Genomic DNA, 57671 nt, shown 5'->3' on the forward strand with positions numbered 1-57671 from the left:
ATTTTCTCATTTTATATTTTCTCTACATCTTTAATAATATTCATTAATTTAAGTTTTCTTTTATCCACAATTATTACTATCTGTTAACAGGTTTATTACCACTTGAATATATTGCTATAGATAAAATTTATATAGGAGAGTTTTATGAAATACTTTGTTAAAATAAGTGATGATTCTAGAATATTATTGGAGGATCTAAACCCTGATGCTGAAAAAACCATACTATTTATTCATGGATGGCCATTAAATCACAATATCTATGAATATCAGTTGAATTTTTTCCCCGATAAAGGATTTAGATGTGTTGCTGTTGACCTGAGAGGATTTGGTGAATCTGATAGACCTTATTCTGGTTATGACTATGATTCTATGGCTGCTGATATAAAAAAAGTAATTGATGTTCTTAAACTAGATAAAGTAACTTTAGTTGGACATTCCATGGGTGGAGCTCTATGTATAAGATACTTATCTAAATATAACAATTATAAAGTATCAAAACTTTGCTTAATTAGTCCAGCTGCTCCTAGTTGGGTTCAAATGCAAGATTGGCCTTATGGATATACTAAAGAGCAGGTGGACGGCTTTATAAATCAGTCTATTAATGATAGGCCTAAGCTTCTAAATGATATTTCAGGCTTATTCTTCTTCCAATATACTTCTCCACCTATGCTAAATTGGTTTAATAATATATCACTAACTGCTTCATCTTGGGCTACTTCTCAATGCTTGAATACACTTAAGACTGAAACTTTATTTAATGACATTCCTAAAATTAAAGTTCCTACATTAATACTTCATGGAGTACATGATACTGTTTGTCCATACGAATTTGCTGAATATATAAATAAAAATATTATAGAGTCTAAACTTATTCCATTACAAAACAGCGGACATGCAGGGTTTATTGAAGAAAAAGAAATAGTGAACAATGAAATTCTAAAATTTATAGAAGAATAGAAATACTGCCGCAAGGACAACTAAATCAAAAATTAATAGCAACTAATTATTAATGTAATTTTGTTCTAAATTACTAAAAATAATTTAATTTTAAAAACTCCTACGGGAGTTTTTTCATTAATTTTTCATTTATATTTTGGGTTGCTCTGCGACAGTTTTTTACTTAAATGTTGTGGCAATCTTCATAAAGACCTTGAACTTTTTCCCAATCTATTACATTCCATATATTCTTCACATAATCTGCTCTTAGATTTTTGTACTTTAGATAATATGCATGCTCCCATACATCTATTGTTAATATAGGAATAAGATTATCCATTACTGGTGAATTTTGATTAACTCTTTTTACTATTGATAATTTCCCATCTTTATCTTTAACTAAAAATCCATATCCTGATCCGAATTGTGTTATAGATGCATTAGTCAATTCTTCTTTTAAGTTTTCCAAGCTTCCAAAAGTCTTATTTATTTCATCAAGCAATTTTCCTGTTGGTTCTTTTTTAGGATTTGGTGAAAGAATTGAAAAATATAAATTATGATTTGACACACCTCCACCATTGTTTACAACTGCTGGTCTTATTTCTTCTGGTAGATCTTCTATATCCTTAATTAATTGATCTAGTGTCTTTCCTTTTGTATATTCTTCATATCCTTCCAATGCCTTATTTAAATTTGTTTCATACGTGTTAAGATGTTTTTCATAGTGTGTCCTTACTGTTTCTTCATCTATATATGGTTCTAATGCATCAAAGGCATATGGTAATTTAATTTTATTATACATATTTATCTCTCCTTTATTTTAATCTCTTAATACAAATCAATATTAATTTTCCCTAATTCTCTAATGATTATGTATATAATCATTATTTTTAATATGTTATATCTATCTTCATAAAAATAACACATTTATTTCATATACTTTTTTTAATGAATATTTAGGAGGACTTTTATGAGTATTAAGAGAGAAAAAATTAAAGTATATGATATGACTTGTACTTCATGCGAAAAAAGAATTGAAAACTCTATAAAAAATATAAATGGTGTTAAAAATGCTAAAGCTGATTACACCAAAGAAACTCTTGAAATTGATTATGATAGTAAACTTTGTAATATTGAAGACATTAAAAAACTTATTAGAAAAATAGGATATTCCACAGAATCTTCTAGTAATTTAGGCTTTATAGGGATACTTATAATAATATTTGTTATTTTTACTCTTGGTTTAAGAACTAGTGGTTTTGATATGGAGTCTAAACTTAATAATGCTTCATACGCATTCCTTTTTGTTGTAGGAATTTTTACATCTATTCACTGTGTTGGTATGTGCGGTGGAATAATGATTTCTCAAAGCTTGTCCTTTGCTAAAGAAAGCAAAAGTAAATTAGAATCCATAACTCCCTCTCTGCTATATAACTTAGGTAGAGTACTGTCTTATTCCATTTTAGGTGGTCTAATTGGCGGTATTGGCTCTGTATTTTCTCTTTCTATTACTGCCAAAGCCTTTATCCAAATCTTTGCAGGATTATTTATGGTTATAATGGGTTTAAACATATCTGGATTTAAATTATTTAGAAAATTTAGCATAAAAATACCTAACTTTTTATCTAAATATAAAAGAAGGTTTAATTCACCTTTTTTAGTCGGTTTTCTAAATGGATTTATGCCTTGTGGACCTCTTCAAACTATGCAATTATTTGCTCTTGGAACTGGAAGTGCTTTAAAGGGAGCATTATCCATGTTTATATTTGCATTAGGTACTGTTCCATTAATGCTTACATTTGGAGCAATATCCGGATTCTTAAGTAAAGGATATACTAAAAAGCTTCTTAAATTTAGTGGAGTTCTTATTATTGTTTTAGGTTTAATAATGAGTAATAGAGGTTTATCACTTTCTGGAATAAATATAAATCCTTTAAGTTACGTTATGGTAAGTTCATTTAATTCGAATTCTAGTACTGATTCTTCTAAAGCGATCTTAGAAGATGGTGTTCAAATTATTAATATGACTGCTAACAATAATGGTTATAGCCCTAATGTTTTTTATGTTCAAAAGGGAGTTCCTGTTAAATGGGTAATTAATGGAGAAAGTCTTAATTACTGTAATAATTCAATAGTAGTAAATTCATTAGATATTCAACAAAAACTTAAAAGTGGAGAAAACATAATTGAATTTACTCCTACTGATAAGGACATAAACTTCAGCTGCTGGATGGGAATGATAAGAGGTGTTATAAAGGTAGTTGATGATTTAGATTCAACTGATACTTCCAAATATGACCCTTCATTACCTAGTGCAAGTAATGGACCTAGCTGTTGTGCTGTACCATTAAATAATTCTGCTACTTATCCTGAAAACTTAATTACTACTTCTAAAGTAACTAATGAATTTCAAACAGCAATAATTAAGGGAGAAGGTAGTAGTTTAAATCCGTTAATACTAGTTGCTCAAAATAATTTAAAATTCCTTTTAACTATTGATCTTAATAATTATGCTGATTTTCAAGGAGAATATACAATTTTAAATTTAGAAGATGGAAGTGTTTTATCATCATTTACAGGAAAAAAATCAATATTTGAAATAGAATTAATTTCTATTAAATCTGGTGGTTACTCTATTACTAAAAATGGTGAAATCCTAGGCATAATTGAATTTGTTGAAGATGTCCAAAATAGTGATTTAGATACTATTATAAATAAATATATTAATTTTTAAGTAAAACTCATTAAGGGAGATTAGATAAATTAAATTTATCTAATCTCCCTTACATTTTATGCTTTTGTATTATTAAAGTTTATTTTAAAGCTTGTTCCTACTCCTTCTTCACTTTCCACATCAATAGATGCATAATGAAGATTTAATATTTTTTTCACTATTGTTAATCCTATACCATTTCCTTCTATACTTTGTCTACTTTTATCACCTCTATAAAGTCTTTCAAATATAAATGGTAAATCTTCTTGTTTTATTCCTATTCCATTATCTTTAATTTCAACTATTGTACTTTCATTATTTTTATATAAATATAAATTTATATATCCATTGCTATTTGTAAATTTTATAGAGTTAGATATAAGATTTATAAATACTTGTTTTAATTTATCTCTATCACCATAAATCAAATAAGATTCTTCTTTATCTATTGTACATTCAAAGTTTATATTTTTACTTTTAGCTTCCAATGAAAATTCATGTACTATCTCCATAATAAATTCGTCTAAAATAATATTTTCAAAATCTATACATATACTTTCATCTTCAAATTCTTTTAGTGTATCTAGGTTATTTAATAACTTTCCAAATCTAATTACTTCCTCATTTAAAGAAACTAATCTTTGATTATTTACTGGAAATATTCCATCTATCATTGCTTCTAAGTTATTTTGTAATACATTTAATGGAGTTCTGATTTCATGAGATATATCTGAAACTAATCTTTTTCTTAACATATCCTGATATCTTAACTTTTCTCCTAATATATTTATATTGTCTCTTAGTTCTTCAATTTCTTCAATATCACTTTCATAATAAGATTTTGCATTAAAGTTACCATTGGAAAGCCTTTTTGAAGTTTTTGCAATCTTCCTTATTGGTATTGATAATTCATTAGAAAGATATAAACTTATAAGTATTACTATTCCTAAAGTTCCTATTCCACTTAAAATTATACTTCTATTTATTGATGACTTGAATTCTATATCTTCTTCTGTTAATAAAATAGATGAATATTGTCCTAGTTCAACATATCCAACTGTACTTCCATCAACTATTACATCAAACTTTTTATTAACATAAACTCCTTTATTTTCTACATTCATATTACTTAAATGACTACTATCTATTATATTAGATGGATCCATTCCCCATATTACATTACCATTTGTATCTCTTAATGTTAAACAGTAATTTCCCATATATGCTTCATGCATAAGCTCTATTCCAGAGTCTTCCTTCCACATATTATCTCTTTTGTAAACTTCTTCAAAATAAGAAACTATTCTTTCATTTCTTTTATTTTGAATATCAAGCATATACTTGTTAAATTTATTATTAATAGTTATATTTACAAATAATATTGTTAATAAAATTGCTATAAGTGATGATATAGCAAACAAAATACTTAGCCGTTTTCTTATGCTTTGCATTTATATTTCACCGCCAAACTTATATCCAACCTTTGTCACTGTTATTATGTATTTAGGACTTCTAGTATCTTCTTCTATCTTTTTTCTGATATTCTTAATATGTACATCTATAGTTCTATCATAGCCATCAAAGTCCATACCAAATACTCTTTCTATAAGTTGTTCCCTACTTAATACCTTACCCTTATTAATAATTAAAGTATATAATATATCAAATTCACTTGGAGTAAGTGATATTTCTATCTCATTTAATTTTACTATTCTTTTTTCATAATCTATTCGTAGTATTCCATCATTAAATAAGTCTTTTACATCAGACTTTGTATTTATTCTTCTAAATAATGCATTTACTCTTGCTGTTAATTCTCTAGGGCTAAATGGTTTTACTAAATATTCATCTGCACCTAAATTAAGCCCATTGATTCTATCATTTAAACTTGCTTTAGAAGTAAGCATAAAAATATATACATTAGATATTTCTCTTATTATTTTACATACTTCTTCTCCATCTATATCTGGAAGCATTAAATCCAATATAACTAAATCAAAGTTTATTTTCTTAAAAAACTCTAAAGATTCTAACCCAGAATTACATATATAAACATTGTAGTTTTCTTTCTCTAAATATGCCTTTATTACATTAGCTACACTTTCTTCATCTTCAACTATTAAAATGTTACTCATATAAAACTTTCCTTTCTAATTTTTATGATTCACCTTAACTTTAACAAAGTTTTTTAAAGAGATTATGAAGATATTATATAACTATTTTAAAAATATTTATTTCACCTCATGACCACAGTACGGACAATATTTATATTCTGAATCAACTACTTTACCACAGTTTTTACAAACATTATTTACATTATATTTGTAATATCCATTACTATAAGAATTATTGATTTCTTGTAAATCCCAATAAGTTATCTCTATATTTTCATTTTTTTCAATAGCTTTTCCCTTTTCTTTTGAAATAGAAAATACTTTTCTACAGCTTTCACATTGAATATAATATTTTTCATTCCATTTAAATATTGGTATAAAAAAGAAGTGAAAAAATTCATAACTCTTTATAACTCTTGCCATAGTTAATCTATTACAACCTTTACAAGTCAAATTATTTATAATTTTTATTTCCTTTTCTTTATTTTCTATCCCAAATATACCTATAAAAAACATATATACTCTCCTTATTTACTCTATTCGTCACTTATAAAATATAATTAAGTTAATATTCATTCTATAAACACTTATATTTATTGATTTTATATTAACTTTTTAATTAAACTATATCTTTATTCTATCATTTTTAAAATAAATAAGAAGCCAGAATTTATTATAACTCTAACTTCTTATCTAAAAATAATATTCATTTTTATTCATATTACCTCTCATATTATTACTTTTATAAATTTTTACATTAAATAAATTTTTAACTATAGTAAAACACACTATAATACTACTTATTATCAAGGTATACTCTCCTCTATAAATTTATTTTCAAATAAAAACAGTAATAATATATTATCCTTTATTCATATTTAATGAATATCTAATTTTTTCCCATGTATCATATATATCTCTTTCTATTTCTTTTGTTAGTAATCTTTTTTCTTCTTCACTATAATAAATTGAATTATTTATGTTTTGTTTTTTATAAAATAAACTTCTTACAGCTTTATTTAAGCTACAATGCTTATTTACATCTACTTTTATCATATTCTCACCTCCTTATTATTTATCTTACTACTATTATAAAATGATTTATTGACATTTTCGTTACAAATTATTCTAACTTTAGCATATTTAATGAAATCTTAATATTTTTTTTATTTAAAGGAGGCTGTCACACAGACAGCCCTTATACTTTAATTTGTATTATATTTCTTAGCTTCCTTAGCACCTAACTCTATTGCTTCTTTATTTAGATTATAATACTCTTTTTTTCCATGGCTCTTAACAGAAGCTATTAATTCTTCAATTGTTATAATTTTAAGCTTCTCAACTAAAAAACCAAGTAGTATCATGTTAGCATTCCTTTTATCACCAAGACCTTCTGCCTTTGTCTCAGCATCAATTTTATATACTTCTATTTCTTCTAAATTGATTTTCTCTTTAATCATGTCTAAATCTACTATTAATATTCCATCTCTTTTTATTGAATTTATAAATTTATCTAGTGATGGTTTATTCATTACAACAAGTGCATCTGCTTTTGATATGACTGGTGATCCTACTTCTTCATTAGATATTATTACTGAGCAATTTGCTGTACCCCCTCTCATTTCTGGTCCATAGGATGGTAGCCAAGAAACATTTAATCCCTTGTCCATAGCAGCATAAGCTAGTAATTTACCAATAGTTAATATTCCTTGTCCTCCAAATCCTGCAAAAATTATTTCTTTTTTTATCATTTATCTATGCCCTCCCCTTTTTACTCCTTCTTAACTCCTAATGGATAATAGGGAATCATATTTTCTCTAAGCCACTTTAAAGCTTCAACTGGTGCTAATCCCCAGTTAGTTGGACATGTAGACAACACCTCTATAAAAGAATATCCTAACCCTTGAATTGAATTGTCGAAAGCTTTTTTAATTGCTTTTTTAGCTTTTGTTAAATTTGCTATATTATCTACACTTACTCTTTCAACATAGCATGCACCGTCTAAAGTAGAAATCATTTCTGCCACTCTTATTGGATAACCTTGAGTATTAACATTTCTTCCATAGGGAGATGTTTCAGTAACTTGTCCTACTAGGCTTGTAGGTGCCATTTGGCCACCTGTCATACCATATATGCAATTGTTTACAAAAATAGTTACAATATTTTCTCCTCTTGCTGCTGCATGAACAACCTCTCCAGTTCCTATGGCTATTAAGTCTCCATCTCCTTGATAAGTAAACACTACTTTATCTGGATTAGCTCTTTTTATACCTGTAGCTACTGCTGGAGCCCTTCCATGTGCTGATTGAAACATATCACAAGCAAAATAATCATATGCAAGAACAGAGCATCCAACAGATGCAACTCCTATAGTTTTGTGTAATATTCCTAATTCTTCTATTACTTCTCCTACTAACTTATGGATTATTCCATGTGTGCATCCTGGACAATAATGTGTAGGTACATCTAAAAGTGCCTTTGTTGGCCTATAAACTATACTCATTTTCTATACCTCCAATAATAGATTTTATATTTTCATATATTTCATCTACTTTTGGTATCATTCCACCTGTCCTACCATAAAATCTAACCTCTTCATTTCCATTAACAGCTAATTTCACATCTTCAACCATTTGTCCACAATTCATCTCTACAGATAAATATCCAAATTTACTTTTTCCTAATGTCTTAGTAAATGCTTCATAAGGAAATGGCCATGTTGTTATAGGCCTTATTAATCCTAAATTTATTCCATCATTTTTTGCAAGGTTTATAACACTCTTACATATTCTTGAGGTTATCCCATAAGAAACTAATATTAAATCACATGAATTTTCACAATTATACAACTCATATTTACTTTCTTTTTCTTTTATTACTTTATATTTATCTTGAAGTTTCAAATTTAATTCTTCTAGTTTTTCTGGATTTAGTTCTAAAGAATTAATTATATTATGTTTTTTTCTATTTCCAAGTCCATTAGCAGCCCAAGTTTTTTCTGGTAATTCTCTTTTTTCTTTATCTTTAAATTCCACAGCTTCCATCATTTGTCCAATCATTCCATCGGCCATTATCATTACTGGTGTTCTGTATAAATCACTTAAATCAAATGCATCATGTATTAATTCGGTCATTTCTTGAATTGATGCTGGTGCATAAACTAATATATTAAAATCTCCATGGCCTAATCCCTTATTTACAAATAAATAATCTGATTGAGCTGGCTGTATCCCTCCAAGCCCTGGTCCACATCTAACTATATCTACCAATACGCAAGGAATCTCTGCTGCTGCTAAATATGAAATTCCTTCTGACATTAAACTTATTCCTGGACTAGATGATGAAGTCATGCATCTAACTCCAGTTCCCCCACATCCATAAACCATATTAATAGCTGCAATTTCACTTTCAGCTTGCAAAAAAACGCCATTGACTTTTCCCATATTCTTTGCCATATATGCTATTAATTCAGTTTGAGGAGTTATAGGATAACCAAAAAAACATTTACATCCAGCCCTAATAGCTGCTTCTGCTATAGCTTCATTTCCCTTCATTAAAAACTTTTCCCCCATAGTTATCCCCTACCTTTCAATTGTTATTACACAATCAGGACAAATTTTTCCACAAGATGCACAAGCTATACATTGTGTCATGAGATCTTCCTCTATTCCCGCTGGATGATATCCCTTACTATTAAAAATTTCTTTAAAGCTTATAATTTTTTTAGGGCATATATTTATGCAATGCCCACATCCTTTGCATCTTTCCTCTTTAAATATAACCTTAGCCATTTAATTCCTCCTTATTATTCCCAAGGTATGTCCATATATAATTCTATAGGTAATACTTCTCCATTAACTTTATCCTCTATTACCTCTTCAAACTCTCTAGTACACACAGTGTATTTGTAAGGAATGCTTAAAAACTTAGATAACTCCAAAGATTCTATATCTCCTTTCAATATATGCTTACATTCTGTTTCCTTCATCATGTGAGTATTTGATATAATATTAGTAACTTTTAATCTACTAGCTACTTCTATAGATTTTAGATATTTACTTGCCATACTACAATTTAAGGTTTCTGGTCTTGAATTATTTAAAACAAAATACATTGAATAATCTTCTTCTTCAAAGTACTTGTTATATACACCTAGAACCCTTGCACCTACATTATCTCCACCAATATCTAATATAACTTCATATGATTTATCATTAAATACAGATAATATTTCTCCTGATAGTACCATTAGCTCTGCATTAACTAAATCTTTTTTTGTACTTATAACTCTTATTTTATAATCATTCTCTAAAGTTGCTTTAATATCTCTTACACAAAAATAAGGATTTATTACATCCATATCAACTAATGCTACCTTTTTACCTTCCTTAGCCATCTTTATAGCGTAATTAATTGCAATTTCTGTCTTACCACTACCAAAGTGTCCAGTAAATATCTTAATCCTACTCACACTAACACTCCTCATTAAACATTCTTACTATAAGTATACTTTATATTTTATTTTACTATCAATAAAAAGTGTGATCCTGTTGTACGTTTTATTAGTATCTCTAGGAAACTATCTATATCTAATTAAATCTTTAAAAATTTATCAAATTATATATTATATTAATTACATTTATGGTAATTCTTTGCAATATAATAAAAGAGCCTTAGAATAACTCTAAAACTCCTTAACAAAACTATTTGTTTTCTCTAATTAATTCTTCTATCTTACATTTACATCTACTAGCTCTACAATATCCTGTTCCTGCTTCAGTATCTAGCTGAACCTTTTCAAATGTATCTGCACCATCTTTTACTGACTTTATTATTATGTCTTTTTCTATTCCTTTGCATAAACAAACTAAATCCATTTCTACACCTCAATTTCTATAATCATTTCTATATATTATTTCTAAAATAAAACTTTTTATTATAGCTCGGTCTCATTATATAATAATTTTCTAATAAATAAAATATATTATTTAAAAATTATTATTATTTAATTTATTATCTTAGCTATTATAGGTATAGTAATTATGGATAACAAGGTTGTGATAAATACAACTATTGCTGAATATTCCTCTTCTTTATTAAAGTCAGCCGCAAATATTGAGGTCATAGCTGCTGCTGGCATGGCTTGTACGATTATTATAGTATTTATTATAGTACTATTATCATTTAGAACTTTTTTAATAATTAATAAACCTAAAGGAATTATTATAAGCTTTATTAATGATCCATAGTATATTGAAAACTCCTTAAATACATCTTTTATTTTTACCTTGGATAATATACTTCCCACTATTATCATTGAAATTGGTGCAGTCATATCTCCAACAATTTTAGTTGTATCTAGTAAAAATGCTGGCAACTTTATATTAAATAACATCATAGGAATGCCTAGATATACTGCTATTATTGCTGGATTCAATAAAACCTTTTTTATATTATCCTTTGACATTTTATCTGAAAAAATCATAACTCCATATGTCCATAAAGCTATTGTAAACACCATATTAAATATTGAGGTATAAACTACCCCTTCAGCTCCAAATATACTATTGATTATTGGGAAACCTATAAAGCCACAGTTTGAGAATACATTTGCAAAATGAAGAATCTTTTTCTTCTCACCCTTAAATGGAAATAAGAAAATATAAGATATAATGGCTCCAACTATCATAAAGGCTATACTATAAATAAATGATATTAAAACATTTCGTCCCATCCCCTCACTAAATTCAAAACTAAAGGAATTTATTACCAATAGTGGTAGTGTTATTTCTAATAATATTTTTCTTAGTCCTTTATTAACTTCTTCATTTATTATGCTTTTTCTTGTTCCATATGCCCCTATTAATATTATTAAGAATAAAGAGATTATTTTATTTAAAACTGTCATACTTTTCTCCTATAAATAAATCTTTTTATTTACATTATATACGGTTTATTGAATGAAGTTATATAGGAATTATTTTTTTATTAACTATCTCACTAAATATATTGATAAACTTACATTTTTTTGGTATTATAATGATATTGATTTTTCTGTATAGGGGAGTAGTTAACTCTAATTGTGTAAGAGTTACTAAGTCAACATATTGAACGTTGTTCTGGCTTAGTATTAAATAACGAGACTTATGCGTAGCTTTGCTGCGTATAAGTCTTTTTTTATTCGTTTATAATCCATAAAGAGGCAATAAAATCCTAAATATTATTTAGGATTTTGCAATAAATTCTATAATAAAGGAGTACATACAATGGGGTTTTTTTCAATTTTTATGACAGGAATAGGCTTATCTATGGATGCCTTTGCTGTTTCATTAGCTAAGGGGATTTGTTTAAAAGAAGATGAATTTAAATGCTCTTTTAGAGTTGCAGCATTCTTTGGCGGCTTCCAAGCCTTTATGCCTTTACTAGGCTGGTGGTTTGGCAGGTATTTTGAAAGCTATATAAAATCTTTTGATCATTGGATAGCTTTTATACTACTTGGAATTATAGGTGGAAAAATGTTAATAGAATCTATTAAAGAACTAAAAGCTGATAAAGATACAGAGCTAGCTACAGAATGTGAAAGAGATGAATTTTCTTATAAGAAACTAACTGTTTTAGCTATTGCAACTAGTATTGATGCTTTAGCAGTTGGGGTAAGCTTTGCATTTTTAAGTGTTAGTATTGTTCCCTCTATAACAATAATAGGAATAACTACTTTTGTATTAAGCTTTTTAGCAGTTTTTCTTGGCAAAAAACTTGGACAGTATGTTCAAAATTATGCAGAAATGATTGGTGGAGTCATTTTAATAGGCATAGGAATTAAAATACTAATTGAACACTTAATGTAAGGTTAGAAATAAAAAAATGAAAAGCAAAGAGGTTTTACCTCTAAAAACATAAATTTAACTTATGAGAAGCATTAAATGCTTAATGAAGTTGAATTTATCCATAACTAAACTTAGTATTAAAGCCCATCTTCTTAAGCTTACCTAAAGTAGATGGGCTTTAAATACTTAATTCAATCATAAATTTATCTGCAATTATTTTCTATGCAAATTATAAAATTTTTTTAATTCTAACTTGCGCTCATCTGTCAGTAATGTCTTTTTAACTCCTTGTAATGCACCCTCTAATGCTAGCAATCTGTTCATACATGCAGATTCATCAACTTCCTGTATTCTAAGCCATGCATTTTCAACTCCTAAGTGTTTCAATTCGTCATATGTAGTTACACCAACTTGATTCAATTGTCGCTCAATTTCATTACCTATGTTTGGTAACTTTGATAATTTACCCATTATATCACCTCACTAAATTCCTATTTCACTCTTATTTAAACTATTTACTTTTTACATTTTATCAATAAAAACTTCATTGGCGGTTTATCTTTATTATCACTATCTCTTTCTTCAATCTCATAAAATTCTACAAGTCCATATTCTTGAAACTCCTTTTTTATTGACTCAGAATCATAAAAAAAGATTTTTACTCCTGACATTGTTTCATAATAATTTTCATTAATTTTTCTACCTTTTCCAAACATAGGCGCCTTTTGGGAGATAGCCGTAAATATCATATATCCATCTTGTTTTAATTGTTTGTAACAATCACTAATAAACTTTTTTCTCTCACTTTCATTTAATAAATGAATAAGTGCATAGCTAAATATCCCTTCATAAAGCTTATTTTCAAAAGGCATATCTGCAACTGAACCATTATAAATATTAATATTAATACCATATTGTCTTGCCAAATCAATAGCTGTTTTTGAAATCTCGATTCCTGTAACATTTATATTATTATCAATAAACACCTTTGCATTTCTTCCGTAACCAATGCCTGGTATTAATATATCTTTTATATTATTTTCAACAAAAAAATCTTTTACCCTAATAGCTGATTCTGATGGTTCAAATCCCCACATCGTTTGCTTTTCTATAAAACTTTTTTCCCAAAACTCAGTCATATTTTATTCTCCTTTAAATATATTTTTTGCTTTATTATTTAATTAACCATATTATAGATTCGAATTGTCTATAATATGAATATGAAAATATTTTATATATTTTAAATTATTTCAAATATTTTTTTGTTTTTAAGGTATATTTTCATTACACCCTCTGCCTCTAATATAGCATTTTGAATTTTACATTCACTTTTTTCCTGCATTTCACAAGTGAATATGCTGCTATTTCCTTCTATTGCCTCAATAACATCTAAAAGTGAAATATCTTCTTTATTTTTATATAATATATATCCTCCATTTACACCTGGAGTTGATTGGATTATATCAGCTTTTACTAACTTGGTTAAAATTTTAGATAAATAGCTTGGAGATATATTAAAGTAATTCGCTAAAGGATATAAGCTTATATTTTTTCCATCATCATTTTTAATTATATATGCAACTATATGTAGTGCATAATTTGTAGCTTTAGTATATTTCACATCATTTCTCCTTAACTAATATTATATTATAGACTGTATTTATCTATAATATACTTAATCATATTTAGTGTCAATATAAATAATATTCTTAACTATAAAAATAGACTTAAGAATTATACAATTGCTTAAGTCTACTTTTTTTCATTTATCTATTAATATTTTTAATTATTTTTTAGAGCTTTATATAAAACTCTATATTTCTCTTTTTAATATTGGTACATAGATATCCATTACAGTATCTATAACTGGATGACACCTCTCATCATAATATTCGAAATCTAATTTTGTTTCATCAAATACATATCCGCTGTCTTTAAACCACTCTTCAAATATATATTTCCAAGTTTTTTTAATAACATTTGCAAAATCATTATTTCCAGCCTCAGTACTTGTATTAATAGGAGGCGTTGTAAATACAGCATAAGTTGCTTCTGGAACTTCCACTGTAATCATATCTTCAGCAATATCATCAAAATTATCAACTATAACTCCAAGCATATAAATTGCTTCTCCACTATTATTTCTTGATGGAATACATAAGCCCACTTCTCCATGTTTTGGTGGATTCAATATTTGATACATTTTACTCTCTAAATTTTCTCCATCATAATTAATCCAAAAAGAAGCTACATCTTTTGTATAGTTACCATTCGTTACATTAGTTTTAATACCATATCCTGCAACCTTGAATGCAGATTTTTCAATAATATTTGGTTTCATAAATCCTCCTCCGAATCCTATAATTGATTTTTCTCCAAAATTTTTATCCATATGCTTTAAATACTGTGTAGGACTAAACCCAAACTCTTTCTTAAATGCTTTAGAGAAACCGTTATGAGTTTGAAATCCGTATTCTAAAGCTATATCTATTATTTTCTTACCATTAAATAAATCTTTTGCTGCCAATGAAAGTCTTCTTTTTTTTACATATTCCATTAAAGTAATACCTTGATTAATGTTAAACACCCTTGAGAAATGGAATACAGAATATCCACACTCATTAGCTATTATTTCTGGTGATAATTCATTTTTAATATTCTTCTCAATGAATTCAATACATATTTCTATCGCATCATTATAATCCAAACTTTCACTCACCTTTCCCCACGTGGTAGTTATAGTATAACATCAAGAATAAATGAAAACTGTTCCTAATTTGCTGAAAATAATTAATCTATTCAGTAAAAATTTCTACAACATCAGGATCACAATGAGAGAAAAATGCACTTTCTGCTTTGTCTAATTTGACAATCTTATTCATATCATCCTCATCTAATTTAAAATCAAATATATCAAAATTCTGAATCATTCTTTCCTTATGCACAGACTTAGGAATAACAATAACATCTCTTTGAATTAAATATCTTAATGCGACTTGAGCTGTAGATTTATTATATTTATCCCCAACTTCCTTTAAAGTTTCATTTGTAAAGATATTATTTCTTCCTTCAGCTAAAGGTGCCCAAGATTCAATTTGGACCCCATATTTATCCATGATTTTTTTGGCCTTTACTTGCTGATTAAATGGATGTGTTTCAACCTGATTAATTGCTGGAACTACCTTATTAAACTTAATAAGATCTATTAATCTATCTGGATAAAAATTGCTTACTCCTATAGCTCTTATCTTACCCTCCTTATACATTTCCTCCATAGCTCTATACGTTCCATAATAATCATTGAAAGGTTCATGTATTAATACTAAATCTAAATATTTAAGTTGAAGCTTTTTAAGTGATTCTTCTATGGAAATCTTCGCCTTTTCATACCCAGCATTTGATATCCATACTTTAGTTGTAATAAATAATTCTTTTCTTTGAATCTTGCTCTTCTTAATTGCGCTTCCTACAGCTTCTTCATTACCATATGTCTGAGCTGTATCAATTGAACGGTACCCAACTTCAATTGCATCTAATACGCATCTCTCACATTCTTTCAAATCTTCAATTTGATAAACCCCATATCCTAAAATAGGCATTTTCACCCCATTATTTAAGGTTACATATTTCATATATTCCCCTCTTTCCATAAGCTATTATATATATTTATTACTACTATTTATTATTATTCTTTATACCTTATTTTAGTTTTCTTCATATTTAGGAGAATGCTTTTCATCCCCTTAAATCTACTTATCAAAATTATCAATTATAACACCAAGTAATTCAGTATCTTAATAAATTTGAGATTTAGACATATAAAGCATGATTGATAATATTCAGATCTTAAATTCCAGTTAAATTTCACAAAAAAATAAGCAGTAAAATTAATACAAATTCTACTACTTATGTATATTTTTTATTTTCCATATTATTATGATACTTAATTTACCATCTTTTAGTTCAGATGAAATTTCATGTCCCATCTGTTCCACTAATTCTTTTGTTATAGCAAGACCAATACCAGTGCTCTTGCCACTTCTAGTACGATCTGCTGTAAAAAACCTTTGAAATAAGCACTTTGAATCTTCTTCACTTAAGTTTTTAGCCTCATTTGTAAAAGTTGTAATTATATAATCATCTCTATGCTTTAAACTTATTGATACAAAGCTTTCTCCATACTTCAACGCATTTTGTATTAAATTAAATAATATCCTCTTTACAGCATTTTCATCTCCAATAATACTAGGTGCGTTTTCATCTATATCAATATAAGGCTCTATACCTTTATTGGTAAAATCATTATAAAATGAAGCTATTGAATCACAAATCAAATTAGATAGATTAATTAATTCGAAATTAAATTTATATTCCTTCCCTTCAAGTCTTGATAAATCATAGAAACTAGTTATTAACATCTGTAAAGATTTTGTTCTATCCTTTATTATATTCATATACTCGTTTTTCTCAAACTGGCTTATATTAGGATCCTCCATGAGCTGCAAATATCCCATTACTGATGTAAGAGGTGTTCTAAGATCATGTGATATATTGGAAATTGATTCTTTAAGTTCTAAATCCATCTTTCTGTAATTAACTTCTGTTTTCTGTTTTAAATCTATATTATTATTTATTTCTAAAATTAACCTCTCAACATTCTTATTTCCTGTCTTCAATAATACCCTTGAATTTGTTTTATTTTTATTTATATACCTAAGTTGATTCTCCACACTTTTTATTTCTTTTCTTAATAAGATGTAAAGTGTGACAACTATACTCAATATAATGGTAAGACAAATAACTATTATAAAAATCATATATGTCACACCTTTCTCTTTAATCTTTAGAATTAAATTTATAAATATCTATTTAATTTCTTTCTTCCTTAAATATAACATACTTAATCCTGTAAATACTACAGTGTATACAACTCCTACTAGTATTGCAGGTCCTATATTTTCAATAGTTAAAGGCTCACTAGCTAAAATATTTAACTTAGTAGAAATAAGGTAATTATTTAAATAGCTAAATTTCTCCCAAACAAGTAGTGATAATATAGCTATAATATTTTTAGTCATTAAGAATATTCCAAAATATACAAAAGCAGAAATATTGCTACTATTAAAAACTAATGATATAAATGTACCTATAGATATTGCTGCTATCCATAATACACTTGCCAGTGCAAATCTGATAAGAAATTCTGATAAGAAGTCACTTGGTCCCCCTAAAAATATTAAACCACTTATTGAAAATGCAGTTAATATAATAAATGCTGATAGCATTGAAAGAATAACTGCAGTAATAACCTTAGAAATAGCTATTGTATTTCTTGTAACTCCAAAAGATACTACATTTTTAAAGGTTTTATTTTTTTGCTCATCACTAGTTGCCATTTCAACAAATACTCCTACTAAATATATAGGAAGAGTAAATGCTTGAGTAGCTATATCAAGTACTAAATTAAAATTTTTATCTGGAATACTTGAAATCTTAAAAAGCACTGTAACTAATACTGACATTGCAGCTATTATTCCTGTATAAATCCAAAAATATTTTCTATTAAGATTCCTGTAAATATCTGCTCTTATATAATTAAGCATTATGTCCACCCCCAATTAAATTTATAAAGTAATTTTCTAGGTTTACTCCTTCTGAACTCATGGAGTATAACATAATATTATTATTTATAAGAACTTTAGACACCTTCTCCGGAACATTCATAAGATCATACAATTTTATTTCATTATCATTTAGAATTTCATATTCACTGCTTCCAAGTTCTCTCTCAATTATAGCAGCTGCTTTTGCTGTATCACTTACCTTTATAGCCAAGGCTTTTCTACACTTGTTACTTAGCTCCTCTGAAGATAATTGTTCTAAAAATACACCATTATGAATGAAGCCATAAGTAGTTGCAAGTTGAGAAAGTTCACTTAATATATGACTTGATATAAGTATTGTTGTATTTCTCTCTCTATTAATCTTTAATAATATCTCCCTAAATTCTACTATTCCAGTAGGATCAAGACCATTTATAGGCTCGTCTAAAATAAGTATATCTGGACTAGACATTATTGTAAGTGCTAATCCCAATCTTTGCTTCATACCTAGAGAGAAATTCTTGAATTTTTTATTTCCTGTATCATGTAACCCTACAATTTTAAGAGCATAATCTATGGAGTCTTTTTCTGCTATCCCTCTTTGAATCCTATAATATTCAAGATTCTTTTTTGCGGATAAATAAGGGAAAAAGCTAGGCGTTTCAATTATAGCTCCCGTTCTCATTCTTGATTTATTTAATCCTTGAGATGATGTTTCATTAAACAAATCAATTTCCCCACTAGATGGCATTGTAAGCCCACTTATCATTCTAAGAAGAGTTGTTTTTCCTGCTCCATTTTTCCCAACAAGTCCATATATATCTCCTTGTTTTATTTCCATATTAACATTATTTACTGCCAATTGATTATGATACTTCTTAGTTAAATTTTTTGTTTTAAGTATTGTATCCATAACTCAAATTTTCCTCCTTTTCTTGTATAACTATATATTAAAGTATAATCAACAAGATACCTTAAAGAAAAACTTAAGAAAGTATTAATTTTATTGACTTATCTTAAATCCAATTCCCCATACAGTATGAATATACTCATCATTAGGTTTGATTTTAGAAAGCTTTGAGCGCAGATTACTTATATGAACATTTATTGTATTATCGTCTCCTAAGAATTCCTCATTCCAAACATGTTCAAATAAATTTGACTTTGTAAATACCTTATTGGGATTAGCCATTAAAAGCTCTAATATACAAAACTCTCTTGCTGTAAGAATAACAGGCTTTCCATCTAAGGTAACTTCTACAGTATCTCTATTTAAAATTAAATCCTTATGTCTTAATATCCGATCTTTCTCCTTAGGCTTTGAAAATACCATATAGCGTCTTAATTGAGACTGAACCCTTGCTATGACCTCATTGGTATCAAAGGGTTTTGATATAAAATCATCTGCTCCAAGCCTAAGAGTTTCTACCTTAACATCTTGTTCAGCCTTTGCAGATATAACTATTATAGGCATTGTTTTTATTTTTCTTATATGTTTAATAATCTCCTCTCCACTTATTCCTGGTAACATTAAATCAAGCAGAATAAGATGATACTCATACTGCTCCATACACATTCTAGCCTCTGTTCCTGAATATGCAGATCTTATATTATATCCTTCTTTAATTAATATCTTAAATAGAAGATTATTTATATCTAAATCATCCTCTACAACTAATATATTTATATTATTATCCATAAAATTTCTTTAGTGATAAGATAAACTATATATCCTACACTAAATCTCCTCCCTTCTTTTTTTACCCCTATAAAATTATATAAATATTGTAGTGTATTTTATTATATCATTTATTATAATTTCTTATATATATCTATTAACTTATTCTTATACCTATATCACTGATTTCTTATTATTTTTTATACATTAAACATTTATACTAATACATTCATGAACTGTACGTGTATTGCTATTTTATAATTTTATCTGTTATGATTAAATTTTAACCTCATTTATTTATGGTACGGTTCATAATTCTTAATCGTGGCAACCGTAGATATAGCCCTTTTTTTATTTTTGAGAAGCGTATAGGAATCTACAGTAGCCAATTTCAGCGGCATTCTTCATAAGTTCAACATTTAACCATGCTACAAGTTCATAAAAAGGCCTATCTGTAAATGGCCATTTAGTTCTTTCAGTAGAAATAAAATCTTCATCAGATAAAGAAGTCAATGTTCTCATCCACTCTTCACGGAGTTCATATATTTTTTTCTTAACATCTATAATATTACCAGGCCAATTTATATAATTCCTAGTTAAAGTTCCTTCTCCAAAAGAATGATCTAAGACCATTGACCACCAATAAATTATATGCCAAGTAACCCAAGCAATACTTGCTGGTCCAATACTATACTCTTCTGTTTCTGGCCAATCTGCACACCATACTCCTGAATTCTTATAAACATGAAGTCCATTTGAAGCAGGTCTCCAAATACATTCTTCATCTTCAATATTCGTAAGATGAAACTCTAACAATTGCCATGATATATCAAACTGAAACTTTAAAGTATTTTTAATTGTATTAGTTGAATCTTTAATATCTATAGAATTCATGGTAACCCTCCTAATTATAGTCAATGAAATATTAAATAAATATGTTTCACTTATCTAATTTCTATCCAATCACTTAATTTATTATAAACCTTAAATCCTCTCTTTTTATACATTTCATAAGCAATGTCATTCTTTTCTATTACTGTTAAGCAAATTTCTTCTACTTCCTTTTCATTTAAGTATTGTATTGCTGTTTCTAATAATTTTTTACCATAGCCTTTTCCCCTATACTCTTTTATTAATCCTATATCGAAAAAGCCTTTATTTCCTTCAATACTGGTATTTAAAAAACCTATGCTTTCACCTTTATCTATTATAATAAAATGATCTTCATTGTCATTTTTATTTTCTAAATATCCTTCTGCTTCTTCAATTTCTATATAGGTTCCATGAGGCATATCCATAAAAGACTTATTATATACATCAACATATTCCTTAATATTTTTCTTTGATAATTTAATTTTATATAATACATCATTTTCTTTCTCTCTATTATTTAAAATCATATTAAAGGATGAATAACTTCTTTCTAACCCAATTTCTTGTGCTAGGTTAAGTAAATCCTTATCTCTTATTCCAAGTAGAACTTTATTTGCTTTGTATTTATTAGCTAATTCTAATGAACTGTGAATTAGTTTATTTAATATTTCTTTATTATCCTTTTGACAAATTACTTTATTAATATAAATAGTTTTTAATTTATCTACAACCTCTAATATTACTGATAACTTACCTGCTATTTTATCTTTATGAAAATAAAATAATACACCTTCCCCATAATTAGAAATCTTACCCTTAAGATCTTTTTCAATTTCATATAATGATAATTTAGTATTTTCATTATTTTTTATATACTCTAATGCTGAAATTCTTTCATTATTATTTAATTCTAAAATATTCTTTATCATTATTCCTTCACCCAATATTCACTACAATCTTTAGATCTATACAAAAATCCATATTGAATTAAAGCTCTTCTTATTGTTGCATAGTCTTCATATATTCTTTTTAATACCCTATTTATTTCTTTTTCAGAATATATCTTTCCAACATTAAAGTTTTTAGTTATTTCTTCTAATATTATGATTTTTTTCTTTTCTCTAGCTGGATAACTCTTTAATGCACCATTTTCATCTACATAAGTTTCTATTACTTTAATTTTTTCTTCCTTAGTTATATTAAATCTATCATCTAAGGTTGTTGCCCCTTTGTGTGCATCACAAATAACATCTTCTTCCAGCATGTTTATATCTTTATTTGTATTTTTAGCAAGTAAATTCATAGTGGCTAAAAATAACTTAGCTTGCTTTTCTTTTTCTCTTAATTTATACCTATGATTTCTAATAGTAGAATTTGCAATACCCAATTTTGATGCTATTTCTTTATCGTTAAGTCCTAAAGCTATTAATTCAATTATTGCTTTTTGAGATGATGATATTCCTGTATAAAGGGAGTTCATACTCAGTAAATAACCTAACATAGAATTGTGTTTTTCTTTTACATGAAGCTGCGCAGCCTTTTTAGCATCATATAAATTATCACCTATCTCGTATATTCTGCCTTTAATAAATACTTCTTCACATACTATACATTTTATATATTCTTCAGTTTCTACAAATCCATTTTCTATTTCATCTATAGAAGCTCTCCAAAAAAACTCATTATCCATTATTATACCTCCATAATATTTCATTTATTAAATTTTACAACAATTTATTGTTTTTGTCTACAAATTCATAGACTTTATTGCGTTTGGTTTGTTATTATATAAAATTAGGAGCTGTGATAACAGCTCCTAATTTAAAAATATATTTATTTTTAAGTTTTACACTTTTCATTATTAATTTTATATTGTAGCAAAGCTTCTATTTTAATTTATATTCATATCCTTCTTTTTATAAATAACACTAGCAATAACTAATGATATTACTATCAGCAAAAATCCTATTATTATAAACTTCGCTTCAAATCCATCCTTTATTATATTTGATGGAATTACCCATTCATATGGAGAAAAGTATTTTATAAATGAAAATTCTTCTTTTAGTTTAGATAAAATACCTAGTATATATGTCATAAAAAACAAACTTACTCCTATACTAGTTGCAGCTTTTCCCTTTCTTAAAATTGTTGATACAGCTATTCCAATTGCCATAAATATATATCCTAAAAATGCCATTCCAATAAACATACTTTTTATATTTATTGAAAGATCTATCATATTTACTTCAGTTGGCTTAACTGTAATAGATATACCTACAGTAACAGCTACAACAATAACTAAAAATACAAGAAGATATATAACTCTTGATAATATCTTACTCCAAAGAATTTTATTTCTTGATACTGGCTTAGAATACAAAAATTCTATTGTCCCTTCGCTTTCTTCTTCAATTATAGAGTTAACCCCTAGCATTGCACCATAAATACCAAAAGCCATTGCAACATATTGAAGACAATATGCAAGAAAATCATTTATGTTACTAAAATCAGTGGTACTTGAAAAATTAAAGGCTTCTAGAATAGCTGGTGGAAGTGAATCTAATTTGGCACCTACTAACTCCTTCATTCCCATATCCTTCATGCTTGGAAATAATGCCATAAATAAAACTATAATTGCAGAAGTTCCTATACTCCAATATATTAATGATTTTATATTTCTTTTAAATTCAAATTTAAATATATTCATTATTTATTCTCTCCTTCATAATAATTTAAAAAGGCTTCTTCTAATTTAACTTCTTCAATTAGCAACTTATCCAAATTATATTTAGCTAATAAATTTATTAGCTCATTTATATTGCCTTTATAAATAAACTCAATTTCTTCATTAACATATTTAAAGCTTTCACTTATACCTTCAATTTCTTTCATATCCATATTGATAGATTTTAGAGTTATTCTTTTACCTAAATCTCTATCCATATTATTTAAATCTAGTATATCTATTATTTCCCCTTCTTTTATAACTGCAACTCTATCACAAAACTTTTCTATTTCAGATAGATTATGTGATGATAAAAATATGGTTTTACCTTTTGCTTTTTCCTTTAATAATATATTAAATAGTTTTTGTTGAATTAATGGATCTAAGCCATTTGTTGGCTCATCTAAAATTACTATTTTAGGATTACTTAAAAGCGCTTGAACTATAGCTACCTTCTTTTTATTTCCAAGGCTAAGCTCTTCAATTTTTTTATCTAGTTCAACTTCTAATTCATTACAAAGTTCATTTAAATACCTTTTATCACAATAATCAAAAAATGAAATTGCATAATTCAATATATCTTTTACTTTAACTTCTGAGTAATATTTTACTTCACTTGGCACATAACTTGTAAATTCCTTAATAAGTTTACTTTCACTAACAATATCTTTTCCTAATATCTTAGCACTTCCTGATGTAGGAAAAATAAAATTAAGCAATGTCTTTATAGTTGTAGATTTACCTGCTCCATTTGGACCTATAAATCCATATATCTCTCCTTCTCTAATTTCTAAGTTCACATTTTTTATTCCCCTGTTTTTTCCGTAACTTTTAGTCAAATTGTTTATTTTAATAGCTTCCATATTTACCACCCCACTATAAATTTTCTTTATATTTTATTAATTTATCATTAAACCTTTCCCCTGTTAATTTTTTATACGCATAAAAGTTTATTGTTACTAGCATAAAATAGCCTGTATATATCATAAAGAATATGCTATTAGATATTCCCCATAACTCTGTCCAATTAAAGTAATTAATAAAAATATTTAAAATACTTAAAAGTATTAAATAGTGTGCTACTACTTTAATTTTTATTGATACCTTAGATAAAAATTTTTCACTATATAAAATAAATTGAATTATACTAATTATTAATGCTAATGAAATAAATTCCCATAGTAATCCTAAAGGCATTATTTTATTTCCAATAAAAAGACTTACTACCCCATAGGTCAATATTATCATCATAAAAAATAATCCAGTTAATGATTTTAATTCATATCCCATATTATAAAAATCCTTCATTATTTCGTCTCCTTTTAATAATCTAATTTTGCTTTAAGTATAGGAACATATTGTCTTGAAACTATTAATTTTTCTTTATTTTCAAGTAGAACTTCAATACGTCCCCCCATTATAGGATTTATTACTGAAATTTTAGAGATATTTATTATTGTTGATTTAGACGCTCTAAAAAAATGATATGTAGAAAACTTTTCTTCAATTTCATAAAGCCTTAAATTGCTTTCATAAATATCTTTTTTAGTGTACATAAATGTTTTCTTATCTACAGATTCAAAATACAATATATTATCTGGTTTTATAATATAAACCTTATTATCTTTAAGTCCTGTAATAACATTTTCCTCTTCTTTTAATTTAGAAAGTATATTAATTACATCCTCGTTTATACTTTTACAATTTATAATTACTTCGATTTCATTATTATTTTCATCTTCATTAATTATTACTTTCATAATAACTCTCCTTAGACTTTTATAATCTCATACTACTACTTTTAATAAATATATCAATAATATTATCCTAAGATGCATTATTTTAATACCAAGATGTAATATTTTGCGAAGCAGTTTATAAATTTTAAGTATTAATAATTAGTAAATTATATATACTAAACTATAGAAAAATTATTATTGGGAGGTATAAGATGCATAATAAATATAATGATCTTTTTGATACTCTAGTGCGCTCTTATTACAAAGGAAATTTTGATGAAACTCTTTCTAAAATTATGGTATGTCATGAAGTTTCACCTCAGGAAACCTTCAAAATTATTACATCACTTTGTGGAGTATCTTTAGAATTTGATAATAATTACGTTTATAACTTAAAAAAAGCCATTACAAACTATAGTGTAAATAAAAGATTTATTGAAAAACTTGATAGTTGTAATATTAATTGTAAACAAGATGAAAATAATAAATTCAAATGTCAATCTAGTTGTCCATTTGATGCAATATCATATGATGATTCTAATAAATCTACATATATAAATTATGATTTATGCGTTGGTTGTGGATTATGTATTGATTCTTGTAAGGATGGTAAGTTCTTAGATAAAATTGACTTTCTTCCAATACTAGATTTATTAAAAAATAATAAAACTGTAATTGCTGCTGTTGCTCCTGCTATTATTGGACAATTTGGAGAAAATGTTACTATGGATCAATTGCGTGCTGCTTTTATAAAGATAGGATTTAGTGATATGATTGAAGTCGCTTTTGCAGCTGATATGATAACAATTAAAGAGGCTGTTGAATTTAATCATCATGTTAATGGACCTAATGATTTAATGATAACTTCTTGTTGTTGCCCTATGTGGGTTGGTATGTTGAAAAAAGTTTATAAGGAGCTAGTTCCAGACTTATCTCCATCTGTTTCTCCTATGGTTGGTGCTGGAAGAGTAATAAAGAAATTAAATCCACATGCTAAAGTTGTGTTTATTGGTCCTTGTATAGCAAAAAAGGCTGAAGCTAAAGAACCTGATCTATCTAAAGATATTGATTTTGTGTTAACTTTTCAAGAATTAGATAATATATTTAAATCTCTTGAAATCAAACTTGATAAACTTCAGGGGATTCCTTCAAAAGACTATGCGTCAAGAGGTGGAAGATTATATGCGCGTACAGGTGGGGTTTCTATAGCTGTGGGGGAAGCTGTTGCAGAGCTATATCCTAAGAAATCAAAACTATTTAAATCTGTTAAAGCTGAAGGAGTTAGAGAATGTAAAGACATTTTAAATAAAGCCTTAAGTGGTGAAATAGAAGCAAATTTCATAGAAGGAATGGGTTGTGTTGGAGGATGCGTTGGAGGTCCTAAAGCCCTTATACCTAAAGAACAAGGTAAAATCGCTGTAGATTCCTTTGCATATAATTCTCCTATAAAAATAGCTACTCATAGTGATACTATGGATACAGTATTAGAAAAGCTCAACATTCATTCATTAAAGGATTTTGAAGATGATTCTAAAACTGAAATATTCCATAGGGATTTTCATTAAAAGATATAATTCTTATAATAAATTATTAATTATATTTTGTTTTATAGCTTTTATTAAAAAATGGAGAATATATAATTCAAAAATTACATATTCTCCATTTTAAATTTTAATTACTTATTATTCTTCCCACTTCTTTAAGTTAGGATTATGATCCAATATTGAATTATACTGATTTAGTATTCCATATCTTCCATTTGGATCTAATGTCATATACCTATTATATTTTTCTATTCTATCCTCTAATCTGGACCAACCATAATGTTTTAATCTTAAATCGCTAATACTATATGCTAAGTTATTACAATTATATGGCATTCTTCCACAATGCTGAGGAGTTTCTCTAAATAAATAATTATAATTTTCTTGATATCTTATCATAAATAATCTATAGGTATTATGAGCATTCCATAGGCTATCTTCTCTGTAATGATCTTCATCCCAAAAATCATATAATCTAAACATATATCCATCAACTTCAGTATTTCTCATAAGATCTTTAACTTTATATTCAAATTTATCTTCAAATATCTCATCTGCATCTAAAAATACTATCCAATCTGGATTAGTTTTTATTGTTTCAATCCATTGTTGTTTTCTTAAAGTTACCTCATTACTAAATTTTGAAGTTTTATTTTCTATTAAAACATATGGTATATTCTTTAATACATCATTTATTATTTCAATGGTATTATCCGTACTACCATCATCTATAATAACTGCATTGTCTATATACTGTATTGCTTCCTCTAATACTTTTCTTAAGAATCTCTTCCCTTCATTTTTTACTACCATTGATAAGGTTAACTTATTATTTTCTTCCTTTACTTTTCTTATAAGAGGCTTTACTAATGGTTCAATTTCCTTTTCAATTATCCATTTAGCAATTTTATAGTTGTCCTCTTCATCCTTTTGTAATACACATTTTCCTTGTTTCTCTTTATGATAGCTATATCCATTTTTATATCCTTCTTCGTTATATATAACTTTAACAACAATTTCATTAAAATTATTAGTAAATGAGATTTGATAGTTAACTATATTTAATTTATTAGTTATCTTTTCTTCTAATATAATTTTTCTCATATTTTCCAGTTTATTTTTTAACCTTTGCCTTTCATCATGTGTAAAATACTTGAGATATCCTACTGGTAGCTCTTTTTTATAACTATAATCACTAATACCTTGAAGTGCTACCTTAATAACTTCTCTTGCTTTATAACTATTAATTTGAAAATCCTTATTTTTATTATTTAATTTATATGAGGCTACTTTTAATAAATCCTCACTTCTATATATATGATGAGCTGGATAATAGGTATCAACATATAATTGAATTCCTAGAACTGCTGCTCTTACGCAAAAATGCCTATCTTCTCCCCAAAAAGAAATATTATAAATCTTATTAAAATTTACTCCCTTATTTAAAGCTGATTTATATATTAATGTACATGCACCTAAGCCTCCAACCTTATAAGTCCCAGGTTTCTTTAACATTTCTAAGAACTCTGATGATTTTTTTAAAGTTTCTGCTTCAGTAAGTCCTACTCCACCTTCACTATCATATAAAGTATATGTGTCTTTTAACCATACTTGAGGTTGCTCATATGAATCTGGTTGCCACTTTGTCCAAAATATATTAGAAATTATCTCTTTATTTAATGATACTAATCTTTTCAAAGTATTAGGATGTAATATTAAATCTGAATCTATAAGAAAAAGATAATCAAAATTTTCTTTTATAGCTCTCTGTATTATAATATTTTTAAACTTCGATACTTTTTCTATTAATTCATTAGACCATCTATGAGTATAGTCATCGCAAATGTATAAGGATGTATTATTATTTTTTAATATAGTAACCTTTTTTTCTTCTTCTTTAAATTTCGCTAATATTAAAGAGGATTCCATTATACTATTGTCATCTATGAAACAATATTGAATATCTAATTCATCTTTTTTTAATTCTTTCAATGAAATTAAAAACTCTCTTAATATATCAGGTTTTTGATGAATCGGACTTCCTACCAAAACTTTAATCATAAGTTTCCTCCAATTTCTTAATCTAAATAATATACTTATACTTATCATATTATGCTTATTTTTAATAAAATAACCTCTAATAAGTAAATTTAAGTAGAAATAGCCAATATTATCTAGTTTTCTATTATTAGCAGATTTCATTTATTATCATATTGTATAGTGAAACAACTTTTATTGGAGGTAAATTTTCTTTGGGTACTTTAAGCGTTTGTATTATAGCTAAAAATGAAGAAGAAAATCTAGTTAGATGTCTTAAAAGCGTACAGAACATTGCTGATGAAATAATTTTAATTGATACCGGATCTATTGATAATACAATTAATATATCCAATGAATTTAATGCTAAAGTAATACACTTTTTATGGAATAATGACTTTAGCGCTGCAAAAAACAAAGCCTTAGAAGTTGCCTCTAAGGATTGGATTTTATGCATTGATTGTGATGAGGCATTAGATATTACTCAAATTATTAAGTTAAAAAATATATTAAATAATTCTTCTCATCTTGGCTTTAGATTACAACTTATAAACATAATTGATAATAAACCCTATAAAGGTGAATATTTACTTAGGATTATAAAAAATAACTCTGGTTTTTATTTTTCTGGAAAAATTAATGAAAGTCTTAAAAATTCTATATATAAAGATTCTTATATTAATAAAGTTTTGAATTCAGAGATGCTTTTATATAACTTTGGATATGACTATAATAAAAAATCTTTAATGAAGCGTTGCAATAGAAATCTTTCTATTTACCTTTCTTTTGATAATTATAAAAAAGACTATTTATATTATTACAATATTGCTAATGAATACTTTCTTTTAAAGAATTATACTAAAGCTATTGATAACTATATTAAAGCTCTTGATTTAAGTAGTAATTATTTTATAGAAAGCTATATGAGTTTTTTAATTGTAAAAACTTATTATAAAATGAATAACTTTAAGGAAGCAATATTTATTGGAGAAAGCTTATCAATTAAATATAATGCTTTTAGAGAAATTTATCTACTTTTAAGCATATGCTATGAAAAAATAGATGATTTAGATAAATCGAAGAACTATTTAAAAACTTACTTAAGTTTATACTCTAAGGGGCCTCCTTACTGTTTTAGACTAGACTATATAAATATGAATAATATAATTCCAGAAATGTTTGGTTTTAAATTAGATGATTTAGAAAACTTAATTTAAAAATGTTAAAAGGAGGATAAGTATTGCTACTTTCCTCCTTGTTACATTCATTAATAAAATAATATAGGTTTTTAGTGGAACCATTTAAAGTTTAAAATATAGATTATTGCATGATAATATAATTATTAGATTATTCTTCTCTTTTTTTCATTAATATTTGTTCTAATACATTAAGTCTAGTTTTCCCTAAAATTTGTTTTGGTTTTTTAGCTATCTCATTATCTTTATAAAATTTAACCTTATTACATTCTACAACTTTGAATATTTTTTCTTCTAAAGCTTCATCCTCTATGTTGCCTTCAAAATAATCATCTATGTAATCTCTTAAGGCATAACTAAGTTCCTCTTGATTTTTATAATATAATCTAATTCCACCCTTATTCAAGAATATTATCCTCCCTAAAATCTACTTTTATAATATGTTTATGATAAAAAATCTACTTTTAAAATATATTTTATACTAAAAATATCCTATATACAATATGTATTAAAATTATTAATTTTTATTTAATTAATTAAGTGTATATATTATTCATATTATAAAGTTTTACATATATGTTTCAATTAATAATCTACCTCATTACAATCTTATAAAATTAAAAGTTAATAAGTTTATTTAAGTAAAATAGCAGAATTGAAAGCATATAGTTTTTAATTTTTTATATAAGTTGCTGAAATACTGACTTTACTTAAATAATATCAACCTCAAAGATACTTTAAGTTAAATGTAGAATATTTATTTCAACTTAGTATAAATATACTTTATACCATATAGTTCTTAAGATAGTTGAGAAAATTTATCAATTATTTTTTCAAATACTATTGACTTCTTATTAAATAATAATTATTATTAATACATAGTAATTTTTAAAACATGAGGAGGAAAAATTTATGTCATTAATAGGAAAAAATTTAGAAGACTTTAAAGTTCAAGCTTACCACAATGGTAACTTTAAGGAAGTATCAAAGGAAGATGTTTTAGGAAACTGGGGAATATTCTTTTTCTATCCAGCAGATTTCACATTTGTTTGCCCAACTGAATTAGGAGATTTAGCAGATCATTATGATAGCTTTAAGGAAATAGGAGCTGAAATTTATTCAGTATCTGAAGATACACACTTTGTTCATAAGGCATGGGCTGATACAACAGAAACAATTGGAAAGATTAAATATCCAATGTTAGCTGACCCTACTGGAAAATTGGCAAGAATGTTCGAAGTTCTTATTGAAGAAGAAGGTCTTGCATTAAGAGGAACATTTATAGTTGATCCTGATGGTATAATACAAGCTTATGAAGTTCATCAAAATGGAATTGGAAGAAATGCTGAAGAATTATTAAGAAAAGTTCAAGCTGCTCAATTCGTGAGAGAACATGGTGATCAAGTTTGTCCAGCAAACTGGACTCCAGGTGAAGAAACTTTAGTACCAAGCTTAGACTTAGTTGGTAAACTTTAATATAAAACATAAGAGGAGTTAATCGCTCCTCATTATATATCAAGCATATATTAAAAAATTAGCGAGGCAACTCGCTATTTTTTTAATAAACTAATTGATAATAATTATTATCTAATAATACAATTGGAATCTTAAGGAGGAATTTATGAATAAAATATATGATCTAATAATAATTGGCGGAGGCCCTGCTGGCTTATCTGCAGGTTTATATGCTGGTAGAGCAAGACTTAATACTTTAATAATAGAAAAAGAACATACTGGTGGTCAAATTAATAGTACTGCTGAAATTGTAAACTATCCTGGCGTTGTAAAGACAACTGGTCCTAATCTAACATCAGACATGAGAACTCAAGCTGAAAATTTTGGTGTTAAATTCCAAACAGCAGACGTGCTTGATGTTGATTTTAATGGAGAGGTCAAAACCATCAAAACAAATAATGGAGAACTTCAAGGTAGAGCTGTAATTATAGCTACAGGTGCTTCACCAAGAAAACTTGGTTTCCCAGGTGAAATAGAATATGGTGGTAGAGGTGTTGCTTATTGTGCTACTTGTGATGGAGAATTCTTTAATAATTTAGAGGTTCTTGTAATTGGGGCAGGTTATGCTGCTGCTGAAGAAGCCATTTATTTAACTAGATTTGCTAAAAAGGTAATTATAATAGCTAGAGAACCTGAATTTACTTGTGCTAAATCTATAGGAGATAAAGTAAAAGCTAATCCAAAGATTGAAATAAGATTTAATACAGAAGTTTTAGAGGCAGTTGGTGATGATGTTTTAAGATCTGTGAAGCTTATTAATAATGTTACTAATGAAAAGTCTGAATACTTCCCACCTAAAGAAGATGGAACATTTGGTATATTTGTATTTGTAGGATATGAACCACAAACTAAGATCTTCAAAGACAAAATTGAAATGGATAGATACGGATATATCTTAACAAATGAAAATATGGAAACTAATATTAAGGGTGTATATGCTGCGGGTGATTTAAGACCTAAGCTATTAAGACAAGTTGTAACAGCAGTTGCAGACGGTGCTATTGCGGCAACGGATGCTGAAAGATATGTGGCTTCTGAAAAAGAGAGACTTGGAATAGTTGAAGAAAAAGTTATTGAAGAAAAAGTAGAAGTTAAGAAAGAAGGGCCTACTAGTAATAAAGCTTTATCTGGAAGAAGTAAATTATTAAATGATACCTTAAGAAATCAATTAAAAGGCATATTAGCTAAGATAGAAAATAATATTTCATTAGTTTCAATAGTTGATGAAAATAATTCTAAATCACTAGAATTAAGAGATTTAGTTTTAGATATATGTGATTTAAGTGATAAAGTATCGTCTATAATCTATAAAAAAGGTGAAAATACTGAAATGGAAGATAAAGTTCATGCAGATAAATATCCTATAGTTGCTCTACTAGATAAAAACGGTAATTATAGTGGTGTTAAGTTCCATGGAGTACCTGGAGGTCATGAATTAAATTCATTTATCCTAGCTATTTATAACTTAGCTGGTCCAGGTCAAGAATTAAATGAAGGTATATTAAATGAAATTAAATCTATAGATAATCGAATAAATATTAAGGTTGCAGTATCTCTTTCTTGCCATGTTTGCCCTGAAGTTGTAACTGCAGCTCAAAGGATAGCTATAGAAAATCCTAATATTGAAACAGAAATGCTAGATTTATCAAACTTTAAAGACATCAAAGATAAACATAAAATTATGAGTGTTCCTGCACTAATAATAAATGATTCTAAAGTATATTTTGGTGGTAAGAAACTTGAAGATATAGTAAAATTACTTAAATAATATCATAAAAAGAGGGAATTCAAATTTGAATTCCCTCTTTATTATTTCTTCTAACATCAAAGCTACTTATATACTATCTTAATTTAAGATTTTAAATAATTATATTAACTAAGCTTTTAAAGCTTTATTTTCTTTTCTTTTTTCAGTTTCATCAACTACTAAGGCTGCAACTGCAGACCCTGTAACATTAGTTGCTGTTCTCATCATGTCAATTATAGCATCTACAGCCATTACCATAGCCATTCCTTCTATAGGTAATCCTAAAGTTGATAAAACAACTGTTGTTGACATAGTTGCTGCACCTGGAACCCCTGCTATACCTATTGATGATACAATTGTTGTTAATACTATTAAGAAATAGTGATACATTGTCATATCAACATTAAATACATTTGCTACAAATATTGCAACTATTGCTGGATATATTCCTCCACAAGCATTCATTCCTATTGTTGATCCAAGTGGAGCAACAAAACTTGCTATATTTTCAGAAACTTTTGCATTTTCTACTAAGCTCTTTATTGTTACAGGTAAAGTTCCATAACTACTTTGACTTGTAAAAGCTACAACTTGAGCTGGGAAAATATCTTTGAAGAACTTCAATGGATTCTTTCTTGCAATAAATGATATTAAAGGAGTATGAACTAATAATATTTGTAATATACAAGCTATATATACTGCTAAAATAACATTAATTAATGATTTTATTGTATCCATTCCATTTGATGCTGCTGCTACTGCAATTAGTGCAAACACCCCAAACGGTATAAATTGTAATACCATTCTTGTTATACTTAAAACTAATTCATAAGTTGATAATATAAAATCTTTAAATGGTTTAATCTTCTCAGGATTTTTATTATCTTCAATTACTAAAGCTATAGCTATAAAAAGTGAAAATATAACTATTGGAATAACTTGATTGTTTACTATTGATGCTACTGGGTTAGATGGTAAAAAGTCTAATATTACTTTTGTAAAAGCTGGTATTTCTTTTGCTTTAAATCCTTCTACAGCAGCAAAGTTTATTCCTTGTCCTAGATTAAATACTTTTGCCATAACTATACCTATTATTGATGCAACCCCTGTTGTACCAAGCAATATTGCTAAAGTTTTAATACCTATTGTTTTTAAAGTATCTAAATTTTTAAGTCTAATTATACTAGTTATTATTGATACCATAACTAATGGAACTACTATCATTTTAATTAATGATATATATCCCTTACCTAGAACTTCAATAAACTTTATATCTGACTTGAATATTGCTCCAAGTATTAAACCTAATGTTAAAGCTGTTAATGTTGAATAAGAAAACTTTCCAGTTTTTGATTTTACTAAATAAATTACATATAGTGCTGCTATTGATAATATGATAGCTAATATTAAATTAATATTCATTTTAATTCCTCCTAGTATTTAAATTAAATTATTAGATTAATAAATTTTATTTGCTGGCCTGCAAACTTTCTTAAGATAATTTCTTAAATATTGTATTCTTAGATTTTATCTAACTGTTCTTTAGAGATTAACTATATCAAAAGTAATCTTTAATAAATTTATACTCCCCATATTATGTCCTTTTATTAAACATTTTAGAGATAGTACAAATAAAAAAACCTACCACCACTGTAAATACAGAGGCAGAAGGTAAACTTCCACGGTCCCACTCTGATTAGATATATAATTATAATATATCCATCTCTTTCAGGTACAATAATACCTTGTCTCTATAATGGGAGAACCCATAAAACCCTATTAAAAATTTCGGATTTTAAACTCTAAGGTGCACTTCATTAATAAAATAGTAGACTATCTCAGCAAATTAGCCTTCTCTGTAAAAATTTATATTAATTACTTTTCCTCTTCATTGTCTTTAATCATATCGGATTACTATGATTAAATTATATTTTATATTTTCCTCATTGTCAATATAAAATATAGCTTATTTTTATTACAATTTTAACCATAAATTTAAAGGAGCCATCTTGCGAAAGCTCCTTGAGTAATTTTATTTATCAATATATAAATCCACATTTTTAGATGTTATTTTTGTATGTCCTACTTTTATATACTTATTATCTTGAATACCTTCCACTTCTTCTATATTATGTCCTGTAGATAATGCCATTGCAATGTCAAAAATAGCTTTGGCTTGTGCCTTAGAATCACTTATTACAGTTCCAGCCATCTCCCCCTTTTTTACAGAGTCCATAGCTTCTTTTATGCCATCTATTCCAACAACAAGTGGTTTTTGAGTAAATACATTATTAGCATTAATTGCATGTATTGCTCCCAGTGCCATTTCATCATTATTGCTAAATACAACTTCAATATTATCCCCAAATTCTTTAATCCATTGATTCATCTTAGTTATTCCTTGATCGCTTTGCCAATTTGCACTATCATCTGCCAACTTTTCTAATTCTATTCCTCTTTCGGTGATTGATTTTATACAGTATTCTGTTCTTATTAGAGAGTCCTGATGTCCTGGTTCACCTTCGAGCATAACATATTGAATTTTATTGTCTTTGTTTTTATCTATTAAAACCTTTTTAGATATCCATTCATCTACAATTATATCAGCTTGTAATCGTGCTGATTGTTCTGCTTGAGCACCTACATAATATAACTTATCCCATCTACTCATATCTTCTTCTACTGGTTCTCTATTAAAGAATATTATGGGTATATCGGCTGATTTTGATTTATCTATTATTGTTGATGCTGCTGTTCTATCAACTAAATTAACACATATAACATCATAATCTTGATTTATAAATCTATCTACTTGATTTCCTTGATTTATTGTGCTCCCCTTAGCATCAACAAAATCAAGTATAACTTTAGTTCTATCATTATTTTCATTCTCTTTTGCTATTTCCTCTAAACTTTTAGTAATCGTTGATATAAAAGTATCATCTTGTCTATATAGTGTTACCCCTATCTTTATCTCTTTCTTAGATTTAATATTACTATCTTCATTGCAGCCTATAATAAGAGTAGATATTAGAATTAAACTAAACATATTAATTAAATTTTTCCCCTTCTTCACCTTGACCTCCTATAAGCATTGAATTGTTTATCTAACAAATGGAAATAACATTCTTTGATTTTCTTTAGAATACATATTTCTACTATTTATTATTGTTGATGTTATTATGCCTCTATCTAATGTACTTTCTTCTATTTCTGATACAGAAGCTTTTACACTTAAGTACCCTACATTGAAATCATTTTGTATAGCAATTGAGTCTATTATTTTCTCTTCAATTAATGATATAATCAAGCTCGTACTACCTGTACCATATAGCTCAATATTAGATTTTCCATTAATATCATTCATAACATATTTTTTAACTCTTCCTATGCTTTCTAAAATATTGGGATCAAATGCAACTATCACATCAGTTTCTCTTTTCTCCATAATATCTCTCATCTTATTGTAAAGCTGAACTTCATCACTTGGAAGTTCTAAAAATTCATAGTTATTTTTACTATTACTTATTTCATCTATAAATCCTAAGTATCTTTCATTAATACTACTACAGCTTAAATCACTTTTAATTATAGAAATCTTCTTATCAGTATTCCCATTCTTTATAACTTCTTCTGCTAAACTTTGTCCTAGTTTATAATTATCACAAGATATATACGGTATATCTTGATCTGTTTCTATTCTTGATTCAAATAAAATTATTGGTACTTTTCTTCTTGAGCTTTCTATTATACTGACCATTTCTTGATAATCTGCTGGAGCTATTAATATTGCATCTGTTCCTGAATTAATCTCTCTTTCCATTAATTCCTTTTGTTCTTTTATACTATTTTCTTCTAGGAGAGTAAGAAATCTTATGTTTACATTCATTTCAGAGGCAGCTTGTTCCATTCCTTCTTTTATTATTCTCCATCCCTCGCTATTTCTTCCTCTTACTATCACTGAAATATCATATACCCTGACTTCTTTTTTTCTGCCTTCTTCTAAAAGTATTAAAAATGAGGATATAAGCATAATAAATAAAACTATAAAAATGAGTTTTTTCTTTATTCTCATTATTTCTCCTCCTTAATACTATAGTAATCAATACATGGCATATGAACGCTTATTGTAGTTCCTTCGTCTGGCTCACTATATACCTCTAATCCATAGTTTTCTCCAAAATATAATTTTATTCTCTCATGAACATTTCTTAATCCTATTCCTGACCCCTTCTTTTGGATATTACTTTCACCTATTAATAATTTATCTGCTACTTCTTGAGGCATGCCAAGCCCATTATCAATGATATCTATATATAAATCATTATTCTTTATATAAGCTTGTACCATTATATCTCCATCTCCACTCATATATTCCATACCATGATATATTGCATTTTCAATTAATGGCTGAATTATAAGTTTAATACTAGCAAGGTTCAAAGTATTTTCTTCTGCTTTAATATCATAAGTAAATTTATTTTTATATCTTATATTTTGTATTGTTAAATAATTTCTCGCATGTTCTAATTCATCTCTAACTGTTATTACATTTTTTCCTTTGCTCAAACTTATTCTAAAAAATCTTGCTAATGCTGTAACCATTATTATAGCGCCATCATAATTTTCATTTTCTATCATCCAAATAATAGAATCTAAAGTATTATACAAAAAATGAGGATTTATTTGTGCTTGTAATGCATTTAGTTCACTTTTTCTTTTTTCTTCCTGCTCATTCATTACATTTTTCATAAGTATATTCATTTGCTTTACCATAGATTTTATTGCTTTTCCAAGATGCTGTATTTCATAAGAGCCTTTTTCTGATATATTTAAGCTAACTACTCCATTTTCAAATTCATTAACTGATTTTTCTAACTCTTTTATGGGATTTGCTATACGTGATGATACAAACATATTAAGTGATATTAATATGAATATCCCAAAAAGCATTATAAATATAGCAAATATCCTAATTTGATAATAATCTTCTGTTATATTTGCCATTGGAGATATGGCTACTATTTTCCATCCTGTATATCCAACAGTTTTTACTGTTACCGATCTTTTATTTCCCTGAAAATTTTCAATATAATTTCCATCCTCATATTTTGCTGCTTCATAATTATTTTCTTTTATTAAATTGGAATATATCAGTTGTTGCCTTGGATGATATATTATTTCTCCATCCCTATCTATAAGATAAACATATGCATTTTTCCCCATATCAACATTTTTACATATTTGCTCTATTCCACTGAAATTCATATCTACTAAAAGTACTCCACCATTAATCTTTCCACTTTCAGTAAGTTCTACTGCTCTACTTAATGATACTACCCATGTATATTTATAATTAGGATCGTAAAATAAATTTTGTACATGTGGCGTAGAAAAATGTAAATTTTCTCTTCTGTTTATTGCACTTTTAAACCACTCATTTTCTCTTGGATCTATATTATTTTTTAATTGTTGTAATGGATATGAGGCTATTACCTCTCCATAATTTGAAAACAAACTTATACTTATAAGATAATCTTTATTTGCTTCATAAATTAAATCCATTTCCTTATCTATACTTTCAGTTGATAAATCAGTTTTCTTTATTGCTCTATAATATATAGTATCTGATATTTTCATCATTTTTCTTAAGTAAGCATCTAAATTTAAATTAACTTGTTCCAATATGGATTTATTATTTTTAGAAACCATTTCTTCTGTTGAATTAATAAATCTTAAATAAAGTGCTCCACCTACAACTATCATTCCAATAACAGCTACTATTGTAAAAGATATAGATATTATATATTTAAAACTTGCTTTCCTATAATAACCTATTATTTTCTTTTTAATAGAACCTAACATATTAACTCACTCAATTCTTTCTGTACCTTGATGGTGATATTCCAAATTGTTTTTTAAATACATAACTAAAATAATTTGCTTCCTGGTATCCAACTTTAGTTGCTATTATATAAGTTTTATCATCTGTAGTATTTAATAGCTTTACTGCTTCTTCTAACCGTACTGATGTTAAGTAATTTACAAAACTCATATCAGTTTCCTTTTTAAATATAGTAGAAAAATAGGTTGGACTTACATGTAATTTTGAGCAAAGCTTTTCTACTGACATTTCATAGTCATTATAATTATTTTTTATATAATCCTTAGCTTTTTCTACTAAAAGTTTTGATGAATTGATTCTTTCCTTTTTTATAAGCTCATTCAATTTTATAGATTTATCTATAAACCATAATCTTATTTCTTCTATTGAATCTAACTCATTTAAATATACATAGCAATTAAAGTTTTCTCCAAAGACCTCTTTAATTTCTATATTGTAAGTTTGAGTTAATTTTAATAACGAGGTCAATACTTCCATTATATATATTCTATATTTTACTAGTGGTACAAAAGATTCTTCTAATTTTCTAAATATATTTTCAACTATTTCCTTAATTTCTTCTTTTGTTGATAATTTTATTGCATTTAGAAACTTAATTTCTTCTTGTTCATCAAATTGTAATTGTATAGAATTATCTGGTTCCACATCTTCTATATATATAGTTTTTCCATTACCTAAAATAGGTCTGTAACTTAATGCACTTTGTGCAGTGCTATATGAAAATCTTATCTTTGATATGTCATCATATACCCTTCCTATCCCTGCTGATATTGTACTTCCGAAAGTACATTCAAATACTTTAATTACTTCATTTAATCCTTTTATAAATCTCATTATTTTATCTTTTTCATCAAATGTAGCTAAAACAACTACTTTATCTGAGTATGGGAAACTTATAAATTCGCAATAGTTTGCCATAATTTCATCTACTATATTTTTTATAGATATAGATATTAGTCCAACATCATTTTGCAAACTTTCTCCTTCTGAATCATAACTTATTGCACCATCTCTTCCAATTAGTGATACAGATAAATATTTATTTATAAAATCTAATCCTAATTTTTTTTCATCTTCAACCCATTGTTCCTTAGTTATTCTTCCTTCTAAAGCTCCTACAAGAAATTGTTCTCTTATTACTGGAATACTTTCTAAGTAATGATTTTTTAATATTTCTACATTTCTTTTTGCATCATACTCTTTGTCCAGTTTTTCTTTTAATCTTTTTAAAACTTCTATAAGTTCAATAGAGTTAATGGGCTTTAAAACATATTCCACAACATTTATTTTAATTGCTTTATGGGCGTATTCTAAATCATCTGATCCAGAAAATATTATTATTTTAGTAGATGGCATTATATCTGTGATTCTTTTCCCTAATTCTAGACCATCCATAAACGGCATTTTAATATCTGTCATTATAACATCCGGATGAAGTTTTTCTGCCATTTCTAAAGCTTCTTGCCCATTTTCAGCATCTCCTACCACTTCAAAACCTTGTTCTGCCCAATTTATTTTTTTTATTACACCAAGCCTTATTTCTTCTTCGTCATCTACTATCATTAATTTATATAACCCCATAAACAACCTCCCAAATAATATATGTATAACCATAAATATGTACATTCAATTGTCTAAATACTCAAAATAATTATAGCACATTTTTATAATTATTTTTATGTAAATGTTTTAAATGCAAAAAAATAGGATAAGATTTCCTAAATCTTATCCTATTTTTATGATTAATATTTAAAATTTATACTAATACACCTATGATTAATGACAATGCTAATAATATAAATAACACTGCAAGAAACCTATCCATTGTTTTAACTGATACATCTAAGTTACCATATAAAGTATCTCTAACTGTTTTTTTGGGAACTTCTTCTTTAATATTTTCCTTTACAGTTTCATTTTGCATTTAACATCATTCCCTTTTTGATTATTTTTTAGCTATATATTTTCTTACGTCTAATGAAACGGCTACTATTATTATTAAACCTCTTATTATATATTGCCAATAAGCATTTACTCCAATAAAGTTCAATCCATAGTTTATAACTTGTAGTAAAACTGTTCCAATAAGTACTCCTGGAATTGTTCCTATTCCACCAGTGAATGATACTCCACCAACAACGCAGGCTGAAATTGCATCTAATTCATAGTTAAACCCTGTACTTGTTGTTGTAGATCCAGCTCTTGCTGCTTCCAAGAAACCTGCTAATCCATAAAGTACACCTGATATTATAAATATAATCATTATGTTCTTAACTAAGTTTACACCTGAAACTGCTGCTGCTTCTGGATTACCACCTATAGCAAACATATTCTTACCAAGTTTAGTTTTATTCCATACAAACCACATTATTGCAGCTACAATTGCAAGATAAAATATTAAATATGGTATTTCTACACTACCTAATCTTAAATATCCATTAACAAATTTAGTATATCTTTCATCTAAATTAGCAACTGGTTGAGCTCCTAGTGGAGGCCTATCAATATACAAACATGATGCTCCATAAGCTATAAGTTGAGTACCTAAAGTAATAATAAATGCATGGACCTTCAATTTTGCAACACCAAATCCATTTATAGCCCCAAATATACCACCAATAACTATTGCTAAAAACATTGGTAATATTAATGGTAATGCTTTTAAATTAGGATACATTCTTGCAGCATATGTTGTTGATTGTAATAATGATGCTGATATTATAGCTGTAAAGCCTAATATACGTCCTGCTGATAGGTCTGTACCTTGAAGCACAATAAGTCCCGCTACTCCTAACGCAAGTATTCCACGAGTTGATGCTTGGCTTAAAATATTAGTAAGATTCTTTAATGAAAGGAATCCTGGTTCCTTTATAACAAAGAACACTATCATTATAAATAATACTATATACAATGCATAATTCAGTAAGAAATTTTGTAAGGACTCTTTATTTAATTTAACTTTGTTCATAAGTTACACCTCTATTCTAAATATATTTAGCAGCCATAGACATAATATCTTCTTGTGACAATTTGTCTGCATCACCTATTCCAGCTACTTTTCCATTTGACATTACAAGTATTCTATCGCATATTCCTAATAATTCAGGCATTTCAGAAGATACAACTATTACCCCTTTGCCTTTATTAGCTAAATCTATAATAAGTTGATAAATTTCATATTTAGCTCCAACATCTATGCCTCTTGTTGGTTCATCCAATAGTAGTATTTCTGGATTAGTTAAAAGCCATCTTCCTATTATTACTTTTTGTTGGTTTCCTCCTGATAAACTTCTAATCAAAGTTTTTTGACTAGGAGTTTTAACCTTCATACTATCTATTGTCCATTTAGTATCTTTAGTCATCTTTTTATTATCTAATACTCCATATTTACTATATCCATCTATATTAGCAATCATGGTATTAAATTTAATATCAAGTTGTCCAAATATACCTGTAGCTCTACGCTCCTCTGTTAATAGCGCAAATCCATTTTTTATAGCCTTACGTGAATCAGAATTCTCTACTTTTTTACCATGAAGAATTATTTCCCCATCACTATGTTTAGCTATTCCAAATACTGTTTCTAATAATTCAGTTCTTTTAGAGCCTACTAAACCTGCAATTCCAAGTATTTCTCCCTTTCTTAATTCAAATGATACTTCCTTAATTGAAGGTTGAAAAGCACCCGTTAAATTTTTCACTTCCAAAATAACATCTTGTGGTTTATTTGTCTTTGGTGGGAATCTATTAGTCAAATCACGTCCAACCATTAACTTAATTATTTTATCTGTTGTAAGATCCTTAGCCGAAAGTGTATCTATCCACTTACCATCACGCATAATTGTTACATCATCTGATATTTGAAGAATTTCCTCCATTTTATGAGAAATATATATAATACCGCAGCCCTTATCTCTTAATTTATTTATAATTCTAAATAAGTGATTAACTTCTTCATTAGTTAATGATGATGTAGGTTCGTCTAACACTAAAATTTTCGCATTATATGAAACTGCTTTAGCTATTTCAACCATTTGTCTTTGGGAAACAGATAGTTTGGCCATCTTCATTTTTGGGTCAACATCTATTTCTAATTCATCTAATATTTTTTTAGTTTCTTCATACATTATTTTTTCGCTTACTATTCCAGCATTTCCTGGATATCTTCCAAGCCATATATTATCCATAACATTTCTTTGTAAAACTTGGTTTAATTCTTGGTGAACCATAGCAACGCCATTATCCATAGCTTGCTTTGGATTAGAAAACTTACTCTTTTCACCTTCTATTAAAATTTCTCCACTATCTTCAATATAAACTCCGAATAAACATTTCATTAAAGTAGATTTACCTGCTCCATTTTCTCCCATCAAAGCATGTACAGTTCCTGGTCTTACTTTCAATTGAACATTATCTAGCGCTTTAACCCCTGGAAATTCTTTACTTATATCCATCATCTCAAGAACATATTTTATATCTGCCATAACTTACTTCACCACTTTTCTATTATTTATTAAACTGCATAGTGAAAATACACTATGCAGTTTTTTTAATTCTATATGCTATATTATTTTTTAATATATTCTTGATATGGAATACGTACTGCAACTCCTGAGTCATCGAACTTATATGAAGTTCCATCTACAGCGCCTTTACCAGCTGCTAAATTCATTCCTGTTTCATATAATGCTTTAGCCATTCCTTCTGCATCTTGAAGAACTGATCCTAACATAAATCCTTTAGAAATTAAGTCTTGAGCTGCTGCTGTAGCATCAACACCTATAACTGGAATAGTTTTTGCTGCATCACCATTGTTATATCCTTGAGCTGTTAATGCTGCTATAGCCCCTTGAGCCATACCATCGTTATTAGCTATTACGGCTTCAATCTTATCACCAAATTTTGAGAACCATGCTTCTGTAGCATTTTGTGCTAACGCTTGATCCCAGTTACAAACTTGAAGTGCTAATTCTTCTGTTTTAACTCCCTTATCATTTAAAGTTGAAACTGAATATTGAGTTCTTGCAACTGCTTCTGGATTATCAGGTTCACCCTTTAACATTACATATTGTAATACTCCATCTCCATTTTTATCTATAGCTGCCTTATTACCTTCCCATGCTTTTGAAAGTATTTCTCCTTGCATAACCCCAGCTTCTTTTGCATTTGTTCCAACAAATATAGCTTTGTCATATGCTTTTATAGCATCTGCTGATGGCTCTCTGTTAAATAATACTACAGGTTTTTCAGCTGCTTTAATCTTGTCGATTACTGTTGGAGCTGCTCCTGTATCAACTAAATTAACTAATAAAAGATCCACATCCTTTTGAAGTAATGTATCTATACTATCATTTTGAGTAGCTTGGTCACCTTTTCCATCATAGAAAGTAAACTCAACTTTATCTGAGTTTTCAGATTGTAATTTTTCTAAGTTTTGACGAACTGTTGAAATATAAGTATCATCAAATTTGTATAAACATACCCCAACCTTAACTTTATCTCCCTTTGATGTATCTCCACCACTTGGAGATTCCGTCTTACCTCCACAGCCTACTAATGAAGCTGTAACCATAACTGTAGCCATTGCCATTGTAAGTAATTTTTTAACCTTTTTCATATTAACCCTCCACCTTTATAAAAATCGTTAACATTAAATTGATTTCGTTTACATTTATTATTATAAATTTATATGCTAATTACTTCCATACAAAAAACTTAACACTTCTATCGAAATTCTTAGATGTTGTTAATTGAAAAAATTTCTTTTTTATGATAGAATTTCTCGTTACTATTAAATAAATGAGGTGGTTGGTTTGAATAAAGAATACGTATTAAAATTCATTAAAGACTCTTGGAAGGCATTTCGCCCATTTTCACTAACCTTGGCAATAGGTTCTACAACTCTTGGAATTGCATCCGCATACAAAATGGGATTTATAAATTTAAATAGCTCTAGTGATATTATATTAATTTTGATTATAACTATTGCCGGTATACTAGCTCAATCCGGTGCTAATTTAGTAAATGATTATTTTGAAGGAAGTTTTAGATATTATAGACCTAGTGGAAGAAAAATAAAGTTTTTAGGAGTAGAAAGAACTTATTTTGATATATATGTTTTTCTTTGGGCCATGCTTTGCTTTGGGCTATCTTCCTTAAGTGGTTTATATCTTATTTACATAACTGATTTAAAAATGTTACTTATCGGCGTAGTTGGAATATTTTCTGCTTATGCATATACTGGTGAACCTTTTGTTTTTAAAAGAAAAGGACTTGGAGTACCAATTTCCTTTATAACAATGGGGCCATTAATGGTTTTAGGTGCTTCTTATCCATTTACCCAATCTATAAGCTTATATCCAATATTGTTATCTTTACCTGCTTCTTTCATTATTCCCGCTTTAATGATAAGTAATGAGATGAGAGATTTTAAAAGAGATGCTAATTTAAGTCTTGGAACATTAAGCGTTAGAATTGGAAGCAAATATAGTAAGTATATTTATAGATTTTTAGTTTTTGGAGCTTATGTATTAACGCTACTATACGTAATAACAGGATTTTATCCTGCTATTTCATTATTAGTATTTATAACATTACCAATAGCTTTAAAAGCTCATAAATCTGTTTGTAACTTTGAAAAGCTTGGGATACCGTATACTAATAATTTGCATTGGACTTTTACCCTACTTTTAATCTTAACTTTATTTATTGGATAGATCCATTTTTAGAGTAATTATAAATTAAATATTTAATAATACATCTTTCTTCTACATATAATATTTAATATAGAAAGGAGATGTATTTTTTTATGAAAAAAGGACTAAAAATATTAATAGCTATAATTGTAGTTATTATTATAATTATATTCCCTATAATTTCTAGTTATAATAAATTAGTATCTTTAGAGCAACTTGTTAATATTTCTGAATCCAATATAGATACTCAATTGCAAAGAAGATCTGATTTAATACCTAATCTAGTTAATACAGTTAAGGGATATGCTACTCAAGAAAAAGATATTTTTACTGATATTGCCAATGCAAGAAGTAAACTTTCTGGAGCTTCAAATATATCTGAACAAGCAAATGCAGATAGTGAATTATCAGGTGCTCTTTCTCGATTACTTGTAGTAGTAGAAAATTATCCTGATTTAAAATCCAATCAAAACTTCAAAGATTTAAGTATTCAGTTAGAAGGAACAGAAAATAGAATAGCTGTTGCTAGGCAAGATTATAATACAGCTGTAACTAATTACAATACTAAGATGAGAAGATTTCCTACTAATATAATTTCTTCAATATTTAGATTCGAGGAAAAGCAACTTTATAAAGCAAGTGATAATGCTAGTGAAGTGCCTTCCGTTGATTTTTCTAGATAATTATGAATGTTATAAGTAAGTTAAAAAAAATATTATTATCTTCTCTTTTAATAATTTTTAGTTTTTCAATTTCAATTTCAGCACAAGTTAATTATCCTTCACCTACAAATTATAAGTATATAAATGATTATTCGAATATACTAAATTCAAATGAAATAGAAACAATTGTCTCTTTAGGAAAAGAGCTTGAAGATAAAACTGGAGCTCAATCTATTGTTGTAATTATAGATACTACAGATAATATTCCTATTGAGAATTACTCAATAAACCTATTTCGTTCTTGGGGAATAGGGCAAAAGGCTAAAGATAACGGTTTGTTAATTTTAGTTGCCATCAAGGATAGAAAGTGGAGAGTAGAAGTTGGAAGAGGTTTAGAAGGTGTAATACCAGATGCTTTAAGTAATAGAGTCATGGAGTCCTTAGCTACAGATGATTTTAAAAACGACAATTATGGTTCTGGAATAATAAAAAGCTATAGTACTTTTAATGACCTTATTGCAGAAGAATATGGTGTTACTTTAAGCAAATCACTAAATATAGAAATTCCTAAAGAATCTAATAGGCAAGATTCAAGTAGTATTTTTGATGCCATACCTATTGGTATAATACTAGTGCTTCTTATACTTGATATAATTTTTAATCGTGGAAGAATAATAAGAACAATTTTTAAAATTCTTTTTTGGAGTAGTTTCTTCGGAAGACGTGGTGGTCCTGGAGGCAGAGGCTCCGGTGGCGGTGGCGGATTTGGAGGCTTCGGCGGCTCTGGCGGTGGATTCGGTGGATTTGGCGGTGGCTCTTCAAATGGCGGAGGTTCTTCTGGAAGTTGGTAATTTGTAAATATTCATTTAAACTTATAAATTTACATAAAAAGGAGCTGTTTTAATAACAACTCCTTTTTAGCTTTAGCTTATTTATATTTCTACAACAAAGAAACCTATTTCATATAATCCTTTGTTTCAGTATTTAATCCTTTTTTTCTTAATTTACTTTCTATAAAATACTTTACTATAGAATAAAAAATTGCAAATAATGGCACTCCTATTATCATTCCTATTATTCCCAATAACTTCCCTGCAACTAATATAGAAAATAATATCCAGAATGCTGATATTCCTATTGAGTCTCCTAAAATCTTTGGTCCTATTACATTACCATCTAATTGTTGTATAAATAAAATTATTACTAAAAACCATATGGCCTTAACTGGTGATATAAATAAAATTATTATAAAAGATGGAATTGCTCCTATAAAGGGACCAAAAAAAGGTATAACATTAGTTATACAAACTATTGATGATACTAATATTGTATATGGAATTGAAAATATAGTTAATACTATAAATGTCAATATCCCTATTATTAAAGAATCAATTATTTTCCCTACTATAAATCTTCCAAAAGTATAATTACTTCTATGCGCTAATTCAATAATCCCATCAGCATATTCTTTTGAGAATAATCCATAAGTAATTTTTTTGCTTAATGCACATAACTTTTCTTTATCTATTAATAAATAAACTGATACTATTATTCCTAAAACCACATTCCATATACTTGAAAGAATATCAGCTAAAAAGCCACCAAATGCAGGAATTAAATTGGTTGCAAACTTAATTATGTAGTTTACTAAATTATTAAAGTTGTCTAACAACATTTGTGAGTATCGCTCTTCTATATTTAATTTCAATATTGTTTCATTTGCAAATTTTGTAGAGTTCATTATATATGTTGGAATATTATTTACTAATCCTATAACACTATCTATAAGCTGAGGTAATAAAAATTTTATAAACATACTAATTATAAAAAAAGCTGTTATATATGAAAATATTATTGCTAACCCTCTTTTTGACTTTATCTTTAATTTCTTTACATATTTCATTTCAAAAACTATTTTTTCATAAAAGTTTAATAAAAAATTTATTATATATGCAATTGAGAATCCAATTATAAACGGTTGCATTATAATAATTATTGAATCTAGTTTATCTGTAAATATAGTAACCTGGGATATTGCTAAATAAAATAATATTACTAAAATTGCAACTATAAATGAATAAGTGGCTATTGTTGTATATTTACTATTCCAATTTACTTTCATTTTATACCTCTTCCTATTATATATTTTAATTTATAATTTATATAATTATTATGCTATAAGATTAAAACTTAATAAACCTATTTATAAAATATTAAATTTAAAAAATAAGTTTATTTTTTTATAAGTTTTATAATTCCAATTATAATACATTTAATTTTAAAATATCTATTACTAATAAAATTTAACTATTTATTCATTATTTATATGAATTCTAATATTATCATTTTTACTTTATATTATTACTATAGTACTTATATTTTTCAAATTTACTTTATTAATTTATATTACAAAAAAAGATTGTCTAAAACTAATTTAGACAATCTTTTTTAAATGAATAATAGTAAACTTATTGACATTACTATCATTCCTAAAATTAATCCATATATTGATAAATGATGCTCTCCATATTCTTTAGCAGCAGGTAATAATTCATCTAATGAAATAAACACCATTATACCAGCTACCATAGCAAAAATTATTCCGAATGTTAAATCATTAAAATAATTTCTTAGAAACACGTAGCCTACAATTGCTCCAACCGGTTCTGACATTCCTGATAAAAAGGAATATATAAAAGCTTTTTTCTTATCACCTGTTGCATAATAAATTGGAACTGACACTGATATTCCTTCTGGTATATTATGAATTGCTATTGCTACTGCTATAGGGATTGCTATTTTCATATCTCCTAAGGCTGATACAAAAGTAGCTAATCCTTCTGGAAAGTTATGAATTGCTATTGCTAATGCAGTAAAAACTCCTGTTCTTAATAAACCACTAGCACTCTTATCCTCACTATTTTCTGAAGGAATTAACTTAACTTCATGTGGATTTTCTCCACTAGGTACAAATTTATCAATTATTGCAATTAAGAACATTCCTGCAAAAAATGAACCTACTGTTAAATAATTTCCTGTTCTTTCTCCTAATGCTGATATTAATGAATCCTTAGCCTTAGAAAATATTTCAATCATAGACACATATATCATAACTCCTGCTGAGAAACCTAAACTTATGGATAAAAACTTCTTATTTGTTCCTTTTGCTAAAAAGGCTATTAAACTTCCTATACCAGTTGCAAGTCCAGCAAACAATGTTATTAAGAAAGCTATAGTTACATTACTCATATTTTTATCCTCCTTACTATATTTGTTTATATACTTATCTTACACTAATTGATAACTTTTATCAATTAAAATCAGAATTATCTTCTATAGCTTTTATTATTTTTTTATTCACAATTTTTACAATAATATATATTATTCCCATGTATATTAATGATAATAATTCTAGATTTATAAAATAATTATATCCACTTCCTATATCTTCAAGAATAGTTCCTCTAGCAGCTAGATTTGAATTGAAAGTTACAAAAAAATAATCTGTATTGAATATATGATTGAATACTCCCATTGTTATACCTATTATTTGAAGCATGATATATACCTTTAATACTTCCATTTCATTTAAGAAATATTTATGTATTATAAGAAAATATAACGGAATTACTATTATGGAAATATGAGATACCATAAATTGATAGTATTTAAAATATCTACTTGATAATGATGTATCCATAGATAATAAACTTCCAATTCCTCCTATTAATCCATAACAAAGTGTAAAATTATATATTTTTTTATTCTTGTTAATACCAAGAATTATGCATAATATATTTGATATATAACAAAGATGTAATGGTAAGTTTTCTAACTCTATCCCTATAATCATCCAATTTGCTAAATAATAAGATATAAAGAATACTCCTGATACAGATGTTAATATATATCTTATTATTTTTTCTGCTCTACTATTTATTCTTATTCTATCTCTATATAATAATAATAATCCTATTATTATTATCATTATTATTAAAGGAATGATTTGCTCAAAAATATTCATTCTATAGCTATCATATGCTCTTTTAAAAATAAAAAAATTTTTCATACTCTTTCTCTCCTTTATATAGAGTATGAATTTATTAATAAAATAATTCTTAATGGGGCTGTCTATTCGACAGCCCCATTATCATTTTATTTTTAGGTTACTGATCTCCAGCAACCATTTCTAGTACCACTATTATTACTTAGGTTACTAGTTCTTTGCCTAGCATTATTTAAACAATTCAATATTTCCCTATAAGCATTTTCATATCCTTGTCTAAGACCATTTTGGAATCCTACTCTAACACCTCTTTGATATCCTACCCTGCAACCTTTTTGATATCCTTTTTGATATCCTGCTCTATATCCTGCATTATATCCCTGTCTATACCCTCTTTCATAGCTAGCTCTTGCTAATTCTTGAGCTCTAGCAATTCCTCTTGCATAGCCTTCTCTAAAACCTTCTCTTCGTCCTTGTTGCCTTCCACACTCATATCCCTTTATATATCCTTTTTCTAAACCTGCTCTTAATCCTCTTTCATACCATTTACGACAATCAATTATTCCATTATTATCGCTACATCCTATGTCATTTATGTCATTATTATCATTACATCCGCAAGAACTTTTATTTCTAGTAGATTCTTCAACAAAACTATTATCTTGGAAAATATTATTTTTACTCAATTCTTCAATGTCATTCATTAAATTATTTTCTTCTCCAAATCCTGAAGAATTATTTTCGGTGAAATTAACATCTTGAAAAGAACTTGTTTCATCTTGCTGAATTCTTTTTAGAATTTCTTCGAAATCTTTAGTACCGAATTCATAATTTGTTTCCATCTTTTTTATCTCCTTGTTATAAATGTTTATAATACATAATATATGAATCTTTTATACCTTTTGTTAATGCTTTATAAAAGTTTTTATCTCCTTAGTAACTATGATGTAAATTATTCATTTAGTAATGAATTTACTTCTCTAACCAATCTCTTTACTCGATCAGGTAATTTTGATATAGCTTTTTCTCTCTTTTTTTCATCCTCTATTTGAGCTATTCTCATAACTTCTTGCTGTACTCCAGGAATACTATTAAACTCTGATACTATCCTATTAAATCGTTCTGCAAATCTAGGATCTTGCATCTTTGCTTGAAGTCTCATAATTAAGTTATAACTATTCATGATTAAATTACTCCTACAATTATTTTACTTTATACTATTCATAATTATTTTTATTTGTTACCTTAAACTTTAATCAAAAAAAGAAGTCAGCATAGTAACAACTAAACTGACTTCTTTTTATATTAAAATTTTAAATTTGAAACTTGTTTAAACATATCTATCTCTGTTTGAGATTCTACTTCACTTAAACTTTCATTCCATTCTTTATCAAATTTAATTTTATATATTTCTATATGTGATTTATCCTTTACAGGTGCCATAGCTACATATTCATTTCCACATATTAATTTTTGTTCTAAGATTTCATAATCAACTTTATTCCCATTTTCATCATTGAAAGACATTATCTTTTGATTCATATATATACACTCCTTTATTTTACTAAACTTATTTTGCTTTAATAGAATAAATTTATACATATATATTAAAAATATCTTTAACTAATCTTTAATAAGTATTCTTGCATTGATTTTATTTGTTCTGCATATTCATCTGATACTGCTATTAAACTTTTCTTTAAGTGCTCATGTATATTATTTTCTTTTATCACGAAATCTAAAATAGCTTTAAAACCCATCTCTGTACCTTTAATAGCTGTTTTTAATATTTCTTTATCAGTATCTATATTCATTTCTTTAAAGCTATTAAATAGTTCTAAAAACTTTCCCCATAAGCCTTCATCATATGGAACCTTAGATCCTAATTCTTCAATTTCTTTTACTATTAAATCTTTATTTTTTTGAACTGTTATCAATACCTTATCTAGAAGTTCTATAACTTTATAATCAACAGCTTTTTCTTTTAATTTTGCTATTTCATTTTCTCCCATTATAATTCCTTCTAATTCTTTATTAAGCACTTTTATATTTTCATCATTCATAATATCACTCTCCTTTATATTAGTTTAATAATATAAAGATTTATTATACATTAAAATCTATTCTACATTTCTATTCTTTGTTATTTTCTTCAGCTCTATTTTTAAGTTTATTATTTATAATCAAATGAATTTTATCTATTCTTCTATCATCTAATTTAACTAGCTTTAAAGTTATATTATCAAATTTTACTTCGCAATTTTTTGTGTTAGTTGGAATTTCTCCAAGTTTTTCAATAAAAAGTCCTGCTATTGTATCCGCTACCTCTGATTCTAATTCTATATCCAAATAATCACTTATATCTGATAATGTCATTAATCCACTAACTATATAATTTTCATCATCTATTTTTTCTATATCTAAATTATCATCATACTCATCTAGGATTTCACCCATTACTTCTTCTATAATGTCTTCCATTGTTACTATTCCTGAAAAACCACCATATTCATCTATTAAAATAGCTATATAAGCTTTCTTATCTTTTAATTCTTTAAATAAATCATCTATGCTTTTTGTTTCTATAAAGAAACATGGATCTTTTATTAGCTCTCTTATTTTTACATTGTCTATTCCCTTTTCAACTATATTTGCAAATAAATCTTTCATATGCAATATACCTATAATATTATCTACTTCATCTTCATAAACAGGTATTCTTGAAAAATTTTCATCTAAAATTTCTTTTATACAATCTCTAATATTTTCATTAACATCTAACAAAAATGTTTCTGTTCTTGGGGTCATTATTTTTTTAGCTGCTGTATCATCAAATTCTATTATTCCATCAATCATTTCTCTTTCTGCTTGATTTATTGCACCATTTTCCTCTCCTATTTCTATAAGACTTCTAATTTCTTCTCTTGATATTTGTTCTTCTATTCCTTCTGTTTTAAATCCAAATATCTTAAGTATTAGGTTTGTTGAAAATGATAAAAACCATACAAATGGTTTAGTTACTTTTGATATAAATAATATTATTTTTATAGAAAACATTGCAACCTTTTCTGAATTTTGAAGTGCTATTCTTTTAGGCACTAATTCTCCAAGAACTAGTGTTAAATATGAAATAGCTAAAGTGGTTAAAACTAATGCAATACTTTCACTATAAGGAATATTAATATTTTTTAATACATTTGCAAAGCCACCTGAAATTGATGTTGCTGCCGATGCTGATGCAAAGAAACCTGCAAATGTAATTCCTACCTGTATTGTAGATAAGAAATTATTGGGTTCTTTAAGTATATCTCTTAATAATATCGCTTTTTTATTTCCTTCTTCTGCTAATATGTTTATTTTGGTTTTATTTAATGATACTATTGCCATTTCCGCTGATGCAAAAAATGCATTAACCATTACCAATATTAAAATTAAAATAAAACTACTCCCGGGACTTCCTTCCATTTATTCATTCTCCTTAAATTAAAATATAGTGAACTAATTTTACCATATATATGTTTGTTCTATCAAATACTTATTTATAACACAAAAGATTAAATAGTCTCAATTTTTCAAATTATTATGAAATACTTGTATATATTAAGCTATATCTTTTAAAAACTAATAATTATTATTTATATCTATATTAAAAAGTGGACATATGTAAATGTGCTTATTGCTCGCTTCGCTCCAAGTCAATATAAACTTACATACGTCCACTAAAAAACTGAAGGAAGTAAATTATAAATAGTTATCAACATGATAAACTTTTTATAATTTCTTAAAGAGTTAAAAGAGGCGTATTAAAACGCCCCTTACTTAATAATCTAAAATTATTTTTCTTCACCTATAGCTTCTTTTAATGTATGCCATGCAAGAACAGCACATTTTACCCTAGCTGGCATATTTGATATATTTTTTAAAACTATAGCATCTTCTAATGCTTCAAGCTCTTCTTCATCACTTATTTCTCGCTTTATCATTCCAATAAATGTTTCTACAAGTTTTAAAGCTTCTTCTTTATTCTTACCTTTAATAAGATCTATCATCATTGAAGTTGATGCTTGAGATATCGCACAGCCTTGACCAGTAAAAGCCAAGTCTTCTATTATATCTTTATTCATTTTTAATTCTAATGTTATTTCATCCCCACAACTTGGATTATGACCCTTTTCAGATAAATCTGGATTGTCTAGCTTTCTTCTATTATGTCTTGAAGTACTGTGCTCCATTATAAGCTCTGTATATATAGCATTTAAATCCATTAACATTACCTCCATTTTGAAAACATATCATATGTTTGTTTTACTGCTTCTATTAATCTGTCAACATCTTCTTTTGTATTATAGAAATATATACTTGCTCTAGATGTTGCATTTATTCCCATATATCTCATTAGAGGTTGTGCACAGTGATTACCTGCTCTTATACAAACTCCAAAAGTATCAAATATTGAAGCTACATCATGCGGGTGAACCCCTTCTATTTCAAAAGATAAAACTCCACCTCTTTTTTCAATATCTTTAGGTCCATATATTTTCACATATTCAAGTTTACTCATTTCTTTATATGCATAAGTCATTAGTTCTTTTTCAATTTTTTCTATGTTCTCCATACCTATTCCATTTAAGTAATCTATTGCTTTTGATAACCCTACTGCAGCCTCGACATTTTGAGTTCCTGCTTCAAATTTATATGGTAATACATTAAAAGTAGTTTCTTGTTCATATACATACTCTACCATATCCCCACCAAACATTAAAGGTGGCATTTTTTCTAGTAATTCTTTCTTGCCATATAGTATCCCTATGCCCATAGGTGCTAATAGCTTATGTCCTGCAATTACTAAAAAGTCTGCATTTATATCTCTAACATCTACTTTTATATGTGGAACGCTTTGTGCTCCATCAACTATAACTACAGCTCCTTTTGAATGAGCATATTCCGCTATTTCTTTTACAGGGTTTATTGTTCCTAAAGCATTAGATACATGTGTTATACTTACAATCTTTGTTTTTTCAGTAATTTTACTTTTTACCTCTTCTTCTGTAAGTTCACCATTTTCATCAGTATACATATATTTAAGAATTGCACCTTTAGCCTTTGCTACTTGTTGCCATGGAATTAAATTTGAGTGATGTTCTGCAATTGAAATTACTATTTCATCACCTTCATTTATATAAGTCATTCCATATGACATTGCTAAAAGATTAAATGATTCAGTTGCATTTTTAGTGAAAATTATTTCCTCTCTATATTTTGCATTTATAAACTTTTTAACCTTTTCTCTTGCTTCATCATAAGCTTCCGTTGCGAGTACACTCAATTCATAAGCTCCTCTATGAGGATTTGCATTAGATTGTTCATAATAATCTTTTATAGAATTTATAACAGAATTAGGTTTTTGTGTTGTTGCAGCGCTATCTAAATAAACTATTCTTTTCCCATTTTTTTCTTTATTTAATGTAGGAAAATCCTTCAAAAAATCTATATTATTCATTATCTAAACATTCCTTTATGGAAGCTAAAATTGCTTCTCTTATATTTTCATTATCTATTTTATCTATTATTGGATTAAAAGCTCCTTCTATAATTATTCTTCTAGCATCATTATAGTTTAAGCCTCTGCTCATTAAATAGAATAGTTTTGCTTCATCTATTTTACCTGAAGCTGCTGCGTGTTCTCCAGATACATCATCTTCTTCACAAAGTAGTAATGGAAGTGCTTTTGCTCTTACTTTAGGAGATAGTATCATACAATATTCATCCTCTACTCCAACACTTCTTGTAGTTCCTCTTTTGAAATCAAGAGTTCCTCTAAATATTTTGCTTGCTTCTCCCTTTAGTGCTCCTTTAGTTGTTATCTCTGACTTACTTCTTCTTCCCTTATGAGTCATAACATAATTCATATCTATGACTTTTTTATCTCCACCTAAGTATATTGAACTAAGTGTTGACTGTGAATTATCTTCAAGTAAATCACCATGATAATTTGTTATACTGTTTTTCCCACCTAAATCTATTGAAACAAAATCAACCTTACCATTATATCCAACATCAGAAAGGTTTGAATCTAAATTCATGGTATTTTTATTTAATAAATTCACTTTAACAACTTGAATGTTACTATTGTCTTTACTAAATATCTTACAGACACCATTATGATATCCTTCACTATCATCTAATGAATTATATTTTATAATTACTTTTGCATTTGAATTTTCTTCTGCCACTATTAAAATATTATCTACTAAAGTGCTATTTTCCTTATCCATATTGAATTCTATAAGTATTGGCTCTTCTACATTAGCATTTTTATCTATATTTATTATATATCCCTTATTAAAATGAAGTTCTCCTTGCTTAACTATTTCATCTGAAACTCCATAAATAAATTTCTTATTTAATGGAAATACATTTCCCTTATTAAGTCTTTCTATCGTAACTCCTTCTAAATCATTACCAGTTATTTCATCATTATTAAAGTTTCCTATTTCAGGAGCTTTATAATCTTTCAATGTTACATCATTAACATTTAACCAGCTTTTAGTTCTTACAGGAGTCTTATTTAAATTATTGAAATTTAAATTAATATTCATTATCCAATGCTCCCTTCTAGTTCAAGCTTAATTAAATTATTCATTTCTACTGCATATTCTAGTGGTAATTCCTTTGATATAGGTTCAACGAATCCTCTTACTATCATTGATTTAGCTTCTTCTTCACTTATTCCTCTACTCATTAGATAGAATATAGCTTCATCACTAATTTTACCTATTTTAGCTTCATGTCCTATTTCAACATCATCATTCATTAAATCTATAACTGGTATAGTATCAGATTTAGATAAATTATCTAGCATCAATGATTCACAAGATACTACTGATTTAGAGTTATAAGCATTTGAGCTTACCTTTACAACACCTCTATAAGTAGCAGCCCCTCCATTTTTAGATATTGATTTTGAATTTATTGTTGAAGAAGTATTTGGTGCTGCATGTATTACTTTTGCTCCAGTATCTAAGTTTTGGCCTTTTCCAGCAAAAGATACTCCTGTAAATTCTGCTCTTGCACCTTCTCCTTTTAAAATACTCATAGGATAAAGCATTGATATATGTGATCCAAATGATCCTGATATCCACTCTATTCTTGC

The 57671-nt window shown here is 27.2% G+C and carries 61 protein-coding genes and 1 other annotated feature (1 of these 62 cut by a window edge); of the genes, 10 read left to right on the forward strand and 51 right to left on the reverse strand.

Annotation, left to right across the window (positions count from 1 at the left end; translation table 11 throughout):
- The first annotated feature begins 144 nt into the window (after window positions 1-144).
- A complete protein-coding gene (locus ABDZ60_RS14460; RefSeq protein WP_016206104.1) occupies window positions 145-957 on the forward strand; it encodes an alpha/beta fold hydrolase in 813 nt (270 codons plus the stop codon).
- 163 nt (window positions 958-1120) lie between these two features.
- Here ABDZ60_RS14460 and ABDZ60_RS14465 read toward each other — a convergent pair whose 3' ends face one another.
- The gene (locus ABDZ60_RS14465; RefSeq protein ID WP_016206105.1) at window positions 1121-1738 is read right to left on the reverse strand and encodes a superoxide dismutase; all 618 of its coding nucleotides are present in this window, start codon (window positions 1736-1738) and stop codon (window positions 1121-1123) included.
- A gap of 168 nt (window positions 1739-1906) precedes the next feature.
- On the opposite strand from ABDZ60_RS14465, the gene ABDZ60_RS14470 reads away from it, so the two are divergent.
- The gene (locus tag ABDZ60_RS14470) at window positions 1907-3670 is read left to right on the forward strand and encodes an urease accessory protein UreH domain-containing protein (protein WP_343779004.1); all 1764 of its coding nucleotides are present in this window, start codon (window positions 1907-1909) and stop codon (window positions 3668-3670) included.
- A gap of 56 nt (window positions 3671-3726) precedes the next feature.
- On the opposite strand, the gene ABDZ60_RS14475 is transcribed toward ABDZ60_RS14470, so the two are convergent.
- The 11 genes from ABDZ60_RS14475 to ABDZ60_RS14525 all read right to left on the reverse strand — a co-directional run bounded on the left by ABDZ60_RS14475 (window position 3727) and on the right by ABDZ60_RS14525 (window position 11671).
- Window positions 3727-5100, reverse strand: a complete 1374-nt coding sequence (locus ABDZ60_RS14475) for a sensor histidine kinase (RefSeq protein WP_016206107.1) — start codon at window positions 5098-5100, stop codon at window positions 3727-3729.
- Window positions 5101-5784: a response regulator transcription factor gene (locus ABDZ60_RS14480; RefSeq protein WP_343779006.1), complete on the reverse strand. Its 684-nt coding sequence runs from the start codon at window positions 5782-5784 to the stop codon at window positions 5101-5103.
- 96 nt (window positions 5785-5880) lie between these two features.
- On the reverse strand, window positions 5881-6279 hold the full coding sequence (locus ABDZ60_RS14485) for a zinc-ribbon domain-containing protein (RefSeq protein WP_047001042.1): 399 nt from the start codon (window positions 6277-6279) through the stop codon (window positions 5881-5883).
- Between the two features lie 345 nt (window positions 6280-6624).
- Window positions 6625-6819 (reverse strand): hypothetical protein, encoded by a 195-nt coding sequence (locus tag ABDZ60_RS14490; RefSeq protein WP_343779009.1) that lies wholly within the window; start codon window positions 6817-6819, stop codon window positions 6625-6627.
- 149 nt (window positions 6820-6968) lie between these two features.
- A complete protein-coding gene (locus tag ABDZ60_RS14495) occupies window positions 6969-7514 on the reverse strand; it encodes a 2-oxoacid:ferredoxin oxidoreductase subunit gamma family protein (RefSeq protein WP_343779011.1) in 546 nt (181 codons plus the stop codon).
- Window positions 7515-7534: 20 nt separating this feature from the next.
- A complete protein-coding gene (locus tag ABDZ60_RS14500) occupies window positions 7535-8266 on the reverse strand; it encodes a thiamine pyrophosphate-dependent enzyme (protein WP_343779013.1) in 732 nt (243 codons plus the stop codon).
- Entirely contained in the window at window positions 8250-9335 is a 1086-nt protein-coding gene (vorB, locus tag ABDZ60_RS14505; protein ID WP_016206113.1) for a 3-methyl-2-oxobutanoate dehydrogenase subunit VorB, read from the reverse strand. Before vorB ends, ABDZ60_RS14500 begins: the two co-directional genes overlap by 17 nt.
- A 9-nt stretch (window positions 9336-9344) precedes the next feature.
- On the reverse strand, window positions 9345-9554 hold the full coding sequence (locus tag ABDZ60_RS14510) for a 4Fe-4S dicluster domain-containing protein (RefSeq protein ID WP_016206114.1): 210 nt from the start codon (window positions 9552-9554) through the stop codon (window positions 9345-9347).
- A gap of 14 nt (window positions 9555-9568) precedes the next feature.
- Entirely contained in the window at window positions 9569-10234 is a 666-nt protein-coding gene (locus ABDZ60_RS14515) for a nucleotide-binding protein (protein ID WP_047001039.1), read from the reverse strand.
- Between the two features lie 232 nt (window positions 10235-10466).
- Window positions 10467-10640, reverse strand: coding sequence for a (2Fe-2S)-binding protein (locus ABDZ60_RS14520; protein WP_016206116.1), 174 nt, complete (start codon window positions 10638-10640; stop codon window positions 10467-10469).
- A 128-nt stretch (window positions 10641-10768) separates the two neighbouring features.
- Window positions 10769-11671 (reverse strand): AEC family transporter, encoded by a 903-nt coding sequence (locus ABDZ60_RS14525; RefSeq protein WP_343779017.1) that lies wholly within the window; start codon window positions 11669-11671, stop codon window positions 10769-10771.
- A gap of 358 nt (window positions 11672-12029) precedes the next feature.
- Here ABDZ60_RS14525 and ABDZ60_RS14530 point away from each other — a divergent pair, with 358 nt between their 5' ends.
- Entirely contained in the window at window positions 12030-12611 is a 582-nt protein-coding gene (locus ABDZ60_RS14530; protein ID WP_343779019.1) for a manganese efflux pump MntP, read from the forward strand.
- Window positions 12612-12803: 192 nt separating this feature from the next.
- On the opposite strand, the gene ABDZ60_RS14535 is transcribed toward ABDZ60_RS14530, so the two are convergent.
- The 16 genes from ABDZ60_RS14535 to ABDZ60_RS14610 form a co-directional block, all read right to left on the reverse strand.
- Entirely contained in the window at window positions 12804-13061 is a 258-nt protein-coding gene (locus ABDZ60_RS14535) for a TfoX/Sxy family protein (RefSeq protein ID WP_343779021.1), read from the reverse strand.
- A 44-nt stretch (window positions 13062-13105) separates the two neighbouring features.
- Entirely contained in the window at window positions 13106-13729 is a 624-nt protein-coding gene (locus tag ABDZ60_RS14540; protein ID WP_343779023.1) for a class I SAM-dependent methyltransferase, read from the reverse strand.
- A gap of 101 nt (window positions 13730-13830) precedes the next feature.
- On the reverse strand, window positions 13831-14211 hold the full coding sequence (locus tag ABDZ60_RS14545; RefSeq protein WP_047001037.1) for an RrF2 family transcriptional regulator: 381 nt from the start codon (window positions 14209-14211) through the stop codon (window positions 13831-13833).
- A 192-nt stretch (window positions 14212-14403) separates the two neighbouring features.
- Window positions 14404-15297, reverse strand: a complete 894-nt coding sequence (locus ABDZ60_RS14550; RefSeq protein ID WP_343779025.1) for an AraC family transcriptional regulator — start codon at window positions 15295-15297, stop codon at window positions 14404-14406.
- A gap of 88 nt (window positions 15298-15385) precedes the next feature.
- Window positions 15386-16222: an aldo/keto reductase gene (locus ABDZ60_RS14555; RefSeq protein ID WP_343779027.1), complete on the reverse strand. Its 837-nt coding sequence runs from the start codon at window positions 16220-16222 to the stop codon at window positions 15386-15388.
- 270 nt (window positions 16223-16492) lie between these two features.
- Window positions 16493-17407, reverse strand: a complete 915-nt coding sequence (locus tag ABDZ60_RS14560) for a sensor histidine kinase (protein WP_016206123.1) — start codon at window positions 17405-17407, stop codon at window positions 16493-16495.
- A gap of 48 nt (window positions 17408-17455) precedes the next feature.
- Window positions 17456-18193 carry an ABC transporter permease gene (locus tag ABDZ60_RS14565; RefSeq protein WP_343779030.1) on the reverse strand — a complete coding sequence of 246 codons (738 nt, stop codon included), beginning with the start codon at window positions 18191-18193 and terminating at the stop codon, window positions 17456-17458.
- Window positions 18186-19106, reverse strand: coding sequence for an ATP-binding cassette domain-containing protein (locus ABDZ60_RS14570; protein WP_343779032.1), 921 nt, complete (start codon window positions 19104-19106; stop codon window positions 18186-18188). The genes ABDZ60_RS14565 and ABDZ60_RS14570 overlap by 8 nt, the downstream gene beginning before the upstream one ends.
- A 90-nt stretch (window positions 19107-19196) precedes the next feature.
- Window positions 19197-19892 (reverse strand): response regulator transcription factor, encoded by a 696-nt coding sequence (locus tag ABDZ60_RS14575; RefSeq protein WP_343779034.1) that lies wholly within the window; start codon window positions 19890-19892, stop codon window positions 19197-19199.
- Between the two features lie 330 nt (window positions 19893-20222).
- A complete protein-coding gene (locus tag ABDZ60_RS14580) occupies window positions 20223-20765 on the reverse strand; it encodes a DinB family protein (protein WP_343779036.1) in 543 nt (180 codons plus the stop codon).
- A 50-nt stretch (window positions 20766-20815) separates the two neighbouring features.
- Entirely contained in the window at window positions 20816-21673 is an 858-nt protein-coding gene (locus tag ABDZ60_RS14585) for a GNAT family N-acetyltransferase (RefSeq protein WP_343779038.1), read from the reverse strand.
- Entirely contained in the window at window positions 21673-22434 is a 762-nt protein-coding gene (locus ABDZ60_RS14590) for a DUF2087 domain-containing protein (RefSeq protein ID WP_343779040.1), read from the reverse strand. The genes ABDZ60_RS14585 and ABDZ60_RS14590 overlap by 1 nt, the downstream gene beginning before the upstream one ends.
- A gap of 201 nt (window positions 22435-22635) precedes the next feature.
- A complete protein-coding gene (locus ABDZ60_RS14595) occupies window positions 22636-23454 on the reverse strand; it encodes an ABC transporter permease subunit (protein WP_343779043.1) in 819 nt (272 codons plus the stop codon).
- Window positions 23454-24335, reverse strand: coding sequence for an ABC transporter ATP-binding protein (locus ABDZ60_RS14600; RefSeq protein WP_343779045.1), 882 nt, complete (start codon window positions 24333-24335; stop codon window positions 23454-23456). Before ABDZ60_RS14600 ends, ABDZ60_RS14595 begins: the two co-directional genes overlap by 1 nt.
- A 13-nt stretch (window positions 24336-24348) precedes the next feature.
- Window positions 24349-24780 carry a DUF3021 domain-containing protein gene (locus ABDZ60_RS14605; protein ID WP_343779047.1) on the reverse strand — a complete coding sequence of 144 codons (432 nt, stop codon included), beginning with the start codon at window positions 24778-24780 and terminating at the stop codon, window positions 24349-24351.
- Between the two features lie 14 nt (window positions 24781-24794).
- Window positions 24795-25232, reverse strand: a complete 438-nt coding sequence (locus ABDZ60_RS14610) for a LytTR family DNA-binding domain-containing protein (RefSeq protein ID WP_047001028.1) — start codon at window positions 25230-25232, stop codon at window positions 24795-24797.
- 191 nt (window positions 25233-25423) lie between these two features.
- Between ABDZ60_RS14610 and ABDZ60_RS14615 the strand changes: the two genes are divergently transcribed.
- Entirely contained in the window at window positions 25424-26776 is a 1353-nt protein-coding gene (locus ABDZ60_RS14615) for a [Fe-Fe] hydrogenase large subunit C-terminal domain-containing protein (protein ID WP_343779049.1), read from the forward strand.
- A 117-nt stretch (window positions 26777-26893) separates the two neighbouring features.
- Here the strand turns inward: ABDZ60_RS14615 and ABDZ60_RS14620 are convergent, their stop codons facing one another.
- Complete coding sequence (locus ABDZ60_RS14620; protein WP_343779051.1) at window positions 26894-28816, reverse strand: glycosyltransferase; 1923 nt, start codon at window positions 28814-28816, stop codon at window positions 26894-26896.
- A 191-nt stretch (window positions 28817-29007) separates the two neighbouring features.
- Here ABDZ60_RS14620 and ABDZ60_RS14625 point away from each other — a divergent pair, with 191 nt between their 5' ends.
- Window positions 29008-30009: a tetratricopeptide repeat-containing glycosyltransferase family 2 protein gene (locus ABDZ60_RS14625; RefSeq protein ID WP_343779053.1), complete on the forward strand. Its 1002-nt coding sequence runs from the start codon at window positions 29008-29010 to the stop codon at window positions 30007-30009.
- A 130-nt stretch (window positions 30010-30139) separates the two neighbouring features.
- On the opposite strand, the gene ABDZ60_RS14630 is transcribed toward ABDZ60_RS14625, so the two are convergent.
- Complete coding sequence (locus ABDZ60_RS14630; RefSeq protein WP_016206141.1) at window positions 30140-30394, reverse strand: TIGR04540 family protein; 255 nt, start codon at window positions 30392-30394, stop codon at window positions 30140-30142.
- A gap of 506 nt (window positions 30395-30900) precedes the next feature.
- Here ABDZ60_RS14630 and ahpC point away from each other — a divergent pair.
- Together ahpC and trxB are read left to right on the forward strand one after the other, a co-directional pair.
- Entirely contained in the window at window positions 30901-31464 is a 564-nt protein-coding gene (gene ahpC, locus ABDZ60_RS14635; RefSeq protein WP_016206142.1) for an alkyl hydroperoxide reductase subunit C, read from the forward strand.
- Between the two features lie 145 nt (window positions 31465-31609).
- A complete protein-coding gene (gene trxB, locus ABDZ60_RS14640; RefSeq protein ID WP_343779055.1) occupies window positions 31610-33271 on the forward strand; it encodes a thioredoxin-disulfide reductase in 1662 nt (553 codons plus the stop codon).
- A 108-nt stretch (window positions 33272-33379) separates the two neighbouring features.
- Here the strand turns inward: trxB and ABDZ60_RS14645 are convergent, their stop codons facing one another.
- From ABDZ60_RS14645 to ABDZ60_RS14685, 9 genes are all read right to left on the reverse strand, one after another.
- On the reverse strand, window positions 33380-34672 hold the full coding sequence (locus ABDZ60_RS14645) for a dicarboxylate/amino acid:cation symporter (RefSeq protein ID WP_343779057.1): 1293 nt from the start codon (window positions 34670-34672) through the stop codon (window positions 33380-33382).
- 235 nt (window positions 34673-34907) lie between these two features.
- Window positions 34908-35151, reverse strand: a binding site (T-box leader).
- A 131-nt stretch (window positions 35152-35282) separates the two neighbouring features.
- Entirely contained in the window at window positions 35283-36326 is a 1044-nt protein-coding gene (locus ABDZ60_RS14650) for a galactose ABC transporter substrate-binding protein (RefSeq protein WP_343779059.1), read from the reverse strand.
- A gap of 27 nt (window positions 36327-36353) precedes the next feature.
- Window positions 36354-37325 (reverse strand): substrate-binding domain-containing protein, encoded by a 972-nt coding sequence (locus ABDZ60_RS14655; RefSeq protein ID WP_343779061.1) that lies wholly within the window; start codon window positions 37323-37325, stop codon window positions 36354-36356.
- Window positions 37325-39115 (reverse strand): sensor histidine kinase, encoded by a 1791-nt coding sequence (locus ABDZ60_RS14660; protein ID WP_016206146.1) that lies wholly within the window; start codon window positions 39113-39115, stop codon window positions 37325-37327. The genes ABDZ60_RS14655 and ABDZ60_RS14660 overlap by 1 nt, the downstream gene beginning before the upstream one ends.
- A 10-nt stretch (window positions 39116-39125) precedes the next feature.
- Window positions 39126-40736 (reverse strand): response regulator, encoded by a 1611-nt coding sequence (locus ABDZ60_RS14665; RefSeq protein ID WP_343779063.1) that lies wholly within the window; start codon window positions 40734-40736, stop codon window positions 39126-39128.
- 175 nt (window positions 40737-40911) lie between these two features.
- Window positions 40912-41079, reverse strand: a complete 168-nt coding sequence (locus ABDZ60_RS14670; protein ID WP_172655026.1) for a hypothetical protein — start codon at window positions 41077-41079, stop codon at window positions 40912-40914.
- Window positions 41080-41100: 21 nt separating this feature from the next.
- Window positions 41101-42123, reverse strand: coding sequence for a galactose/methyl galactoside ABC transporter permease MglC (gene mglC, locus ABDZ60_RS14675; protein ID WP_016206148.1), 1023 nt, complete (start codon window positions 42121-42123; stop codon window positions 41101-41103).
- Between the two features lie 16 nt (window positions 42124-42139).
- Window positions 42140-43639 (reverse strand): galactose/methyl galactoside ABC transporter ATP-binding protein MglA, encoded by a 1500-nt coding sequence (mglA, locus tag ABDZ60_RS14680; protein ID WP_016206149.1) that lies wholly within the window; start codon window positions 43637-43639, stop codon window positions 42140-42142.
- 83 nt (window positions 43640-43722) lie between these two features.
- Entirely contained in the window at window positions 43723-44772 is a 1050-nt protein-coding gene (locus tag ABDZ60_RS14685; protein WP_016206150.1) for a galactose ABC transporter substrate-binding protein, read from the reverse strand.
- 187 nt (window positions 44773-44959) lie between these two features.
- Here ABDZ60_RS14685 and ABDZ60_RS14690 point away from each other — a divergent pair, with 187 nt between their 5' ends.
- The 3 genes from ABDZ60_RS14690 to ABDZ60_RS14700 all read left to right on the forward strand — a co-directional run bounded on the left by ABDZ60_RS14690 (window position 44960) and on the right by ABDZ60_RS14700 (window position 47363).
- On the forward strand, window positions 44960-45871 hold the full coding sequence (locus ABDZ60_RS14690; RefSeq protein WP_242835037.1) for a prenyltransferase: 912 nt from the start codon (window positions 44960-44962) through the stop codon (window positions 45869-45871).
- A gap of 92 nt (window positions 45872-45963) precedes the next feature.
- Window positions 45964-46533 carry a LemA family protein gene (locus ABDZ60_RS14695; RefSeq protein WP_016206152.1) on the forward strand — a complete coding sequence of 190 codons (570 nt, stop codon included), beginning with the start codon at window positions 45964-45966 and terminating at the stop codon, window positions 46531-46533.
- A gap of 2 nt (window positions 46534-46535) precedes the next feature.
- Window positions 46536-47363, forward strand: a complete 828-nt coding sequence (locus tag ABDZ60_RS14700; RefSeq protein ID WP_156174339.1) for a TPM domain-containing protein — start codon at window positions 46536-46538, stop codon at window positions 47361-47363.
- Between the two features lie 104 nt (window positions 47364-47467).
- Here ABDZ60_RS14700 and ABDZ60_RS14705 read toward each other — a convergent pair whose 3' ends face one another.
- The 12 genes from ABDZ60_RS14705 to sufB all read right to left on the reverse strand — a co-directional run.
- Window positions 47468-48634, reverse strand: a complete 1167-nt coding sequence (locus ABDZ60_RS14705) for an AI-2E family transporter (RefSeq protein ID WP_343779069.1) — start codon at window positions 48632-48634, stop codon at window positions 47468-47470.
- 326 nt (window positions 48635-48960) lie between these two features.
- Complete coding sequence (gene zupT, locus ABDZ60_RS14710; protein ID WP_343779071.1) at window positions 48961-49761, reverse strand: zinc transporter ZupT; 801 nt, start codon at window positions 49759-49761, stop codon at window positions 48961-48963.
- Window positions 49762-49822: 61 nt separating this feature from the next.
- Window positions 49823-50581 (reverse strand): TMEM164 family acyltransferase, encoded by a 759-nt coding sequence (locus ABDZ60_RS14715; protein ID WP_343779073.1) that lies wholly within the window; start codon window positions 50579-50581, stop codon window positions 49823-49825.
- 92 nt (window positions 50582-50673) lie between these two features.
- The gene (locus ABDZ60_RS14720) at window positions 50674-51360 is read right to left on the reverse strand and encodes a Yae1 family protein (RefSeq protein ID WP_343779075.1); all 687 of its coding nucleotides are present in this window, start codon (window positions 51358-51360) and stop codon (window positions 50674-50676) included.
- A gap of 110 nt (window positions 51361-51470) precedes the next feature.
- Window positions 51471-51701 carry a hypothetical protein gene (locus ABDZ60_RS14725; protein WP_016206158.1) on the reverse strand — a complete coding sequence of 77 codons (231 nt, stop codon included), beginning with the start codon at window positions 51699-51701 and terminating at the stop codon, window positions 51471-51473.
- A 122-nt stretch (window positions 51702-51823) separates the two neighbouring features.
- Window positions 51824-52060 carry a DUF1292 domain-containing protein gene (locus ABDZ60_RS14730; RefSeq protein WP_016206159.1) on the reverse strand — a complete coding sequence of 79 codons (237 nt, stop codon included), beginning with the start codon at window positions 52058-52060 and terminating at the stop codon, window positions 51824-51826.
- 77 nt (window positions 52061-52137) lie between these two features.
- Entirely contained in the window at window positions 52138-52581 is a 444-nt protein-coding gene (locus ABDZ60_RS14735) for a hypothetical protein (RefSeq protein WP_343779078.1), read from the reverse strand.
- Window positions 52582-52651: 70 nt separating this feature from the next.
- On the reverse strand, window positions 52652-53983 hold the full coding sequence (locus tag ABDZ60_RS14740) for a hemolysin family protein (protein WP_016206161.1): 1332 nt from the start codon (window positions 53981-53983) through the stop codon (window positions 52652-52654).
- 368 nt (window positions 53984-54351) lie between these two features.
- Entirely contained in the window at window positions 54352-54783 is a 432-nt protein-coding gene (sufU, locus tag ABDZ60_RS14745) for a Fe-S cluster assembly sulfur transfer protein SufU (RefSeq protein ID WP_047000981.1), read from the reverse strand.
- A 5-nt stretch (window positions 54784-54788) separates the two neighbouring features.
- The gene (locus ABDZ60_RS14750) at window positions 54789-56018 is read right to left on the reverse strand and encodes a cysteine desulfurase (protein ID WP_047000980.1); all 1230 of its coding nucleotides are present in this window, start codon (window positions 56016-56018) and stop codon (window positions 54789-54791) included.
- Window positions 56011-57117, reverse strand: coding sequence for a Fe-S cluster assembly protein SufD (sufD, locus tag ABDZ60_RS14755; RefSeq protein ID WP_343779082.1), 1107 nt, complete (start codon window positions 57115-57117; stop codon window positions 56011-56013). The genes ABDZ60_RS14750 and sufD overlap by 8 nt, the downstream gene beginning before the upstream one ends.
- Window positions 57117-57671, reverse strand: partial view of a Fe-S cluster assembly protein SufB gene (gene sufB, locus ABDZ60_RS14760; protein WP_016206165.1) — the final stretch only. 855 nt of this gene lie beyond the right edge of the window; 555 of the gene's 1410 nt are visible here — the last part of the coding sequence; the start codon falls outside the window, past its right edge; its stop codon occupies window positions 57117-57119. The genes sufD and sufB overlap by 1 nt, the downstream gene beginning before the upstream one ends.

It is taken from the genome of Clostridium sartagoforme (assembly GCF_039521405.1).
GTDB classification, from domain to species: domain Bacteria; phylum Bacillota; class Clostridia; order Clostridiales; family Clostridiaceae; genus Clostridium; species Clostridium sartagoforme.

What these genes read in the sequence shown, in the direction of transcription:
- ABDZ60_RS14460 (WP_016206104.1), top strand. Translation starts at nt 145, where the DNA reads ATGAAATACTTTGTTAAAATAAGTGATGATTCTAGAATATTATTGGAG.
- ABDZ60_RS14465 (WP_016206105.1), bottom strand. Translation starts at nt 1,738, where the DNA reads ATGTATAATAAAATTAAATTACCATATGCCTTTGATGCATTAGAACCA.
- ABDZ60_RS14470 (WP_343779004.1), top strand. Translation starts at nt 1,907, where the DNA reads ATGAGTATTAAGAGAGAAAAAATTAAAGTATATGATATGACTTGTACT.
- ABDZ60_RS14475 (WP_016206107.1), bottom strand. Translation starts at nt 5,100, where the DNA reads ATGCAAAGCATAAGAAAACGGCTAAGTATTTTGTTTGCTATATCATCA.
- ABDZ60_RS14480 (WP_343779006.1), bottom strand. Translation starts at nt 5,784, where the DNA reads ATGAGTAACATTTTAATAGTTGAAGATGAAGAAAGTGTAGCTAATGTA.
- ABDZ60_RS14485 (WP_047001042.1), bottom strand. Translation starts at nt 6,279, where the DNA reads ATGTTTTTTATAGGTATATTTGGGATAGAAAATAAAGAAAAGGAAATA.
- ABDZ60_RS14490 (WP_343779009.1), bottom strand. Translation starts at nt 6,819, where the DNA reads ATGATAAAAGTAGATGTAAATAAGCATTGTAGCTTAAATAAAGCTGTA.
- ABDZ60_RS14495 (WP_343779011.1), bottom strand. Translation starts at nt 7,514, where the DNA reads ATGATAAAAAAAGAAATAATTTTTGCAGGATTTGGAGGACAAGGAATA.
- ABDZ60_RS14500 (WP_343779013.1), bottom strand. Translation starts at nt 8,266, where the DNA reads ATGAGTATAGTTTATAGGCCAACAAAGGCACTTTTAGATGTACCTACA.
- vorB (WP_016206113.1), bottom strand. Translation starts at nt 9,335, where the DNA reads ATGGGGGAAAAGTTTTTAATGAAGGGAAATGAAGCTATAGCAGAAGCA.
- ABDZ60_RS14510 (WP_016206114.1), bottom strand. Translation starts at nt 9,554, where the DNA reads ATGGCTAAGGTTATATTTAAAGAGGAAAGATGCAAAGGATGTGGGCAT.
- ABDZ60_RS14520 (WP_016206116.1), bottom strand. Translation starts at nt 10,640, where the DNA reads ATGGATTTAGTTTGTTTATGCAAAGGAATAGAAAAAGACATAATAATA.
- ABDZ60_RS14525 (WP_343779017.1), bottom strand. Translation starts at nt 11,671, where the DNA reads ATGACAGTTTTAAATAAAATAATCTCTTTATTCTTAATAATATTAATA.
- ABDZ60_RS14530 (WP_343779019.1), top strand. Translation starts at nt 12,030, where the DNA reads ATGGGGTTTTTTTCAATTTTTATGACAGGAATAGGCTTATCTATGGAT.
- ABDZ60_RS14535 (WP_343779021.1), bottom strand. Translation starts at nt 13,061, where the DNA reads ATGGGTAAATTATCAAAGTTACCAAACATAGGTAATGAAATTGAGCGA.
- ABDZ60_RS14540 (WP_343779023.1), bottom strand. Translation starts at nt 13,729, where the DNA reads ATGACTGAGTTTTGGGAAAAAAGTTTTATAGAAAAGCAAACGATGTGG.
- ABDZ60_RS14555 (WP_343779027.1), bottom strand. Translation starts at nt 16,222, where the DNA reads ATGAAATATGTAACCTTAAATAATGGGGTGAAAATGCCTATTTTAGGA.
- ABDZ60_RS14560 (WP_016206123.1), bottom strand. Translation starts at nt 17,407, where the DNA reads ATGATTTTTATAATAGTTATTTGTCTTACCATTATATTGAGTATAGTT.
- ABDZ60_RS14565 (WP_343779030.1), bottom strand. Translation starts at nt 18,193, where the DNA reads ATGCTTAATTATATAAGAGCAGATATTTACAGGAATCTTAATAGAAAA.
- ABDZ60_RS14570 (WP_343779032.1), bottom strand. Translation starts at nt 19,106, where the DNA reads ATGGATACAATACTTAAAACAAAAAATTTAACTAAGAAGTATCATAAT.
- ABDZ60_RS14575 (WP_343779034.1), bottom strand. Translation starts at nt 19,892, where the DNA reads ATGGATAATAATATAAATATATTAGTTGTAGAGGATGATTTAGATATA.
- ABDZ60_RS14580 (WP_343779036.1), bottom strand. Translation starts at nt 20,765, where the DNA reads ATGAATTCTATAGATATTAAAGATTCAACTAATACAATTAAAAATACT.
- ABDZ60_RS14585 (WP_343779038.1), bottom strand. Translation starts at nt 21,673, where the DNA reads ATGATAAAGAATATTTTAGAATTAAATAATAATGAAAGAATTTCAGCA.
- ABDZ60_RS14590 (WP_343779040.1), bottom strand. Translation starts at nt 22,434, where the DNA reads ATGGATAATGAGTTTTTTTGGAGAGCTTCTATAGATGAAATAGAAAAT.
- ABDZ60_RS14595 (WP_343779043.1), bottom strand. Translation starts at nt 23,454, where the DNA reads ATGAATATATTTAAATTTGAATTTAAAAGAAATATAAAATCATTAATA.
- ABDZ60_RS14600 (WP_343779045.1), bottom strand. Translation starts at nt 24,335, where the DNA reads ATGGAAGCTATTAAAATAAACAATTTGACTAAAAGTTACGGAAAAAAC.
- ABDZ60_RS14605 (WP_343779047.1), bottom strand. Translation starts at nt 24,780, where the DNA reads ATGAAGGATTTTTATAATATGGGATATGAATTAAAATCATTAACTGGA.
- ABDZ60_RS14610 (WP_047001028.1), bottom strand. Translation starts at nt 25,232, where the DNA reads ATGAAAGTAATAATTAATGAAGATGAAAATAATAATGAAATCGAAGTA.
- ABDZ60_RS14615 (WP_343779049.1), top strand. Translation starts at nt 25,424, where the DNA reads ATGCATAATAAATATAATGATCTTTTTGATACTCTAGTGCGCTCTTAT.
- ABDZ60_RS14620 (WP_343779051.1), bottom strand. Translation starts at nt 28,816, where the DNA reads ATGATTAAAGTTTTGGTAGGAAGTCCGATTCATCAAAAACCTGATATA.
- ahpC (WP_016206142.1), top strand. Translation starts at nt 30,901, where the DNA reads ATGTCATTAATAGGAAAAAATTTAGAAGACTTTAAAGTTCAAGCTTAC.
- trxB (WP_343779055.1), top strand. Translation starts at nt 31,610, where the DNA reads ATGAATAAAATATATGATCTAATAATAATTGGCGGAGGCCCTGCTGGC.
- ABDZ60_RS14645 (WP_343779057.1), bottom strand. Translation starts at nt 34,672, where the DNA reads ATGAATATTAATTTAATATTAGCTATCATATTATCAATAGCAGCACTA.
- ABDZ60_RS14655 (WP_343779061.1), bottom strand. Translation starts at nt 37,325, where the DNA reads ATGAGAATAAAGAAAAAACTCATTTTTATAGTTTTATTTATTATGCTT.
- ABDZ60_RS14660 (WP_016206146.1), bottom strand. Translation starts at nt 39,115, where the DNA reads ATGTTAGGTTCTATTAAAAAGAAAATAATAGGTTATTATAGGAAAGCA.
- ABDZ60_RS14665 (WP_343779063.1), bottom strand. Translation starts at nt 40,736, where the DNA reads ATGGGGTTATATAAATTAATGATAGTAGATGACGAAGAAGAAATAAGG.
- ABDZ60_RS14670 (WP_172655026.1), bottom strand. Translation starts at nt 41,079, where the DNA reads ATGCAAAATGAAACTGTAAAGGAAAATATTAAAGAAGAAGTTCCCAAA.
- mglC (WP_016206148.1), bottom strand. Translation starts at nt 42,123, where the DNA reads ATGAACAAAGTTAAATTAAATAAAGAGTCCTTACAAAATTTCTTACTG.
- mglA (WP_016206149.1), bottom strand. Translation starts at nt 43,639, where the DNA reads ATGGCAGATATAAAATATGTTCTTGAGATGATGGATATAAGTAAAGAA.
- ABDZ60_RS14685 (WP_016206150.1), bottom strand. Translation starts at nt 44,772, where the DNA reads ATGAAAAAGGTTAAAAAATTACTTACAATGGCAATGGCTACAGTTATG.
- ABDZ60_RS14695 (WP_016206152.1), top strand. Translation starts at nt 45,964, where the DNA reads ATGAAAAAAGGACTAAAAATATTAATAGCTATAATTGTAGTTATTATT.
- ABDZ60_RS14700 (WP_156174339.1), top strand. Translation starts at nt 46,536, where the DNA reads ATGAATGTTATAAGTAAGTTAAAAAAAATATTATTATCTTCTCTTTTA.
- ABDZ60_RS14705 (WP_343779069.1), bottom strand. Translation starts at nt 48,634, where the DNA reads ATGAAAGTAAATTGGAATAGTAAATATACAACAATAGCCACTTATTCA.
- zupT (WP_343779071.1), bottom strand. Translation starts at nt 49,761, where the DNA reads ATGAGTAATGTAACTATAGCTTTCTTAATAACATTGTTTGCTGGACTT.
- ABDZ60_RS14715 (WP_343779073.1), bottom strand. Translation starts at nt 50,581, where the DNA reads ATGAAAAATTTTTTTATTTTTAAAAGAGCATATGATAGCTATAGAATG.
- ABDZ60_RS14720 (WP_343779075.1), bottom strand. Translation starts at nt 51,360, where the DNA reads ATGGAAACAAATTATGAATTCGGTACTAAAGATTTCGAAGAAATTCTA.
- ABDZ60_RS14725 (WP_016206158.1), bottom strand. Translation starts at nt 51,701, where the DNA reads ATGAATAGTTATAACTTAATTATGAGACTTCAAGCAAAGATGCAAGAT.
- ABDZ60_RS14730 (WP_016206159.1), bottom strand. Translation starts at nt 52,060, where the DNA reads ATGAATCAAAAGATAATGTCTTTCAATGATGAAAATGGGAATAAAGTT.
- ABDZ60_RS14735 (WP_343779078.1), bottom strand. Translation starts at nt 52,581, where the DNA reads ATGAATGATGAAAATATAAAAGTGCTTAATAAAGAATTAGAAGGAATT.
- ABDZ60_RS14740 (WP_016206161.1), bottom strand. Translation starts at nt 53,983, where the DNA reads ATGGAAGGAAGTCCCGGGAGTAGTTTTATTTTAATTTTAATATTGGTA.
- sufU (WP_047000981.1), bottom strand. Translation starts at nt 54,783, where the DNA reads ATGGATTTAAATGCTATATATACAGAGCTTATAATGGAGCACAGTACT.
- ABDZ60_RS14750 (WP_047000980.1), bottom strand. Translation starts at nt 56,018, where the DNA reads ATGAATAATATAGATTTTTTGAAGGATTTTCCTACATTAAATAAAGAA.
- sufD (WP_343779082.1), bottom strand. Translation starts at nt 57,117, where the DNA reads ATGAATATTAATTTAAATTTCAATAATTTAAATAAGACTCCTGTAAGA.